Origin of the sequence: Streptomyces sp. NBRC 109706 (genome assembly GCF_000974485.1) — a bacterium.
Lineage (GTDB): Bacteria > Actinomycetota > Actinomycetes > Streptomycetales > Streptomycetaceae > Streptomyces.
In genome coordinates this window covers 944381-1000530 of record NZ_BBOM01000005.1, presented here as the reverse complement: position 1 = coordinate 1000530, position 56150 = coordinate 944381, and the positions used below count along the sequence as shown (strand labels likewise).

The following is a 56150-nucleotide window of genomic DNA, read 5'->3' as shown; positions in this document are numbered from 1 at the left end:
CACTCCCGGGAGTACGGCCAGTACGGGTTGGAGGGCGCTGCCTATCACGGTCGCCAACTGCGTGATGAGTGGGGCGAGCTGGCCAAGGACGGTGCCCACGGCAGTGATGATCGGGGTGAGGATCGGCCCCAGGGAGGCGATCAGTTCCCCGAGGATCGGCAGCAGCGGTGTGAGGGCCTGGGCCAGCACACCGATGACGCCGGCCACCGATGCCAGGACGGGGCCGAGCGCGGCGACGATCGGGGTCAGCGCGCTGCCGAGCGAAGCGACGAGCTGCCCGACTGAGGGCAGCACCGGCGCCAGCGCGGCGAAGATCTGCCCCAGCGATCCGGCCAGGGCCCCCAGCAGGGGGCCGAGCGCGGTCAGCACCGGGCCGAGCGCGGCACCCAGGGACGACACCAGCAGGCCGACGCCCGGCAGAAGGGGGGAGACGGCGTCCAGCAGCCCGCCCAGAGCGCCAGCGCCGGACACCAGCAGTCCGCCGACCTGGTCCAGGACCGGGGCCAGCGCATCCCCGAGGGCGACGATCAGGCGCTCAACCGGCGGGCCCAGGACGGTGAACACCGACCCGATAGTTTCGACCGCGGAGATCAGCAGCGGCGCGGCCGAGACCCCGAGTTGCGTCATGACCGACGCCATGGCGGCCAAGCCGCCTTGGACTGCGGGGGAGGCGGTGACCTCGGCCAGCGCGCCGGTGATGTGCTGGAGCGCGATCACGAAGCCGCCGCCGTCGACGGCGGCGGCCCCGAAGATGTTGCCGATGATCTGGCCGATGTTGCCGCCGACCACCCCGAGTTCACGGATCAGGTCGATCGCGCCTTCGATCGCGGACTGCATCGCGCCGGACTCGAACGCCGCCGTCATGCGATCCCGCAACCGCGCGAGGGCATCGCCGCCAGCGGCGGTCAGCCGCGCGAAGCTGGGGCCAGCGGCGGCGCCGATCTGCACCAGCCCTTGCACGATCGTGGCCGGCAGCCCGGAGAGGTTGTACAGACCCTCGTTGGCGTGGGACAGGGCGGTACCCAGCGCGCCGGACTTGCCCAGGCCGGTGGCGGTGTTGAGGACGTTGCGGCCCATCAGGGACAGGGCCCCGGCGCTGTTGGTCAGAGCGTTGTGGAAGATGGGCAGTGTGGTGTCGGCGGCGGTGCGCAGCGCCACGTCCATGCCGGTGAACAGCTTCTCTTGGACGCTTTCCTTCAGCGCATCCAAGGCGGGCTTCATGCCGCGCAGCTCGCCGACGAACCGGCGGGCGGACGGGGTGAGTTGCGCGAGGGCTTCGGCGTAGGCTTCCGCGCTGCCCTCGCCAGTGGCGAACGCGTTGGTGATGGCGTCCCCGACGCCGGACATGCCGATGGCCAGCGCGCCGCCGGCAGTGGCCACCATCAGCGTGGCGGTCGCGGCGAGACCGGCGGCTGGGGCGATCTGCACCAGCGTCGCGGCCAGACCCGAAACCGGGCCGATGGCCGACCCGGCCGCGGCGCCGATCTTCCCGATGGTGGCGGTGGCCCGCACACCGGCGCCGGCCACCTTCGTCAGCGCCGAGGCGCCCATGCCCATCGAGTCCAGGCGGCGGTGCAGTCCGACGGCGGCCTGCCCCGCGCCCCGCAGGACACGGGAAAGGCGGTCGTTGCCGACGAGGGTGAACACCATGGACGCCACCGCGCACCCCCGTATCTGCTGTTCAGTTGTTGTGGTTGGCCAGCTCCCGATCGATCCAGGCGATGGCCGAGGCGAACTCGCCCCTGGTCAGCCGGGCGATCTCCCAGGGGCGAATGTGCAGCAGGTGCGCCAGCAGCCAGCGGTAGCGCTCCCGCTGTTCACCTATGCCGCCGGCAGGGCCTCTTTTGGGCCTTGGCCGTCCAGGGCTGCCTGGACGTCGGCGGGGTCTTCGGCCAGGAAGCGCAGCTCGCGCAGCGCCTGGGCGAAGTCCGGGGTGTCCTCGGGGTACTCCCGCTGCACGGCCGCCACGGTCTCGGCCACCTCGCCGGTGCTCATCCGCGCCTTCAGCCGCTTGCGCCAGCCCGGCACGTCGAAGTCGGAGAACCGCAAGGAAGGGGTCTTGCGCTTGTGCCAGACCCACAGGCAGGCGCGCAGCGCCGTGGGCGACTGCTGCTGGAGCGCCTGTTCCACTTCGGCCCAGGTCTTGCCGGTGACGCGCTCGATGGCCTCGGCCTCGATCGCGCCAAGGTCGTCCAGGTCGTAGCGCTCGGCCGGCTGGTCGGCCGGCTCGTAGATCAGGATCATGCTGTCCCCTCTATCGTTGGTCAGCCGCGGATGCGGCGTTCTGTGTCGTCCAACACGCGCGCGATCTCGCGGCGCATGTGCGGTTCCATTCGGCGGATCGTCGGCCCCCACCACGGGCGGGAATGCTGGGTGGACCAGCGCTTGCGGTTGCCGAACACCGGGTGCCTCCACCTGCCGTCTTCGATCCGGTCGGGCAGGGAGCGTTGATCGATCGGGAGGCGGCCCCGGTCGATCCACAGCCGGGCGCCGGGACGGCCGGCCCGGTTGCGGACTTCGATTCGGATCGCGCGGGCGATGGACTCCCTAAGGCCCGCCACGCGGTGCGCGCGCCCGTTCCGCCCGCCACCGCGCCGGGTGCGGCCACCGCCCTGCCCACGGATCGGGTTGGTGCGGATCGCCCGCTGTAGCTCGCGGTGTACGGGCTCGGCCGCGCGGCGCACCCTGCGGTGCAAGGACTGTTCCAGTCGCGCCCCGCCCGCCGCCCGCAACTTCCGGTCCAGTTCTAGGAGTTGACCGGTGCCCAGCACTCGCACATCCCTGATGGCCACGGCGGGCTCAGAGAGTGGTATCGGTGGACTGGTAGTCCAGCCGGATCGGGTTCACCCCGTCGTCCAGCCCGGTGAAGCTGAAGTTCGGCTTGACGACGTCGGGGCCATCCACCACGGGGGTGGACTCGTCCAGGTGGATCGCCGGCAGCGTGATGCGGAACAGCTCCGGGTAGTCCTCGTCGATCTCGGCGCCGGCGAACTCCCACACCATCGACGTGGCCGCGTCGGACACGAACAGGTCGGCCAACGTCGTTTCGGTGTAGTCGGTCTCCAACGATCCGGTGATCTTGACCTTGTCGTTGCTGATCGGTTCGGCCTTCAGCCCGCCCGCGTTGGCGTAGTAGCGCTCCGTCGCCTGCGGGCGCTCGAACTTCACCGACACCTTGCGGATGCCGGAGCGGGCCACCTCCGCACCGTGCACGCCGGTGCGCAGGGTCATCTGCCCGAAGTGGAACGGCGCCATGGGCGGATAGCTGGGGGCGGCGAGGGTCTGTGTCTCGTCCACCGTCTTGCCGTCCAGCTCGAACGACACGGTGAGCATCCCGCCGACCTCGCACGAGAACTCGGCCGAGATGATTTTGCAGCCGAGCACGGAGAAGTCCGACACCACTCCGGTGGTCAGCGGCACGCCCTTCTGGACCGTCAGGCTCTTGCCGAACGTGTCGGCCAGCAGGTGCTCTTGCAGATAGGCGTCGGTCTCCTCCTGCTGCTCCGGGGCGACCGTGGACCCCATGAGCGCCTGGAACAGCACGCCCATCCCACGGGTGAACACCTCCATCGCCAGCTCGCCGGCGGCGCCCACCGTGGTCACCACACGGCGAGAGCTGCGGTCAACCAGCCGGCCGGCCGCGATCCCGCTGGATTGGGCGGTGGTCTTCTGGAACTTCAGTCCCTCCGAAGTGAACTCCACAAACCTGGTCGGCGCGGTGTAGACGCCGTAGGAGGACTCGGCGGCGATCCCGACCTGGGCGCCGAGCCCGGACCCGATAGCCATGATCAGTCACCACTCTTTCCGCCGCGCCGACGTGGCGCGGGCTTCATCAACGGCGCCGGCTCGGCGTCCGGGGCGGGCTCGGCGACCGGCTGCCACAGAGCGGGCTGACACACGTAGGCGTCGAACTGGTCGTCGGGCACGGTCACGACTTCGTCGGGTTGGACGGTGCGGCCCAGCCACGGCACGATGTGCGCGGTGGAGCCGATGAAACGCACCTCGGCCACAGCGGGTTCTCCTCTTCCTCGAAGGTCAGATGCGGGCTCGGCACGAGACGCGGAACGCGACGCTGACGGTGGCGCCGTCCGAGCCGCGGGTCTGCTGCACCTGCCCGGCCGTCAGGTGCGCCCACAGCACCGTGCCGTTCAACGTCGGCGCCATCGGCGCCTCGTTGGTGGCGCGTAGCGCGTTCTCCACCTCGGCCAGCAGCCCGAAGGCGCGGGCCCGCCGTTCGCCCAGCGCGCCGGCGTCGCCGTCTCCGCTCCAGGACTGGAGCCAGCACAGCACGTCGAAGTCCTCATCCCGGGTGCGGGCGCCGGCGGCGTTGAAGTCCTGCCGCATCTCGACCGCTGTGTCGTTCTCGGGAGACCAGCCGACCACCAGCACGTCAGGATCCTCCAGGTCGGCGCCCGGGTAGCCGTCGTGCACCACCACACCGGATAGGCCCGGTGCGGCGCGCAGGATCTCCACCAGTGCGCCGAGCGCGTCCGGTACGGCCGAGGTCGCCATCAGGCCACCCCCGGCGCGTTCCGGTGCCGCTCCAGCAGGTGCAGCGCCCGGTTGGGGATGGCGTAGCCGATGCCGGCGATCGGCTCGGTCACCGCGTAGTCATCCGCCCCGAGTTGGGGCCGGCCGCTGGAGGCGGGGTGCTGGGTGCGCCACAGGTGTTGCAGGATCACCCGCGCCGCCGAGGCGATGTTCGCCGGCATCACCGGTCGCCCCGCGAGGTACACGAAGCGGACGGGGCCGGTGATCCTGCCGCCGTCTCTCCGCCGCACCAGGTCGTGCTCGTCCACGTCCCAGCCCGAGGTGTCCACCGCGGTGCCGTCCAGCCGTTCCGCGCCTGTCAGTTCGATGACCGGCCCGCCCCGCAGCGCGATGGCGCGCGCACCGGCCGGGGGGACGTCGGTGTGCAGCTCGGTCACGGTGCGGCGCACCACGGCGCCCACGAAGTGCTCAACGCACTGGGTGGTCGTCTCGATCCACCCGCGCAGCTCCTCGTCATGCCGCGCCGAGGTGATGTTTAGGTGTGCTCGGGCATCCGCCAGCGACAGGATCGCCGGCGGGTCCGCCGGGCGGACGTCGAACGTGTCGGCGACGGCACCCGGCGGGCCGGTGAACGTCCAGTACACCGCGTGCCGGCCGGCCTGCCCGGTGACGTAGTCGTGGGTGTACAGGCCGGTCTCAGCCGGCGGGTTGGTCACGGTCGGGGAGACCGTGGTGCCGTCGGGCAGGGTGACCGTCAGGGCCACGCTGCTGGCGTTGGCCAGCTCGCCCGCCAGGGTGCGGCACTCCGCCGCCAGGCGCACCGGCGCCCTCAGGATGATCGGCACGGCCCATCACCCCCTTTACTTGTCGCTGGTCGCGGTGCGGCGCTTGTTCGCCGCCGGCGCCCGGCGCTTCGGCGCGGGCGGCCCCTCGACCGCCGGCTCGGGCTCGGGGATGCGCAGCTTGTCGTGGTCGGCCGGGGCAATCTCATCCCCTGGGGCGTAGGCCAGGCTCGCGCCCTCGGGGTGCCCGTCCGCCACCAGGCTGCCGGCAGCGGTGCGCCACCAGCGCTGGTCGGCGCGCATCACCCCACCGCCAGCCAGGTCACGATCAGCGTGCTGCCGCTGGTGTCCGTGCCGTCGGTGTTGTCGATCGTGTCGGCGTCCGCGACGGTGAACTCGGCGGACAAGTCGGTGATACCGGTCAGGGCCTCATCGCCTTCAGTGGCCTGGAGAACCGACACCAGCCGATCCCGGCCCTTGATGCCGGACACGGTGATCTCCCCGGCATCGTCGCCGGCCACCACCGCCTGCCGGATCGCGTCGCGCGGCATCGACCCCTCGATGATCCCCACGGGGGTGCTCCCTTCCTGCATGGTGAGGCCGAGGCAACCACGGCTGGTTGCCTCGGCTTTCGGGGGTGGTTGGTCAGGCGCCCAGGCCCGTGACGGTGCAGAACGCGGTCGGCCGGTAAACCACCAGCGCCGCCCGCATGTCCGCGCGCACAGCCTGCTTGCCCTCCACGAAGAACGTGCCGTGGCTGTTGGAGACCTGGACGTCGATGCCGCGCCGGGTCGTCAACTCGGAGTAGCCGGCGAAATCGCCGACCAGCGCGGTGTTCTCGGTGATGCCGTCCGCCTGGGCGACCGGCAGACCCCAGATCCGCTCCGGACCCGGCTCGCTGGGGGATCCCCAGATGTAGACCCCGTCGGAGGTACGCAGCAGCCGCACCGACTGCCAGTTGTTCGGGTGCATCACCACCGCGCCGGGCGTGGCACGGCCGGTGACGCGCACCTTGGTCATGGCCTTGTAGACGGCGTCGGGGATCGGGTCGGTGGCCTTGGCCTGCGTTTGGATGCCCACGATGTTCAGGAACCCACGCAGGTTGGGGGCGGTGCCGTTGCCGACGAGGATCTGCGAGTCGAGACGCTGGCGCACCATGAACGGCAACCGGCGCTCCACGTAGCCGCGGGCCTGGGGTTCGTCCTCCAGCTGCTCGTCGGTGACGGGCAGCCACACGGCGATCTTCCGTACCGGGCTGGAGCGCTCGGACAGCGCCAGCTCGGCCTCAGGGTAGGTCCCGCCCTCGGCGGTCTCGGCCGCGGCGTTGTCGTAGGTGGTCTCCTCCATGTACACCACCGCCGACTGGCCGGTGGCGCCCGAGGGGATCAGGTCGATCACCTGGATCGGGCGGGTCGCATACTCCACCACTCGGCCGGTGCGCGTGGTCTCCGGCGCCCAGCCGGCACCCGTCTCGAACAGCTCCTTCAGCTCGATGTCGAGATGGGCCACCGGGCCGTTACCGGATCCCGTGCGGCCCTTGTATGCAACCGAGTCGGTGAACAGCTCACCCAGCCCGCGGCGGGCCTCCTTGCGGCCGGAGGCGGCCGGGCGGGCGCCGTCGCCCGTCTCCCTCCCCTTGCCCTCAGGGTCGTCGGTGGACTGGGCGGCGCGGGCGGCCTTCAGCACACCCTCGTAGCCCTCGACCTCGATCGCGATGGCGTCGATCTCCTCGTTGAGCGTCCGGATCGCGCCGACCTTCGCGGCCGTGTCACCGTCCACGCTCTTGACCTTGGCCATGTCCATCTCGGGACCGGCCTCATCGAAGATCGCCTTGAGCTTCTTGCGCCGGTCGTCCAGCTTGCCGCGCGCCTCATCCAGCGCAGGGAACGTCGTCATGTCGCCTTTTCTCCTTGGCTCACAGGCCCCGGGCCACCGCGCGCAGCCATTCCCGCTGCACGTCGGCCAGGGCCGCCTCGTCTGATGTCTCGGGCTCGGCCTGGTCCAACAGGCCATCCAGCCGCGCCAGCTCGGCGCGAACCTTGGCCAGCAGCGCGCGGGAGTCCCCGCCCAGCGCCTTGCCCTTGCTCAGCCGCATCGCCAAGACGTCAGCGGCTCTTTCGCCGTAGGCGGTGACTGCGGCCAGGACCGCGTCGCCCTCCTCGGCGAACGTCTGGTTGCGGCTCTTGGCCGCCAGGGTGCGGGTGTTGACCCCGGCACCCAGCAGTACCGGCGACACCTCGTGCACCGTCACGCGGTCCAGGAACCGCACATGCCGGCCGTCGTGCTCACCGAACGCGTACTCGTCGATGTCGAAGCCGTAAGACCACTCTCCAAGGCCGTCCTCGGCCAGGGCCTTCACGGTCTCGAACGTGTCCCGCCCGTGCGCGGTCGCCAGGAAGAACTGGCCATCCAACACCGCCTCGTCCCCGCGGACATGGATCACCCCCTTGCCGGCCGGTAGCGCGGCGCCCCACGAGGCGTGGCCGTAGGCGGAGATCGCGACCTTCGCCCCGTCGGTGAACGCACCCTCCCGGGTCACGTCGCCGTCGTGGTCTGTCACGCCGAGCGTGGCGAACACCGCGGTCACCTCCCCGCGATCCTCGTTCTTGATCTCGACCCCTCGGAGGGTCTTGGTGTCCATCACTCGCCCTCCTCAGGGTTCGGTGCCGGAGCGGGCTGACTGGTGCCCGGTGGCTGCAACTGCACGGAGAACAACCCCGTGTGCTGCAACAGCGTCCAGTCCTCGGCCATCACCGCAGCCGTCACGCTCGCTGGGGTGTACCCGGCATCGGTCAGCGTGCGGATCATCGACGCTTGGCGGCCGGCGATCTCGGCGGCGTCCTTGCGGTCCTCCCGCAGGAACGCGATGTCCCGCGCGTCGAACCACAACCGCGCCCCGGCAGGGACGTTCACCAGCACGGCCAGCGCCCCGGCAGCCTGCCGCCACAGCGTGCGGATCGTTCCGTCCGCGAACCGCCGCCGCGCGGCGGTGAAGTTGCCGGCGTTCAGGGCGCTGCCCTGCATGCCCTCGGAGAACCCGACCCAGCTCGGTGGGACGCCGGCCGCCGAGGCAATCCGGGCCTCGCCCTTGCCCTGGGTCTGGGTGAACTCCAACTGCCTCATGTCGTGCGTCAGCGGTACGACGTCCGCCCCGCCGCCGAGGAACAGGGTGCCGAAGGCGTTCTCAACGCCCTGGTGCGACGCCTTGAAACGGCTGACGAACTGGTCGAAGCGCTCGGCGTTGGTCTCCCGATCGAACTTCACCACCATGCTGGGGCGGGCGCCGTTGCGGAAGAACGAATCCCGGTGGGCGGTCGCCGCGCCGTCCGCGCTGATCTCCCGCAACACCGGCGTCAACCACGACATGCCCCTGAAGCGGGCGGCCGGGTCGGGGATCGGCGCGTAGTGCGCCACCTCGCCGGGCAGCAACAGCACTTCGCCGTCGCCCGTGCCGACCCCGCCGGTGGCCAGGGTGGAGCGCGGCGAGTACAGGTAGCCCACCACCCGCGCATCCAACGCGTAGGGGTTGCCGGAGTGCGAGCCGGTGATCAGGGACACCCAGTCCGGCCGCAGCCGCGCCAACCGCCGGCCGGGGCCCGTCGCAGACCGACCGAACCGGCCGGCGTCATCCGCCGTCGTCCAGTAGCTGTTGCCCGCCAGCGACGCGTCCTGCTCCATCCGCACCAGCAACTCGCCCGTAGTGCTGCCCGGCCACGGGGTTTCCAACAAGCTCAGGTCGGGGGTGCCGAACAGCTCGGCCGGCCGGCCCGACCGCATCTGCTGAAACTGGAACCGCGCCTCACTGAAAACGCTTTGACGTGCGAGGATGCACGCGAACACCGGGCCGTTGCGCTTGTAGCCCGCCTCCACATAGCCCTCGAAGCTATGCGCGATCTGCTCCCGGTCAGACATCAGCCCGCCCGTCAGGGAGTGCCGGAACGCGTCCAGATCCCAAAACGGTGCGGCGGGCTCGAAGCTCTTCCCGCCCCGGGCCGCGCGGATCTTCTCCAACAAGCCCACGGCTACCGCCCCTTCCGGCGGGCCTCAGCCCACCCGACGCGCACGGCCGCCGCCGTCCACCCGACCCCGGTCACCACCACGCCGGCCACCCAGCCCAGCCCGTACAGCCCCGCCGCCACAGCGGTCAACACCCAGCGCACCGGATCACCCCCACGCCACCATCGGTTCGACATCCGGCTCGGGCTCGGGCTCCCACGTGCGCAACGCCCACGCCGCCAGCGTCACCGTCACCAGCGGGGAGATGTCCACGCTCAGCCCGCGCCGGGCCCACGCGCTCGCGTCACCAAGCGTCCGCAACTGAGCGCCCGCCAGCGCGGCGGCCAACATCGGCTGATCCAGATGCACCAGCCGGCCGGCCTTCACGTCGTCGATGAACTGCCCCGTCGCCTGGGCCACCTCGCGGGACTTCGGGCAGACCGGCTCGATACCCGCCGCCCGAAGCGCCGGAATCAGTGAGCCGGCCGGCCCGACCTCGTCCACCACCCAGCACGCCGGGTTCCACCGCTCTTGCAGCTCAACAGCACGCGCCACCACCCAGTCCGTACCGGGCCGGTGGTCAGTGATCTCCACGTGCAACTGCTCACCCGACGTGCCAGCAACGGCGATCGCCGAGAAGCTGCGTTCCGGGGTGGTATCGATCGCGAACCGCACCGGGTCGGCTGGCCGGCTCTCGCCATCGGCCAAGGCCCGCCACGCCTCCTCGGCGATAACCGCCCAAGTGGCGTCACCCTCGGACGGGTATTCACCCACACCCAAGCGCTCCCGGGAGTACACCCGAGGCCCCATCGACAGCAGCTCACGCTGCACGTGCTCCGGCGTCAGCCGGATGCCCAACGCAGGGTTCGCCCGCGCCGCCGACTCCAAGCTCTCGATGTCGTCATGCTCCGCGCACCCTTCCGGGCACTCGTCCGCGTGCGGATCGATCGACCACTCAAAGTACGCCAAGCTCGGGTCCGGTCGCCCCTCGGCCAGGGCCTTGAGGGCGCGGGCCCTCAGGCGGGCCAGCTGCCCCGACAAGGCGCCGATCCCAGCCGAACCCAAGTACCACGCCTGCGGGTTGGGCACCGCCGCCATGGTCGGCAACAGCGCGCCCATCGCATCCTCACCGAGGATCATCGCCTCGTCGAAGAAGATCGTGTTCCCGGTGAAGCCCCGGCCTGAACCGCCGGAGCGGGCCAGGAACCGCAGCACCGGCCCGGCCAGCAGTTCAATCTGCTCCTCACCGGTGGTGTACCGCACGGCCTTGACCCGCTTCCGCAACGAGTCACAGTTAGTAATCAACGACTCGATCCGCTTGAAGCCGACCTTCGCCGTCTTGAACTCGTGCGCGGTGTGGACCTGCAACGGCTCGGCCAGCAGGAACAGCCCCGCCAACTCCCTCGCTTCGATCACCGCGCCCTTGCCGTTCTGGCGCGGGAGGTTGACACACACCTCGAAGGCGGCCCAGTCCCCATCCGCGCGTTCGGCCATGCCCTGATCCAGCACATAGCGTTGCCACGGGTCCAGCTCCAGCCCGGCCATGGACGCCAGCTCGACCGCCTCTTGGCCCGCCGAGGACAACCCCGTGCCCGGAACCGTCTCGATCCGGGGCCGCTGGTGACCGAGCAGCCGCTCAGCCGTCGGTTCCGCTGGCGCGGCGCTCGGCGCGACGCTTGGCGAGTTCATCGAGCGCGTCCCCCTCCTCAGCCGGTGGCGCCAGCTTCCGCAACTCCAGCAGCGTGGCCCGCAGTTCGCGGGCGACCACGGCCGCCGACGTCGGCGCCTCGCACCGATCCAGCTGCTCGGCCAGCGACAGCGCCACCGCGACCAGACCCGGGGCGGAATCTGCCACACCCAGCGCGGTGATCTCGTCGTTCGTGCGGTGCCACGCTTCACTCACCGCCGCCCCCTCACTCAGCGTCACCAGGGTTGGGGTGACGCTGCGTTACCTGTTTTTCATCACCTTCTGTCGCCGGTGATCTTTCACAGAGCCCGCGCAAAAAACCGGGCGAGAAGGGCGGTTGGGTCGCCCACGTCGGCGTTTCCACGTGGAGCAACCCACCCCCCTCCCATAGCGCACAGTCACAGCTGTGTTGACGCTAAGTGAATCGCTCAAGGGTTGGTTCACGCTGCGCTATGTGGGTCGTCGCATCGCGGTCTGAATGGCTGTGCGTGATGGTGCGGTGCACCACCCGGGCCGGGGCGCGTGGGCGCTGCCGGGTGGGGCCGTCTCTGAAAACGGCGGTCCCATGTCACGTTGCGTGGCGCCCTACCAGTTCCGTGAACCGCGTGAGTTGACGACGGTCGCACCGCGTGGTGTGTGGGTGTGCTGTTCGTACCAGCGGGCGGCTACCCGTTCCATGCTGGGCTGGCGCAGCTGCCGCACCCTCGCCATGGTGATGTCGCGGCCGGGGTCCACCACGATGATGCGGGCGCCCTGTCTGTGGTAGCGGGCCCGCTGTTTGACGCTGGGCTGGGTGTGGATCAGGTAGACGTCGGGTCGCTGCTCGGGGGGGTTCGACTGGCCTTCCCCCGTTGAAATGCGGGTGGCCTCTTTGATGGCGGCGAACCTGGCCTTGTGGGCGACGCGCAGCAGGTGCGGGTCGTGGTCGTGGTCGTCTGCTCCGGGGCCGGCGAGGGCCAGCGCGATGCGGTCGAGGTCGATGACGATGTCTCGGGGCCGAGCCCGGCCCGTGATCCACGCGGACTTGCCGGCGGTGGGTGGGCCGGTGACGACGTACAGCACCACGGCACCCCGTTCGTCCTCAGACGGTGATCTCCGTCAGCCGCGCCAAGGTGTCGACGGCGAGGTGCCTGGCGTGCTCGGCGGCCTCGTCAGCGGCGGCGGGCGGGAGATGTGGGGTCACAGTGCCAACGAACTCCACGTGACGCTCCACCAGGGATGACACCAGCTGAGATAGCTGTCTGACCTGCTGCTCTAGGTCGCACTTCGCCATGCCGCTATCGTCTCACCACCGACGCGACGTCCGCACGGTCTTCAACGAACTGCGGTTGCCCTTCGAGCTGTTGCACGCCCGGTGCGCGGAGCGGGCGTTGGCGGGGTCCAGCAGCGGGCCGCCCCGCGAGAGTGGCACCGCGTGATCGAGCGTGAACGACTCCCGGGCGCGCGCATCGGCCTGGTAGTCGATCTCCCAGCCACAGAGCCAGCAGGGCAGCCCCAGGGCGCGTTGGGCGGCACACAGCCGCCTGTAGGGCCTGCCGTTACGGGGGTTGTTCATCACCCACCCCCTTCGCGATTTGGGCCCCGCCGCGCCGCCGGAGGGGACCGAAGCGAGCGCGGCGGGGAGTCGTATTGGCCGGCCAGGGTGGGGCGATGCCCGGCCGGCGTCAGTTACTGGATGGTGCCTACCCAGATGGGGTGGTCGAAGTCCATGCCGTCGTAGAAGCGCATCGCTTCAACTGTGATGTCGCTGCCGTACTCGCCGATGTCGAAGGAGACGTGGTCGGTGTAGTCCCGCGTCTGTCCGGGGGCGAGACGCCCTTCGAGGAAGACGTCACCCTCTAGGAAGAGGGATTCGGCTTCGCCGCCCGTGGTGGCGCCGTTGACGAGGAAGGAGAACTCCATCAGGTCGAGGGGCGCTTCACCGTCGTTGGTGATGGCGACCTGGACAGCGAGTGGCGTGTGGCCGTCCGTCATGAACTCGCGGTCGAACTCTCCGAGGTCGGCGTCCGGCACCTGGGTGACGCCCGCGATGGTGAGGCTGACACCGTCGTTCCAGTTGTGGGTGTCGCCCCACGCGAGGTCATCAGGCATACCCGGGGCGGTTTGGGGCTCGTCTACGGGGGCGGGTTCCTCTTCTGTGGCTGGGTCCTCTGTGACTGCCTCCCCGGAGGGTGGCGCTGTCCGGTCGCCAGCTCGGGTCGGCTCGGCGTCGTCATCGGAACAGGCGGTGAGGGCGAGTGCGGCTGCGGTGATGATGGCGAGGAGGGGTATGCGGATGCGGGTCATGTGCCGAGCATTCCGTATACGGGGAGCGGGTGTTGGGGGTGTGACCAGCCTGTGATGCTGACGGCGCGAGAGGGGAGAGGTAGCGGCGTTACGGTTTGATGCCCGGGACGCTGCCGTTCGAGTCGCCGTACCAGCCGTCGAGTTGCACGTTGAGGGCGGCGCTGACCATCTCCCGCTCCACCCGCCCAGGGTGGTCTCTGTTTGGCCAAGAGCACGTCGGCATGCGGAACCCGCTGGCAGCATCGGGTGAGTGAGTCCAGAGATAGCGGCCCTCATAGGGGCCGGCATAGGCGCGGTGGGCGCAGTGATTGGGGCAGTGGTCGGCTACCGAACTGGCCGTTACCAGGCAAAGGCCACGGTTGACGCAGTGTTGCTCCAACTCGATGGCCAACGGCGCGAGACCGAAAGGCTCCGGCGCCAGGAGATCTACCTCAACCATCTCTCTGCGGCCGAGGAGATGACCTTAGCGATCAACAAGTTCCTCGCCCAGTTGAGTCTCGGCGATCGCGCGCTTCACGAGGACCTTGTGGCAGCCAGCGACCACATGCAGGCTTGCGTTGACGACCTAACCCGAACCCGTTCGCAAATGCGCCTGGTTGGTCCACCTGCACTCGTGGAGACCGCAGAGAACATCAGGGAGATGGCGGCGGCGATCGTCAACGATGCTCGTGCTATGCGAATGAATGTACTGACTGATCAAGGTGAAGCCATGGCCATAAACGCAAGGCGCGCGGTGCAGCAACTCGCCGACGCGGTCGATACCTGGGCAGCGGAAGCAGAGGGGCAGCTCACCCGCTCCGTATGAGTCTCCGAACCTGCCGCAGGCATTGGCCGGCGCACCGGCGAGGCCCTTCGGGCATACGTCTCCGGAAAGATGGTTACACGACGTGTTGCTGCTGGTCAAGCTGCCTCGGGTACTCGGGCGCGGGCCCGGATGAGCTGCTGGACGTCGGGCCAGGCGTAGTAGGGCTGGCGGGGGCTGCCGCCGGCGTGGTGGAGGTGGCCGCGCCGCACCAGCTGGCGGACGGCGGGGAGTCCGATGCCGAGCTGGGCGGCGACCTGGTGGGCGGTGAGGTACCCGGGCGGGACGAACAGGGGCTCCATGAGGCCAGCGTCTTTCTGTGGGGCGCGGCAGATCAACAGGCAGAGGCTGTGGTGACTTTGGCGATCCGATCGGCGCGCCACGTGATGATCTGCAACGTTCCGCGCTGGTTCCAGCCCGTGCCGGTGGTAATTCGAAGACGCGGGTCTCTGGCAAGCCAGCTGTCCAAGAGAGATCGCTGGCCAGCGTTGAGAGTGGGGATGGCTCCACTGTAGGGCGCTTCGACCTCGCTGGTCAGCACGGCTGGCCTGCCGGCCCTAAGCCACTTGTGCCGCGCGAACCTCCACGGATCATCCCTCACGTGTCGCAGGCAGTGGAATTGACATCCTTCGAGGTCAACACACCCGTCATCCTCGTGTTGAAGCCAATGTGGGCAACAGCCCCGTTCGGAGCTGGCATGACGGAGCCCATGGCGCTCGGCCCACTCGACGACTAGGTTCTGCGCGGAGATGACGTCGGATTCGATCTCCGTGAACAAGGCTGACGGCCAGTTGACTCGACTCCCGCTGGTGCCGAAGATCGCGGCTGCTCGGGTGGAGAAGTCACTCAACTTTGGGTTCCCTTCGAGGCGTTCGTCACGGCGACCGCTCGGTCAACGACCGAGCGTGACGCTTTGTTCCGCCGGCGCGTGCCCCGCGTGGGCTTCTTCGGGGTTGTGGTGGGCGGCGAGGGTGCCCCAGGTGGCGGGGGGCCAGTGGGTTCCGCACCAGGGGCAGCGGGCGGTGGTGGCGCCCTGGGTGACGTGGACGACGGCGCCGCACGGGGTGCCGTCGGCGGTGGGGGTGAGGCAGTGGCCGAGGCGCCGCTGGCGGGGTGTGGGGTCCACGATGCTGATGGCCGCGTGCTCCAGGTCGCGGATCTCGCGGGCGAAGTCGCCGGCGGTCGGCCAGCTGCTCGCGATCCAGGGGAGGTTGACGGCCAGGCCGTTGGCGGCGGCGGTGACGCGGTCGGTGATGGTGCCGGTGATGCGGGGCGGCTCCCACTCCAGGTCGGCGTGCAGGGCCGCGCGCCAGTCTTCCAGGACGCCGACGATGCCTCCGGGGCCCCGGAGGTTGAGCACGGTCTCGTCGACCGGCAGCGGGGCCTCGGCCGGCCGTGTGCTGCCCGCACCGGCGGGGCGCGGTGCGGGGGCGAGGAAGGCGCCCAGCACGGTGTGGAGCGCGGGGAGCCGGGCGAGGCGTTCGGCGGTGGCGCGGGTGCAGCCGGCGCACAGGTGGTGCTCGGCGCGGTCGCCGGCCAGGTCGCGTTCACAGAGTCCGCACTGGGCCATCGGTCAGTCCTCCTCGGGTGGTTGCGGATCGGGGCGGGTGCGGGTGGCCCGGCGGCTGGTCCGGGTCACCGAGGGTTACGGTGTGGGGGTGGTGGCGTGGCGGGTCACCAGATCGCTCCCGTCGGCGAGTGGCCGTCCTTGAGGTCGATTGGCTGGTAGGGCACCCAGGGCCAGTTGTCGCCCTGCCGGACGAACTGGGGCCATTCGCGTTCGTCGCGCATGCCGCGCCAGGGGATGACCCGGCGGCCTCGGCATCCTGGTTCGTTGGTCGCGCTCTTCTCGTCCTCGACCGGGCGTAGGCCGAAGCCGAATTCGGGCCAGCGCATCCACAGCGAGCTGCCGAGGGGGCGCAGGGAGCGGGGGCCGATCGCGCTGCCGTGTGGGGAGTGGGCCTCCATCAGCACGGCGCAGTTCGCCGTGGCGCGCGCCTCGTCGATGACCACGCTGACCTTGCGGGCCAGCTCTTCGTCGTTGGGGTTGCCGGCGTGCAGCCGGTAGACGGGGCCGATGATCAGCACGTCGGGCATGAGGCGTTCGACGCGGCGCATCACCCAGGCGCGGTCTTGCGGGCGGGTCAGGTCCACGCCGGCCGGGCGGCACTCGATGCTGAACTGGCCGCGCTTGAGGCCGCGGCGCTCTCGCTCGGCCGAGTTCAGGAGCGGCCGGTACTTGCGGCGGGACGCCGGCTCGCCGTTCTCGCAGTCGAGGACCAGCACCTTCAGTGGCTCGGTGCGCTGGCGGGGGTTGAACGGGTGCAGTCCGGCGGCCGTGCACACGGCGATCTGACGTAGCAGGGTGGACTTCCCGCCGCCTTCGCTGGCGGTGAGGATCAGGCGGTCCCCGCGCTCCAGCAGTCCCGGGATCAGCCAGTCGTAGGTGTCCTCATGCTGGACGAAGTCGAGGAGGTCTTCGGTGGGCAGGTCGTCGGTGGCTTGGCCGCGGTCTCGGAGTTCGCGGGCCATGCCGACGGCGCGTTCGACGAGGGTGTAGGTGTCGTCGTCGGTGGCGTACCCCATGGTGGCAACGGTGGTGCCGAGCTTGATCAACTCGCGGCGCAGGTAGCGGTCTTCAACGATCTCGGCGTAGTACTCGCCGTTGGCTGCCGTGGGCACCACCTGAACGAGCTGATGGATATAGCCGGCGCCGCCGATCTTCGCCAACTGGCCGGCGTCGGCCAGGTGCTTGGTGACGGTGATGGGGTCGATCGGCTCGGAACGGGCGTGCATCCGGCCAATGCAGTTGAAGATCACCGTGTGGCGGTTCTCGTAGAACGCGCTGGGGTTGAGGATGTCCAGGATCTCGCGGCACGCCGGCGGGCTGATCAGGCAGGCGCCGATGACGCTCTGCTCGGCGACGGGATCGTGGGGCTGGGCGCGACCCAACTCGGGTGGCCCGTCGAGCGGCCCGTCAAGGGCCGGGTCCCAGGTGATTTCGGTCGTCATCAGAAAATCCCTCGGTCTTCTGGGCTGCTGTAAGGGGCGCCTACGGCCCGCGAGTGCGGCGTGGGCCGATAGACGGGGGTGCCCTCGGGCGGGGCGGGGGGGAGCTCGCGCCAGCCCTGGAGGAAGTACTTGGCGGACGTCACCGGCGTGCGGGCGTTGGCGGCGGCGCGGTGGGCGTGTTCGACCATCGCCTTGACCCCGCACGCCTTGATGAGCGCGATGATCGGGAACCACTCGTTGCCACGGAACGGCCAGCGGACGTCCAGGCCGCTGGCGCTCATCGCGTGGACGAGGGGCAGCACCTGATCCGGGTAGCGGTCGTTGTCGACCGCCCCGGCGCTCTCTCGTAGCTCTCTGGGAGTAGTTGGGTAAGGGGGGTCAACCTTTGACCCGCTACGGTCCGCTTGAGGGTCAACCTTTGACCCTCTAGCCGCAGAGCCCTGATCTCGTAGCGGGTCAACCTCTGACCCCCTACGGGGGGCTTGAGGGTCAAGTTCTGACCCTCTACGCCCTTCGCCCTGCCCTCGTAGGGGGTCAACTTCTGACCCGCTACGGTGCTGGGGCATCCGCAGGTAACCCGCCGCCTTGGGCAGTCGGTAGAGCGCCGCGCGGCGTCCGACGGCGGGCTCCTTCTCTTCCAGTTCGCCCGCCTCGATTGCCTCATGGACGGCCGCCCGAACCGTGTTGCGCGACGCGTTGAGCGCCTTCATGAAGGCGCCTTGGCTGAGCCGCTCCTCGCACGCCTGGGTGCGTACCTGGTCGGCCACGTACAGCAGCGCGAGGCGCGCGTTCCCCTTCGATTGGGCGTGCTTCCACACCCAATCCATGGCGTCGAGGCTCACGGCGACCGCCTCTCGCCGTCCGGCCATGCGGCTGGGGTGCTGGGGGTGTTCACGAACGGGTTCTCGCTATCTGGGGTGCCGACTGGGGTGTTCGTGATGCGCGGGCCGCCGAGGGGTACTCGGGAAGTGAGTAGCCGAGGGGTACTCGGGAAGTGAGTACCCCTCGGCGGCGGCGCGCGGTGGGTCACCCGGTGCGGGGCACGGGGGGTGCGTGTTCGCGGGTGGCGGCGATGACGCCGGCCAGGAGCCAGCTGCCGCCGGGGGTGCCGCCGGCCATCCGGAGGTTGATGCGGCTGGCGACGGGGGCGAGGTGGCCGGCGATGGCCGGTTCCAGCCCGGGCCCGAGGTAGTCGGGCAGCCGCACGTCGACGGCCGCGCCGGGCGGGATGTGGCGGGCCTGGTGGCGCAGTTGCTCGCGCCAGTCGCCGGGGCCGGTGAGGTCGATCTCCACCGTGAGGGTCACCTGGGGCCCGGTCATGGCCTGCCCCCTTCCGGGGCGTCGCCCAGCGCGGGGCCGCGCCGGGCCTTGCGCAGGGCTTCCTCTTCGGTCAGGTCGGTGTGGAACAGGTCGCCGAACGCGTCGCCATAGGTCTGCCGCAGGACGATCCCGAAGTGGTCGCTGGTGTTGTCCATGAACTCGGCGCCCCAGGGGCTGACCAGCAGCAGAGCGGGGAGCCGGTGGTCGGCCACGAGCCAGTCACCGCCGAGGGACCAGCGGCGTCCGCCGGCGTCGGGGCGGGCCTCGGGGTCGTCCAGGATGAGGGCCAGGCCGAGGTCGACCAGGCCGCGCAGCAGGTCGTGCCCGAGCTGGCCGTCGCCGCGCTCCTCGTCCGTGCGGCGCTGCTCGCGCACGGCCCAGGCGTGGTCGCTGTCGGCCCAGGTGTGGGCGCGGGGCAGGGGCCAGCCGAGGGCTTCGGCGATCTCGGACAGCAGCAGGTAGTCGGTGTCGTCGTGGCGGTAGTGGACGGGGGCTTCGCCGAATCCGGCGAGGTCGCGGACCTTGCCGCTGGTCGGGGTCAGCGGGGTGTTCTTCGCGAAGCGCGCGATCCGGCGGGCGACGGTGATGGTCTGCTGGACAGGTCCTTCGTCCAGCAGGTGGTCGGCCTGTCGGGCGACGACGAGGCCGGCGAAGCCCAAGTAGTCGGTGACGTCGCTCATCGGGCGTTCGCCTCCCAGTCGGCGCGGGCGGCGATCAGGTCGGTGTGGACCTGGTCCAAGCGGTCGCACTGGGCGCGCACCGTGGCGATGACGTCGGCCAGCTGCTCGGGGGTCAGGTTCTCCATCCACTCGTCGCTATCGCCGAGCACTTCCACGTCGACGGTGGGCTGCTGCTGGGCGGCCTCGCGGTAGGGGTGGACGTTCATGACGGCTCGCAGCATCGGCAGGCCCAGGGGTCCGGCCGGCTGGTCTCCGTCGGCGGCGTGGAACACGGGGACACCGGCCGAGCCGTCGTAGTAGCGGTACATGCCCAGGTCGGACAGGACGGCGCCGATGCGCTCGGCGGTCACGTCCCGGCTGGGGTCGTTCTTCGCCCAGGCGGGGCGGTAACCGGTGATCGAGGTACCGCCGTCAACGGTGAGGGTCCAGGTGTGGGCCTCGGTCTCGGCGGGGGTGTCGGCGCGGCGGCTGGCGTCCAGCTGCGCGGCCAGCGCGGTGACCTGGTTGGCGAACGCGTGCAGCTCGCTGGCCCGCTCGCGCATCTGGTCGCCGGTCAGCTCCAGGTGGTCACCGCCGATCAGGACACCGCGCACGTCGCCGGCGCCGTCGGCGTCGAACAGGTAGCTCTCCACGAAGTGGGTGATGAAGCCGCCGACCGGGTCCGCGACCCCGTTCAGCACCTCGCGGGCGCTGGTGTGGCGGTCGTGGTCGCCGGTGGCGGTGCACCACGGGTAGGTGGTGCAGGGGGTCGCGGGGCGGCCGGCCTGGGGGGTGGGCTCGGTCGCGGGCGCGTGGGTGGTGTCGATGCTCATCGGGCGACCTCCGACCAGACGGTGTCGAACAGGGGGCGGTGCTGCTCGGTGTAGGCGGCGACCTCGCGCAGGGCGCCGGAGACGAAGCGCTCCGTCCTGCCGGGGTCGGTGCCGTACCGCTGGCGGAAGGCGCGCTTGAGGCGCTTCCCGAAGGTGGTGGACAGGGAGCGCAGGGCCTCACCCGTGACGCCCTTGTCCTCCAGGTACTCGCCGACGGTCAGGGGCCGCCGGCCGGGGTCGACCTCGGGCTCCTCACCGAGGGCACGGGCGGCAACATGGCGGGCCTTGGCGTCGAGCCACGCCGGGTCAACGATGCCGTCGAGGACGCGCAGCACCTCGGCCTGGGCCTTGGCGCGGCCGATGATGGTGTCGAGCTGGTCTGCGGTGGCGCGCGGGTTGATCGCCCCGCCCTGCGTCCAGTACGCCTCGATGGCGTCGGCGGTCTCGTTCTGGAAGGCGACCAGAGTGGGGCGGACGTTCTCGGCCACGTTGTTCTCGTTGATGGTGGCCAGCAGCATCAGGAACGTGCGGACGGGGGTGACCTTCATGTCGTAGGTCTTGCCGTCGGCTCCAGTTGTGGGCCGCTCGCCCACAACTGCCCAGGTGCGGGTCTTCAGCTTCCGCAGCTGCGTCCGGTAGTCCAGCCCCAGGGCCTCAATGGCGGGCTTCAGGACAATGTGCGGCTGCCCGTCAACGAGGACGGAGTGCAGTGCGCCGGCGGACAGGTTGATGACGGTGACCGCGTCCGGCTGGGTGGCGCCGGTCGGGGTGGTGCGCGGTGGGGTCGCGCCATGCGTCGGGTACGGCGTCACCGTTGACGCCCGGTGGGTATGGTTGGTCACGAGGACGTTCTCTTTCCGGCGGCGGCGCGAACGGGCTCGGCGGGGCGGCAACCCCGACGACGCCCCGGCGCCGCCGTCTTGCTTGGTTAGGACTGGGTACGGACTGGGTCGTTCTCGACAGACGGCGTCGGGGCGGCAACCCCGGCGCCGTCGCGGTTGGTGGGCAGGTGGAGCCAGGCGAGGACATCGGCGGTGCGCACGACGTGTCGGCGCCCCACGGGGAATGCCTTGACGGGCAGCCGGCCCTCGGCGAGGAACTTGTACGTCCCGGACTGCGACAGCCCGAGGACGTCACGGCCGAACGTGGGCCAGACCGGCATGAGCGGCGGCTGGTCGTACAGCTCGCCGATGGTGAGCGGCGCACTCGGAGCGTTCATGCGGGCCTCGCTTCGGTGGTGGCCGAACGCTCGCGCAGCGAGGCGATCAGCCCGGCATACGCCAGAGCCCCGCTCCCGCGCGGACGGCGCTTCCCCTTCTCCCACCGCCAAACGGTGGATTGGTCGACCCCGCAGGCGTGGGCGACCTCGCCAATCGAGAGCTGAGCTGCCACCCGCAAGCGCTGCGCTTCCCCACTGCGGACAGCGGCGCGCACTTCCATGAGCCGCAAGGCGTGTGCTTGAGCCATGCCCACACCCTAGCCATACCCTTGCCATTCGGCAATCTGGCGCCCCATGTGGCTAGCCATTCTCTTCAAGTTCGCCTTGCCAAGTCCTTGCCAGAGTGGGCACCATGAGGACATGGATGCTTCTCTCGCTCCCCCACCGGGCTGGCGGTACGCCGCGTACCCATGGTTCGCTCTCGACACCGTCCCCGAGTTGCCCGAACTCATCCCAATGGGCCCCGTTCTACTGCCAGAGTTCTTTCACCTGGTGATCGGAACCGAGGACAGTTGGTACACGCACCGCAGCTCCCCCACCGAAAACCCAAGCGGCGGCGAGTGCACGCTGTTCTTGAACTTTCAGATCTTCGAGGGAGAGATCATGATGTCCGAGGCCCGCGCCGCCTACGACGACATCCCCCGCGTACTGGAGAGAGTGCGTAAGGTCATTCGCCCCGACAAGTGGAGGCGTTTGGGTATCCACTGTATGACCCAATATCTTCTTAGGTTTATGGAAGAGGGCGGCCGGCCATCAGACGACCCCATGATCCACGGCTGGCCAGCAGATTCGGGGAAGACCGCCGAGGCCTACGGTTGGTATCGACCGAAGTCTGCTGTTGACTGGCTTGAACGCCTGCAAGAACATGCATCCGACGCATATGCGCAGGCCAGGGATGCCCCAAGCCCCCGACGCCGGCGTAACCGAATCACTGATGACTTCCTCAGGGGGGTGGCCCAGACGTACCGAATGGCCGAGAATATGGGTGCACCGCCTACTCGGGAAGTGGCTAACCATTTCAAGGCGCCTCACTCGACGGCAGCAAAGTGGGTCTCCGCCGCTCGCCGAAAGAAATATCTACCCCCAGTAGCAGGTAGCAGCAGTGCACAACGCCTGACGGAGAAAGAGATGAAACGCATCAGCCGCAAGCCGGAGAAGACCGAGGATGAACGGTGAAGGGTTCGACATACCGCCGCTGTTACTGCCGCGGCGAGGATGGCAGGCCGCTGGGCAAGGGGTGCCCGAAGCTGAGTAGCAAGCGGCACGGTGTGTGGTGCGTGCGCCAGGAGCTGCCGCCGCGTGAGGACGGTACGCGACGGGCGTTCAACCGCGCCGGGTACGCCTCGGCGAAGGAGGCCCAGGCCGATCTCGACAAGGTGCGCGACCTGCTGGCACTGCCGGAGAGCGACGACACCGAGGCGCAAACCCGCCTCGGTGACCTCCTCGAAGAGGTGAGCAAGGACAAACGGGCGTCGCTCCCCGAGATCAACGACGTGCGGCGTCAGTTGAACCTCGGCCTGGTCCTCTCCTCGAAGCTGACGGTCGGCGAGTGGCTGGACCAGTGGCTGGAGTCGAAGAAGAAGATCAAGGACAAGACGACGCGGGGCTACGAGAGCATCATCCGCGTGCACCTGAAGCCGCTCATCGGGCACGTCCGGCTGGGCCGGCTCGCGGTGCCGCACCTGGACGACATGTTCGAGGCGATCGACGCGCGGAACGAGCGGATCTCGGCGGCCAACGAGCGGCGGCAGGCCCAGGCCGAGCGGTGTCGGTGGTCCCTGCCCGAGGTGCCGCCGGCATCGAAGGTCCCGGCGGCCGTGGCGGAGCGGGCCCGTCTGCGGGCCGAGCGGGCCATGCTCGCCGGGATGCCGCCGTTCATGAAGCTGACCGGGCCGGCGACGAAGCAGCGGATACGGGCGTGCCTGCGGACCGCGTTGAACGCGGCGATCGCCCGGCAGCGTGAGACGGGGCTTACGTTCAACGCGGCCGAGTACGTGGAGTTGAGCGGGGGGCAGCGCCCGAAGGGTCTGCTGTGGACCGAGGAGCGCATCGCCCGGTGGAGGGAGACCGGCGAGGTCCCGTCGCCGGTAATGGTGTGGACGCCCACCCAGCTCGGCCAGTTCCTCGACGCGGCCGAGGAGAGCCGCTACTACATCGGGTACCGGTTGCAGGGCTACCACGCGCTGCGGCGCGGTGAGGCGGCCGGCGCCCGGCGGATCGACCTGGACGCCCGCACGCGCATCCTGTGGATTGCGGTGGAACGCACGCTGAACGGGTGGACGCCGACCGAGTCCGACCCCAAGACGGAAGGATCAGCCGCGCCGGTCCTGCTGGATGCGGAGACGGTGCGGCTGATCCTGGAAGACGAGGAGCGGCAGCGCGCCGGAGGCCGCGCGCTCCTGAAGGCGCAGCAGGAGCGCCGCGCCAGCGGGCAGGAGCCGGAGGATTCACCGCCGGCCTGGGTCGACAGCGGCTACATCCTGACCGAGCCCGACGGCAGCCCGGTCCACCCGGAGAAGCTGTCGGACGAGTTCGAGAGGATCGTGGAAGAAGAGGGTCTGCCTCCGATCACTCTCCGCGCCCTCCGGCACGTCGGCGCCGGACTGGTGAAGGCGGCCGGCGGGGACATCGACGACGCCAAGGTGAAGCTCAGGCACTCCACGATCAAGCTCACCAGCGATACGTACATGGTGATGTTCCAGGAGCTGGAAGACGCCCTCGCCGAGGGCGTGGTGTCGGTGGTGCCCCGGGCACGGAAGGCTGTAGACGAACCGGCGCCCGAGGGGGCGTAACGGTGCTCTGCGGACCGCCGCTCACGCATCGCTCACGCACGGCGCATAAAACGGGACGAAGCGACACTCCAGTGTTCGGGCGCCTTCAGACGCTCCGACACTGGTCAGACCGGGTAGGCGGCGAGAGCCGCCTGTCGGATTCGAACCGACGACCTGCTGTTTACAAGACAGCTGCTCTGGCCAACTGAGCTAAGGCGGCGGGTGCCCATGGGCGCTTGGCTGCCGTACAGGCCGCACCAGCCTACACGGCCAGGTGAGGGGCATCGGCCGGTGGGAGGGGCGAGGATTTTTTTGCCGGTAGGTACTGACTTTTATATTGCTTTCGAGTTAGGTTCACCCTGCGTCCATATACATGGCCGTAACACCTTCCTACTCGGATCGTCCGGCACGTTCCTGCCGGTAGAAGGAGACAACACGACATGGCTACGGTCACGTACGACAAGGCGACCCGGGTCTACCCCGGCTCCGAGACCCCCGCCGTCGACCAGCTGGACATCCAGATCGAGGACGGCGAGTTCCTCGTCCTCGTCGGCCCCTCCGGCTGTGGTAAGTCCACCTCGCTGCGGATGCTCGCCGGCCTTGAGGACGTCAACGGGGGCTCGATCCACATCGGTGACCGTGATGTCACCCATCTGCCGCCGAAGGACCGGGACATCGCGATGGTGTTCCAGAACTACGCGCTGTACCCGCACATGACCGTCGCGCAGAACATGGGCTTCGCGCTCAAGATCGCCGGCGTCAACAAGACGGACATCAGGACCAAGGTCGAAGAGGCCGCCAAGATCCTCGACCTCACCGAGTACCTGGACCGCAAGCCGAAGGCGCTCTCCGGTGGTCAGCGGCAGCGTGTCGCGATGGGTCGTGCCATCGTCCGTGAGCCGCAGGTCTTCCTGATGGACGAGCCGCTGTCCAACCTGGACGCCAAGCTCCGGGTCCAGACCCGTACCCAGATCGCCGGTCTCCAGCGCCGCCTCGGCGTCACCACCGTCTATGTCACCCACGACCAGGTCGAGGCCATGACCATGGGCGACCGGGTGGCGGTGCTCAAGGACGGTCTGCTGCAGCAGATCGACAGCCCGCGCAACATGTACGACAAGCCCGCCAACCTCTTTGTCGCCGGCTTCATCGGCTCCCCGGCCATGAACCTGGTCGAGGTGCCGATCACCGACGGCGGCGTGAAGTTCGGCAACAGCGTGGTCCCGGTCGAGCGCGCCGCGCTCACCGAGGCGCAGAACAAGGGCGACAGCAAGGTCGTCGTCGGCTGCCGTCCCGAGCACTTCGCCGTGGTCAGGGAGGACGGCTCCAGCAACGCGCTGGCCAAGGCCGACGAGAACGCCACCGCCGGCCTCGCGGTGACGGTGAACGTCGTCGAGGAGACGGGCGCCGACGCGTATGTCTACGGCACCGCCGAGTTCGGTGGCGAGGTCAAGGACCTGGTCATCCGCGTGGACAGCCGCGACGTCCCGGAGAAGGGCAGCAAGCTGAACGTCGAGCCCAAGCCCGGCGAGACCCATGTCTTCGCCGCCGGCAGCGGTGAGCGTCTCAGCGACTGATCGCACCGCGTCGGCCACGCCGGCCGACCGTTGAGAGGGGCCGTGCCCCCGCCGGAACGGCGGGAGCACGGTCCCTCTCGTCGTGTGCCGCGCGGCCGGCCGTCAACACGCGCGTCAACCTCGTGGGGAGAACGCCCAGGGGGCCGTCACTCGGGAGAGTGGCGGAGTGTCACCGAGTCGCCACGGCTCGCTACGATTCGGCAGTGCCAACGCCGAGGGCCGCCAAGGACCTTTCCCGCAGCCCGGTTTGGCCCGTCGCTGCCCCATCGTTTCGCGTCACCGTTTCGCGAGGAAGCGGAGGAAGACACCGTGAACCAGGCACTCCGCCACATCGGCCGAAGTCTCGCCATCGCCCTGCCCGCCGTGCTGGTGCTCTCCGGCACCCTGGCCGTCACCCGTGTGCCCTGGGCCTCCGCGCCCTCCGAGGTGCAGATGCTGACGGCCGCCGCCGAGCAGGAACAGCAGGCCCCGCACGAGCTGTTGCGGGACCAACTGCACACCACCCTCCGCCAGGAGGATCCGTCCGTCGCCCTCACCGCCCTCCAGACCGCGGTGGACGAGGACCCCTCGCTGGCCCCGCACTGCGCCGATATCGCGCGCTCGCTCGGCGACGCCGCCGTCGACAAGTACGGCAGCGCGCAGCGTGCCCAGCGCTATGCCCGCCCGGTCTGTGACACCTCCTTCGCAGCCGGCGTCGCGGGGAACAACTGACCCCACATAGGCTGCGGCCATGAGCGACGCCGCGACCGACGACACCAACCGTCCGACGCAGGCCGTGGTCCTGGCCGGTGGCCAGGGCTCCCGGCTGCGGCCCTATACGGACGACCGCCCCAAGCCGATGGTGGAGATCCCGGGCACCGGCGAGCCGATCATCGGCCACCAGCTGCGCTGGCTCGCCGCCGAGGGCGTCACCGATGTCGTGATCTCCTGCGGGCATCTCGCCGAGGTGCTGCAGGAGTGGCTGGACGCGACGGAGTTGCCGTTGGCCGTCACCACCGTCGTGGAGGCGGAGCCGTTGGGCCGTGGCGGCGGCCTCAAGTACGCGGCGAAGGCGCTGCCGCGTCCCGACGAGCCCTGGTTCGCCACCAACGGCGATATCTGGACCAGGTTCTCGCTGCGCGAGATGGCCGAGTTCCACGCCGAGCGCGACGCGCTGGCCACGTTGGCGCTGGCCAGGCCCCGGATCCCCTGGGGCGCGGTGGAGACCGACGAGTTCGGCCATGTGCTGGACTTCATCGAGGCCCCGCCCTCGCCCTATCTGATCAACGCGGGCGTCTATGTCTTCGCCGCCGAGTTCACCGCCCTGCTGCCCGACCGTGGCGACCACGAGCGCCACACCTTCCCCCGGCTGGCGCGCAACCGCCGGCTGGCCGGCTTCCCGCTCTCCCAGGGCGCCTACTGGCGGGCCATCGACACCGCCAAGGACCTGACCGAGGCGGCCAAGGAGCTCGCCCGCGGCTGATCACGGCGGCGTGCCCGTGCCGCAGACAGCGCGCCCGATGGCTGGGATCGTGGAACCCCACACAGGGGAGGGGCGACGTGATCCGCGCAGAGGGCAGCAACGGCACACTGAGCTTCGACGGGCACACCGTCACCATCGAACGGTCCGGGTTCCGCGCCAAGTGGCTGGTCGGCGGTGGGGACAAGAGCATCCCGATCGACATGGTCGCGGCGGTGGAGTGGAAGGACGCCGGCTTTGTCGTCGGCTACATCAAGCTCAGCATCGGTGGCGGATCGGAGCGCCGCAGGAAGTCGGGGAAGGCCATGGACCCGGCGTACGACGAGAACACGGTGACCTTCAAACGGGGGATGCAGCCCGCCTTCGAGGCGATCCGCGATGTGATGCGGCAGGCCGTCGAGGCGCGGGTGGCGTCCCCGCCCACGCCCCCGCTGCTGCCCCCGCCCGCCGTCGCGGAGCCGGCTGCCCCCGGCGGGGTGCCGTCGATCGCCGACGAGTTGGCGAAGCTGGCGGGGCTGCGTGACCAGGGGGTCATCACCCAGCAGGAGTTCGACCAGGCCAAGGCCCGGCTGCTGGGCGGCTGACCGGCTTCGATGGGCGGGCGGGGGCTCAGCCGCGGGCGATGCGTGCGAACTGGTCTTCGAGTTGGGGACGGGGCAGGTCGAGGGCGAGCAGCAGGAGCAGCAGCAGCCGCGCCTTGGGGCCGCTGAGGTCGCCCGCGGTGAGCAGCCCCCGGGAACGGAGGTCGATCTCGGCGCCGGGGAATCCGTAGCTGTGCGCCAGTACGGCGCCGGCGCCGGTGCGGGAGGCCAGCACGACGGGGATCAGGGACGCCGCCCGGGTGACGGCTTCGAGGGCGCCGGACGGCAGATGACCGCCGCCGAGCGCCTCGATGACCAGACCGGCGTAGCCGGCCCCGGTCGCCGCCGCGATCAGCCGTCCGTCGTCGCCGAGGGTCCCGGTGAGCAGGGCGACGGGGGGCGGGTCCATCGTCTCCGGCTCGCCGGTCAGCGGGTTGGGCAGCCGGTGGGCGCGGCGCGGGGCGGAGGTCAGCCGCACCTCGGACTCGCTGATCCAGCCGAGCGGCCCCGACCCGGGCGACCGGAAGGCGGCCGGGCTGGTGGTGTGGGCCTTGGTGACCTGACGGGCGGCGTGCAGCTCGTCGTTCATGGCGACGACGACGCCCAGTTCGGCGACGGCGGGCTCGGCCGCCGCGCGGATCGCCGTGATCAGGTTGGCCGGTCCGTCCGCGCCCGGCTGCGCCGCGTTCCGCATCGCGCCGGTGACCACGACCGGGACGGGCGCGGTGCGGAGCAGATCGAGGACGAAGGCGGTCTCCTCCATGGTGTCGGTGCCCTGGGTGACGACGACCCTGGCGCTGCCGGCGGCGGCGTGCGCGTCGACGGCCCTGGCCAGCGCGCAGATATCGGGCACGGTCAGCTCGGAGGACGGCAGCTGCCGGAAGGCGTGGGTGGTGAGGGTGGCGATGGACTCGATGCCGGGCGCGGCGGCGATGAGGTCGGCGCCGGTCAGTTCGGGGACGGCGCCTGGCGGGCCGCCGCCCGGCCGGCTGGCGATGGTGCCGCCCAGGGTGATCACGGCGATCTGCGGGCGGGGGCGTGCCGGTGGTGTGGTGTACCGCGCCATCGCTTCGCTCCTTTCGACGACGAGGGGGCGGCTGTTCTCTGCCCCGGGCCCGGGGGGCTTATCGCGCCGGGGTGGGCAGCAGGTCGGAGCCGCCCCCGGTGGTCTCGGCCGGCGGCGTTCGGCCGAGTCCGGCGGCGACCCGTCGGGCCGTCTCGAAGAGCCGGCCGCCGCGTCGGTCGTCCGCGTGGGCGGGGCGGACCCCGGGGCGGCGGCCCGTCGGGCCGGTTGACCGGGCCGAGCAAGACGGAAAGAATCACTCAGGTATCAACAGGAGCGAACAAGGGATCTCCGATGCACGATGGGCCCTACCTGAACTTCCGGTCGGCGGGCACCGCGCTGATCCTGGACCGCACGGGAGGCGGGCTGCCCCGCGTCCTGCACTGGGGCGCCGACCTGGGCGAACTGTCCCAGGACAGCATGCGGGAACTGGCCCTGGCCCAGGTGCCGCAGATCGCGTCCAACAACGTCGACCTGGCCGTTCCGCTCGCGCTGCTCCCCGAGCACTCCGCCGGCTGGCAGGGCACCCCCGGGCTCACCGGACACCGCGCCGGCGCCGACTTCTCCACCGCCTTCACCGTGACCGCCACCGAGATCGGCGAACGTTCCCTCTCGCTCACCGCCGAGGACGTCGTCGCCGCGCTCGAACTGCGCCTGGAGATCGAACTCACCCCCAGCGGACTGGTCCGCCAGCGCGCCACCCTGACCAGCCGGGCCGACGGGTCCACCGCCCCGTTCAGCCTCGGCGCCCTGCTGCTGGCGCTGCCGGTACCCGAGCGGGCCACCGAGATCCTCGATATGACCGGCCGCCATCTGCGCGAACGCACCCCGCAGCGGCACGAGTTCACCATCGGCACCCATCTGCGGGACAACCGCAAGGGCCGCACCGGCACCGATGCGGTCACCGTCCATATCGCCGGCGAGGCCGACTTCGGCTTCCGCTCCGGCGAGGTATGGGGCCTCCATGTCGCCTGGAGCGGCAACCAGCGCTCGCTGGCCGAGCGCACCCACACCGCCGTCTCGCTGCTCGCCGGCGGCGAACTGCCGCTGGCCGGCGAGATCGACCTGGGCCCCGACGAGTCCTACACCACCCCCTGGATCTACGGCAGTTACGGTCGGGGCCTGGACGAACTGTCCGCCAGGTTCCACGACTTCCTGCGGGCCCGCCCGCACCACCCCACCGGCCCGCGCCCGGTCACCCTCAACGTGTGGGAGGCCGTCTACTTCGACCACCGCCTGCCCAAGCTCAAGGAACTCGCCGACGCCGCCGCCGAGATCGGCGCCGAACGGTTCGTCCTCGACGACGGCTGGTTCCGAGGCCGCCGCGACGACCACGCCGGGCTCGGCGACTGGTACGTGGACGAGGAGGTCTGGCCCGAAGGGCTGCACCCGCTCGCCGACTACGTCCGCGGCCTCGGCCTGGAGTTCGGCCTCTGGGTCGAGCCCGAGATGGTCAACCAGAACTCCGACCTCGCCCGCGCCCACCCCGAGTGGATCATGGCGACCGGCGACCGGCTGCCCCCCGAATCCCGCCACCAGCAGGTGCTCGACCTCGGCCACCCCGCGGCCTACGCCCATATCCTGGAACGCCTCGACGCCATCGTCGGCGAGTACGCGCTGACCTACCTCAAATGGGACCACAACCGCGATCTCGTCGAGGCCGGTCACAGCCCCACGGGACAGGCCGGCGTGCACCGACAGACGCGCGCCGTCTACCGCCTGCTGGACGAACTCCGCGCCCGGCACCCGCGACTTGAGATCGAGTCCTGCTCGTCCGGCGGCGGCCGCGTCGACCTCGGCGTGCTGGAGCGCACCGACCGGGTCTGGACCAGCGACTGCATCGACGCCCTGGAGCGGCAGCGCATCCAGCGCTGGACCGGACTGCTGCTGCCGCCCGAGCTGATGGGCTCCCATGTCGGCGCGCCCCAGGCACACACCACCGGACGCACCCATGGCCTGGAGTTCCGCGCCGGCACCGCGCTCTTCGGCCACTTCGGCATCGAATGGGACCTCACCGACGCCTCGCCCGAGGACCGGGCGGCGCTCGCCGAGTGGATCAGCCGCTACAAGGAGCTGCGCCCGCTGCTGCACTCCGGGCGGGTCGTCCGCGAGGACCACTCGGATCCGGCCCTCTGGGTGCACGGCGTGGTCGCCGGGGACGGCTCCCGCGCGGTGTTCACCCTGGCGCAGCTCGCCACCAGCGTGCAGGCGCCGACCGGCCTGGTGCGGCTGCCGGGGCTCGACCCTGACGCCCGTTACCGGGTCACCCCGTTCGCCCCGGCCGACCGTCCCGTCGGGCCCGCGATGAACGCGCTCAGCTGGTGGGACACGGGCGTCACCCTCCCCGGCCGGGTGCTCGGCACGGTCGGGGTGCGCCCCCCGATCCAGCACCCGGAGCGACTGCTGCTGCTCGACGTGATCCGCGTCGACGGCTGAGCGGCGCGTCGCGGTCTCCCCTGGTGCCGTTTCCCCGGTCGCTGTCCTCTTTGGCGGTCAGGGCACCAGAACCACCTTGCCGACGGTGCCGCGGGACTCCAACGCGCGGTGCGCGGCGGCGGCCTCGGCCAGCGGGAAAGTCTGGACCAGGGGGACCGCGACGCCTTGGCGGCCCAGCTCCAGGGCCTCGTCCTCCAGAACCTTCAGGTTCTCCAGCCCGCCGACCTTGGCGAACAGCGCCGGGCCCAGGATGGTCTCCGAGGTGACGCCGCGCTCCGCCAGTTCCGCCGCCGGCAGCGTGGCGCTGTCGGCGGCGCCCAGGCCCTGGGACGCGTTGCCGTAGGCGAAGTGCGCCCCGCCGGGGGCCAGGAGCCGGATCGCGGCCTCGGCGCGCTCGCCGGCGACACCCTCGAACACATAGCGGGCCGGCCGGTCGCCGAACGCCTCCCGCACCACCGCCGGCCAGTCGGGACGGTCGTAGTCCACGGCCAGATCCGCGCCGAGACCCCGTACCGTCTCGACCTTCGCCGGCCCGCCGGCCGCGCCGACCACCCTGGCGCCACGGTGCCGCGCCACCTGCGTCAACAGCGCGCCGATGCCGCCGGCGGCGGCCAGTACCAGCACGATGTCGCCCGGCTCGATATCGGCGAACCGGAGAATGCCCATCGTCATCCGGCCGGTGCCGAGCAGCGCCACGGCATCGGCCTCCGACAGCCCGTCCGGCAGCGGATGAAGCTTCTCGACCCCGGTGACGGCCAGTTCGGCGTAGCCGCCCGGCACCATCCCCAGATGGGCGGAGACCCGACGGCCGAGCCAGGAACGGTCGACGCCCTCGCCCAACGCGTCGACGGTGCCGGCGACCTCGCGTCCCGGGATGGTGGGCAGCGGCGCCGGCTTCCAGGCGCCGCCGAGCGGGACGCCGCTCCGCAGCGCCGTGTCCACCAGATGCACCCCGGCGGCGGCCACCGCGATCCGGACCTGCCCGGCGGCGGGAACGGGGTCGTCGGCGGGCTCGTAGACCAGGTTCTCCGGCGGGCCGAAGGCGTGTAGACGGATGGCGTGCATGGTGGGCTCCTTGGTTCTGCCTGTGGCATGGGCTGCTGTGCTGGTGTGCGGGGTGCCGCCCGGTGGCGACGGGACCAACACTGGTACTTCAAGGCAAGTTGAAGTCAAGGGGCGGTCGCGGCGGCGGGGTCGACTGTCAGTGGCGGCAGGCAGGATGGGCGGCATGGCGAGTAACAGCGGGCGCGGCGGACGAGGCGGCGGCGGGGTGGTGACGGCCCCTCGGCGGCCGTCGCTGGCGCTGCCGGAGGAGCCGATCCCCTTCGACGCATCGGCGCCCTTCGGGGCCGAAGAGGACTACGACGGCGTGGAGTTCGTCTCCGGCGACTTCACGGGAGCGGACGCCGGCGGGGCCAGCCTGCTGGACTGCGCGCTGCGCGGCTGTGTGCTCGACGGCGTGCGGCTGAAGGGGGCGCGGCTGCTGGACAGCCTGCTCCAGGAGGTGCGCGGCGTCGGCCTCGATCTGATGGACGCGGAGCTGCGGGACGTGGAGATCAGCGACGCGCGGCTGGGCGGGGCGCAGTGCGGCGGCGCCACGTTCACCAGGGTGCTGCTGCGCGGCGGCAAGATGGACTACCTCAACCTGCGGCAGGCCCGGTTGGTCGATGTCACCTTCGAGGGCTGTGTGTTGGTGGAGCCCGACTTCGGCGGCGCGACGCTGGAGCGGGTGTCGTTCGACGACTGCGAGCTGCGCGGCGCCGACTTCTCGTCGGCGACGCTGCGGGACGTGGATCTGCGGGGCGTGTCCTCCCTCGACATCACCCGCGGAGCGGGGCGCCTGGCCGGCGCGGTCGTCACCCCCACCCAACTCCTTGAGCTGGCCCCGGTGCTGGCGGCCGAACTAGGCCTCCACGTAGCCCCTGCCGGGGCGGGCTAAGCCACCCCCGGGCCCCAGGGGGCCCGGGACCCTTGCCCCTGCCGGGGCGGGGCTTGCCACCGAGCCCTTGCCCTTGGCGGGGTGGGCCGGTGCCCCTGGCGGGGCGGGCTTTGCCCTTGGCCGGGCGGGCTCTGCCCCTGGCGGGGGGCCCGTGCCCCCGGCGGGGTGGGCGGTGCCCGTGGCGGGGGCTTGCCGTTGGCGGGGCCCGTGCCCCGGGCGGGGTTTGCCCCTGGCGGCCCGGGACCCCTGCCCCTGCCGGAGGGCTCAGCCCCGGGCGGGGCGGCGCTTGCCCTTGGCGGGGTGGGTTCTGCCCCTGGCGGGACGGGGCTTGCCCCTGCCGGGGCGCTCTGCCCCTGGCGGGGCGGGGCTTGCCACCGAGCCCTTGCCCTTGGCGGGGTGGGCCGGTGCCCCTGGCGGGGCGGGCTTTGCCCTTGGCCGGGGGGTTTTGCCCCTGCTGGGGCGGGCTTTGCCCCTGGCGGCCCGGGACCCCGGCCCGTGCCGGGGCGGCGCTTGCCCTTGGCCGGGCGGGCATTGCCCCTGGCGGGGCGGGCTTTGCCCCCGGCGGGGCCCGTGCCCCCGGCGGGGTGGGCGGTGCCCGTGGCGGGGCGGGCGCTTGCCGTTGGCGGGGCCCGCGCCCCGGGCGGGGTTTGCCCCTGGCGGCCCGGGACCCCTGCCCCTGCCGGAGGGCTCAGCCCCGGGCGGGGCGGGTTTTGCCCGTGCCGGGGCGGCCTTGCCCTTGGCCGGGTGGGTCTTGCCTCTGGCGGGGCGGGCTTTGCCTCTGGCGGGGTGGGCGGTCGACTTGGCGGCCCGGGATCCCGGCCCCTGCCGGGGCGGTGCCTGTCCTTGGCCGGGAGGGTTTTACCTCTGCCGGGGCAGGTTTTGCACCTGGAGGGGTGGGCCTTGTCTCCCGGGCCCGCTGACCCAGCTCCTGCCGGGGCCCGCCCCTGGTGGGGTGGGTTGAGCCGTCCCCGGGGCTCGGGGCTCGGGCCCCTGTCGCTGGCCGGGGCCGGGAAAGGGTGGGTGGGTGGGTGGGTGGGGAAAAGCGTCGGGGTCAGGTGGTGCGGCGGTGTTGGCCGGTGGGGCGGGGGGGGGGGGTCAGCCAGCGGCCGAAGACGGTGGTCGTCGGGCCCACCGCCAGCGGGCCCAGGAGAAGCAGCACCGCGGCGGCGACCGAAGCGCCCAACGCGCTGCCGGCCAGCACGTCGTGCGGGTAGTGCACGCCGACCGCCACCCGCAGCAGCGCGCCCAACGCGGCCAGCGGCAGCGCCACCGCCGCGAGCCGGGGCAGCAGGATGGTGAGGCCGACGCCGAGGGCGACCGCCAGCGTCGAGTGGTTGCTCGGGAAGGACCAGTCGCCCACCGGCGGGCATTCGGCCAGCGCCTGGGCGCCGGGCACCGCCCGGCACGGGCGTTCCTCGTCGACCACCAGCTTCAGCGCCTCGCTCGTGCCATAGGCGGCGAGCATGCCGATCCCGACCACCACGGCGCCGGCGACCCGGCGGGCGTTGCCCTCGCGCAGCCCCTGCCACCACACCCACAGCAGTATCAGGCCGAGGACCACCAGGGTGCCCTCGGTGGCCAGTTCCAGCAGGTGGCCGAACCAGGACGGCGCGTCGGCGACCCGTTCGGTGATCGACTGGTAGATGTCGACCGAGGTGCCGCCCACCACGTGCACCGGCTGGTCGTTCCCCAACCCGCCGGGCGCGAGCCAGAGGATGAGCAGCGCCCCCACGACCAGCGAGGCCGCCGCACCCAGCAGACGACGGCCGGGCCCGCCGAATTCAGGATCTGTTTCCATGGCAGCTGAACGTAGGCCATCCGGGGGTCATCTGCCCAAGCCGGGGTGCGGTTTTCACCAGCGTCAGCGGTCGGACGGCACCGCCTCGGGGACGTGCTGGGCGGCGCCCTGCCCGGACAGCAGGTTGAGCGCGTCGGCCGACGAGTCGTCGTTGGCGGTGTAGATCTCCAACCGGTGGTCGGGGCTGTCGGGTTGGAGCCAGACCTGGTAGTCGACGTTGACCCGGCCGACGGTCGGGTGCCGCAGCCGCATGGTGCCCACGGTGCAGTCGGCGACATCCCCGGTGGCCCACAGCTTGGCGAAGTCGTCGCTGCGCATGGAGAGTTCACCGATCAGTTCGGCCAGCCGACGGTCGGTGGGATAGCGGCCTGCGGTGAACCGCAGGAACGCCACATGGCTGCGGGCGAGTTCGTCCCAGTTCTCGTGCAGATCGCGGGTGTGGGAGTCGAGAAAGAACATCCGGGGGATCGAAGGGCGGCGCGCCGGCTCCTCCGGCGCCCGGAAGTCGACGTGCTCGGCGAGCAGGGCGTGTCCGGTGCTGTTCCATGCCAGCACGTCGCCCCGACGGCCGAGCACGATGGCCGGCGTGATCTGGCCCAGCGACTCCAGCAGGGCGAGCACCCGGGGGTAGAGCCGTTCCCGCTGGTGGCGGACCAGCCGTGGCACCGCACGGCGCAGCGCGAGGTTGTGCAGATGGGTGGTCTCCGCCGGATCGAGCTGGAGGATGCGGGCCAGCGCGTTGAGGACCTGCGGGGAGGCCGTGCCGGCCTGGTCCTGTTCCAGCCGGGTGTAGTAGCCGGCGCTCACGCCGGCGAGTTGGGCCAGCTCCTCGCGCCGGAGGCCGGGAACGCGGCGCGCCGATCCATAGGTGTGGAGTCCGACGTCGGCCGGCGTGACCCGAGCGCGGCGGGTCTTGAGAAACGTGCCGAGGCTCTCCAGTTCCATGCTTTCGAGCGTAGGACGGCCCGAGCCGGCCAGGGTATCCCTGTGGGGTGTACCCACGACGTGGGGCTGGTTGCCCGACCTGCGGCGACTCATCCTCGTGCGCATGAATGAGACTGCTGATACCCACAAGCCCGGACTGCGGGCCTGGCTCGGCCTGGCGGTGATTCTGGGCCCGGTCCTGCTGGTCGCGATGGACGGCTCGGTGCTGTTCCTGGCCATGCCGAAGGTTACGGAAGCGCTCTCGCCGACCGCCGACCAGGCGCTGTGGACGCTGGACATCTATGGCTTCATCGTCGGCTCCCTGCTGATCACCTTCGGCAATATCGGTGACCGGTACGGCCGGTTGAAGCTGCTGATGATCGGGGTGACGCTGTTCGGGCTCGCCTCGTTGGGCGCGGCGTTCGCTTCGAGTCCGGAAATGCTCATCACGTTCCGGGCGTTGATGGGTCTGGCCGGGGCGACGCTGCTGCCCTCGGCGCTCGCGGTGCTCAGCGAGCTGTTTGTCGACCCGAAGCAGCGGGCGCAGGCGATCGGGATCTTCGCCGCCGCGTTCGCCGCCGGGTTCGCGATCGGCCCGGCCGTCGGCGGTCAGCTGCTGAGTCATTTCTGGTGGGGTTCGGTCTTCCTGGTCAACCTGCCGGTGATCGTGCTGTTCCTGGCGCTGGCGCCGGTTCTGCTCCGCGAGGTGGAGGCCTCGCGGCCGGGCCGGATCGACGCGTTGAGCGTGGTGCTGTCCGTGGTCGGCCTGCTGATGAGCATCTACTCCGTCAAGCACATGGCGGCCGAGGGCGTGGACTCGGTCACGGTGGCCATCGGGGTGGTCGGTCTGGTGGTGCTGGCGTGGTTTATCAAGCGGCAGCTTGGACTTGAGCGTCCGCTGATCGAGTTCAGCCTGTTCCGTGACCGGGTTTTCACCATCGCGATCATCACGGGTCTGTTGCCGCTCGCCGCCTGGTCGGCGACCGCCTATCTGTCGGGGGTCTATCTCCAGTCGGTGCTGGGGATCTCCGTGCTGCGCGCCGCGTATCTCACCATCCCCGGTGCGCTGTTGCTGACCGTGACCTGCATTGTGACGCCGATGCTGGTCGCCCGCATCGGCAAGCGGACGGCGCTGGTCACCTGCCACTTCTTCATCGCGGTCGGGCTTCTGCTGCTGCTGCCCATCGCCTCGTCCGGCGGGGTGGGTTGGTATATCGCGTCCACGGTGCTCGCCGGTGTGGGCTACGGCATCTCGTTCAGCCTGGTCGCGGAGACCGCCGTGGCCGCCGTGCCCAGCGAGCGGGCCGGGTCGGCCGCCGCGATCGCCGAGACCAGCAACGAGATCGGCAACGCGCTCGGTATCGCGCTCCTCGGCTCGCTGTCCGTGCTGATCTTCCGACTGCAGGGGCCCGATCTGGCCGGTACCTTCGGCGAGACGATCGATCTTCCCGGGCTCGCGCCCGTGGTGATCGACCAGGCGAAGGACGCCTTTGTCAACGGTCTGCGGGTGGTCGCCGTCGCCGCCAGCGTCCTCCACGCGGTCCTCGGCCTTCTCACCCTGCGTTGGGTTCCGAAGGTCCTGGCCGACGAGGAGGGAGCCGCCCCCGATGACGAGGGTCCGAAGGCCGCTGTCGCCGATGCCGTCGCCCCCGGCGGCGCCGAGGAGGCCGGCGTTCGCTAGCCGGGCCCGCCCCGACACACGCCAAGGGGACGGAGCATGCCGCCGGTGGCACGCTCCGTCCCCTTCGACCGTGAGGCCCCGCGCGCTAGTCGGCCTGGACCGGCAGGATCTCGAAGAGCTTGTAGGTGACGTCATGGCCCTTCAGGTTGCGGGCCGAGCTGTCCAACAGGTTCAGCCGCACGCCGGATTCGGCGGCGACCCTGGTGACCCGGTCGATATCGCCCAGGGTGTTGAAGGTGACCAGGGCCCGGCCGCCGGGCAGCAGCCGGTCGTGCGCCTGGGAGAGGTAGCGGCCGAGGGCCTGATAGCCCCGGTCGAAGATCGCCCATTCGACGTCCCTGGTGAACTCGAACTCCGCCGGCGCCTCGAAGACGCTGCAGTTCCAGAAGACCATGTCGAAACGGTCATCGGCGTCCAACTCCGCAAAGACATCGCTCCGCAAGGTTCTGACCCGGTCGCCGACGCCGTGCAGTTCGGCGTTCCGAGCGGTGCTGCCCACGGCGGTGTCCGTGATGTCGGTGGCGGTGACGGAGGCGCAGCCGCCCCGGAGCGCGGCCCAGATCGCGGTGACGCCCGCCCCGCTGCCGATCTCCAGGAAACGGCCGCCCTCGGGATAGGGGATGGCGGTGGTGTACCACTCGGTGCCGGTTCCCCGGTGCGGGGCGTAGGTGCCGGGCAGCACCTCCCACTCCAGGTCGAACAGCTCGAAGGTGGTGGGCACGCTCTTGCCGCTGCCCAACTGCTCGACGAGATCCATCCCGAGTCGGTAGCGCTCCTCGGGCGTTCTGGAAACGGATGCCTGGGTCATGATGCTCCCTTGCTGGCTTGCCGGTCGGGGGTTGGCGAGGGGGTGCGGGTCAGTCCTGGGCGGCGAGGAACGGGCGCAGATCGTCGGCGTACTTGCGGATGAGTTCCGCCGAGACGCGCGGGATGTCGCCGTCCTGGCCGATTCCGGCGTTCAGGACGGCGGCCCGGAACCGGGTGGACGGGATGGCGGATCCGGGGACGACGGGCTCGGGGCTGGCGTATCCGTGGAGGAGGGGCAGCAGGGAGTGCTGCCTGCGCTGCTCCGGCAGGGCCCGCAGGGCCGACTCGAAGCGCAGCAGCCAGCCGTCGTAGTCGGCCACCCGGTCGATCCGGTGGCCCGCCTCGTTCAGCCAGTCGACGAAGGTGTCCAGCGAGATCCCGTCGTCGTGCGGGTTCACCAGGCTGAAGGTGCGATAGCCGGTCGCGGCGTGCGCCCCCAGCGCGACGACGGCGGTGGCGGTGAAGTCCACGGGCAGGCCGTCGTAGTGCGCCCGTTCCGGCCGGCCGGTCTCGTCGGCGCGGTAGAAGGTGTGCGGCGCGATGCCGGTGGCGACCAGGCTGAAGAGCAGCCTGGTGAAGGCGTCGGGGACGTTGAGCTGCCCCGGGTAACGGCTGTGCGCGAGGATCATGTTGGACCGGAAGGTGGTGACCGGAAGGCCGCACCGGTCGTGCGCCTCCCGCAGCAGCACCTCGCCGGCCCACTTGCTGGTCGCGTAGCCGCTGGCGTACCCCTCCTCGACGCGCTGCACCGGGACGGCGGCGCGCACGTCGGAGTCCTCGTCCAGGGCCGGCCCGCCGGTCCACGAGGTCGCGACGGCCACGCTGGAGACATAGGTGAACGGCTTGAGGCGGCCGGTGAGGGCCAGCCGGATCAGCTCCGCGGTGCCGACCACGTTGGCGTCGAACAGGTGCTGGTACGGGAGGACATGGTTGACCAGGGCGCCGGCGTGGACGATGGTGTCCACCTCGTCGGCCAGCCGCCGCCAGGTCTCCTCGTCGAGGCCGAGCCGCGGCTCGGCCAACTCGCCGGCGACGACCTCCAGATGGGCGTCGGCCAGCTCCTGGAACCGTCGGGTCAGCGTCTGGTCGCCGGAGGACAGGGCCTCGTCGAGGCGCTTCCTGGCCGCGACCGCGCTCCCGCCGCGCACCACGCAGACGAGCCGGCCGCCCGTGCGGGAGAGTCGCTCCAGCCATTCGAGGCACAGGAAACGGCCGAGATAGCCGCTCGCGCCGGTGAGCAGCACAGTCCGTGGCTCGTCCGCAGGGCGCGGCAGGGAGCCGGCCGCCTCGACGGTGTCGGCGTCGATGAACTTCTCCAAGGTGAGATCGGCGGCGTGCACCTCGGGGCTCTCCGCCCCGTGCACCGACGCATAGGTCACCTGCGGGGGACCGGCGGCGCGTTTGGCCTCGATATGGGCGGCCAGTTGCCGCAGATCGGTCGCCGGGCTGATGACCAGATCGACGGGGACGCGGACGTCGAAGGTGTCGCGCAGCAGGTTGGCGAAGGACACCGCGCTCAGTGAGTCGCCGCCGAGGTCCCGGAAGTGGGCATCCGGGCTTACCTCCGTCAGGGCACCGCCGAGCAGGGCGCGGGCGGCCCGCTGGACCGTCTCAAGAACGGGCCGGGTCGCCCCCAGGCGGCGCACCGTGGTCAGCTCGTCCGCCTCCTCGGCGGCGATAGCGGAGTACAGCGCCTCAAGCCGCTCGCGGTACCGCTGGACGAGCTGCGGCCTGCGGCGCTTCCTGTGGTCCGACAGCAGCCCGTTCGCCTGGCTGAACGGCTCGGTCTCGACCAGGAAACCACGAGGAATCTCATACGAGTTGAGCCCCTGGTCCCTGGCGATCCGCTGGAACGAGTCGCGCAGCAGACCGCGGAACTCCTCCTCGCCGCCGAACTCCGCGAGCGGGCCCGAGGGAACGACCACGGCGAGCAGATAGGACCGCTCGCCGTTTCCGTAGACGAATATCTGCCGTACCAGTGGACTCACCGAGAACACGGCTTCCAGATGGGTGGTGGCCACGAACTCGCCCTGGGAGAGCTTCAACACGCTGTTCCGGCGGTCCACGACGGAATGCCGGCCGGGGGCGAACTCGGCGACGATGTCGCCCGTCCGGTAGTAGCCGTCGTCGTCCAGGAGTTCGGCGCTCAGCTCGGGCTGCTTGTAGTAGCCGGGAATGATGGCGTCGGTCTTCAGCAGGAGTTCACCGCGCGGATACGGGGTGTCCGTTCCGAAGTAGCCGAGTTCGGGGACGTCGAGAAGTTTGTAGTCGACCACGGGGGGCCGGATCAGCTCGCCGTTGACGGAGATCGCGGCGGCCTCGGTGGAGCCGTAGATGATGTTCAGATCGAAACCGAGCAGGGATTCGACAAACTCGCGCAGTTCGTCGGAGAGCGGCGCCGAGCCGCAACTGGCCCAGGCGATACGGCCGCCGAGGATGTTCTCCCGCATATGCTTTCTGACCTCGGCGCCGACCGTATCGGAATCGCCGTCCCCGCCGCCTTCGCCGAGGTAGGGGCCGAGTTCGCTCCGGTACTTCTGGAAGAGCATCTCGCAGACGCGCGGCACCAGGGATATCTCGGTTGGCCTGGCCAGCGCGATGTCGTCGAAGAAGGTGGACAGATCGCTGGCGGCCGTGAAGTACGTGATCCCGCCGCGCGCCAGGGTGTTCTTCAGCGACGAGTGCCCGGCCACATGGCTCATCGGCATGTAGTGGAAGGTGACGGCGTGCTCGTCCGAGAACAGCTTCGCCCAGGCGCCGCCCCACATGGCGCTGGCCAGCCGTTCGGTGTACATGGCGCCCTTGGGCGTGCCGGTGCTGCCCGAGGTGTAGATCAGCAGCGCGAGCGGGTCGTCGCCGTCGTCCGGCGTGTACAGCGGCGCCGCCGGCAGCGCCGATCCCCGGTCGACGATATCCGGCAGGGCGTCGAGCATCGCGGCATGGCCGCCCCTGACCAGGCGTTCCCTGGCGGCGGCGAACGCCTCGGTCTCCTCGACCAGTTGCGGACGGTGGTCGAAGACGACGATCCGCCGGACCGAAGGGCTCTTCAGCGTCAGCTCGACCGCCGTGTCCAGGCGTTCCAGGCTGGTGGCCATCATGGCGGGCTCGGTCTCCTCGACGATGGCGCCGAGCTGGGCCACCGGGGAGCTGGTCTGGAGCGGGACGCCGACCGCGCCGAGATGCACACAGGCCAGATCGACCACCGAGTACTCGATGCTGGAGAACCCGAGAAAGACGACCCGTTCACCGGCCCGCAGCGGACTTTCCGGATGGTGGTGCCATTCGGCCGCCACCGACCGTATGCGACCCCACAGTTCGCCGAACGTCATCAGCTCGTAGCGCGGTAACAAGTTCAGCGAAAGGCGCCCGCTTTCCGGATCCCGGACGAACTCCCGGGCGCGTTCACCGACGGCCGGTCGGTCCGCGTAGCGCTCCATTATCTCTGCCATCAATCGCGCGAGTCGCATTCTGGTTCTCCCCATCCCATGACCGTTACGCTCGTTTACCGAGATACGCATGAATGGTGCCCGGCCGCAATCTAACCAGGGGTGGGACCACCCGCTGTGGAAGGGGAGCAGGATCTGTCAAGTCTGTTCGGACGGCATGCCCTGTCCTTACGGATACCTGACGGACTACGACCCGAACCGTTGTTTCTCCGGCGTCAGTCCGGCAACAGTACGTTTCCTCGGAGAGGTGAACTTGTCGGTGGCGGAGCCGTGTCCGTGCCGCCGACGGCACATCATTGCTCAATGTCTTTGAACGGCGCGAGCAGGGCCCTTGACGGAACCGAATGGCCAGCTGGGGGATATTCGATGATCGACACACTGTCCCGACTCCGCTCCACGCCCGCGCTCCAGCAGCCCGACTGGGCTCACCATCCGGAGATCGACGAGGTCAGAAAACTTCTGGAAGGCATGCCGGCCCTGGTGGACGCCGAGGCGGTGCACCGGCTCCGTACCCTCCTGGCGGAGGCCGCGGCCGGCCGTCTCGGGGTCGTCCAGATCGGCGACTGCGCCGAGGACCCGGCCGAGGCGACCCCCAACGACGTCCGCCGCAAGACCGCGCTGCTCGATGTCCTCGCGGGCACCCAGAAGTTGGCGGCCGGCAAGCCGGTGCTGCGGGTCGGCCGGATCGCCGGGCAGTTCGGCAAGCCGCGCTCGTCCCCCGTCGAACGCGTCGGGGACCGCGAACTCCCCGTCTACCGGGGGCATATGGTCAACCGGCCCGAGCCCGACCCGGAGCTGCGGAAGCCGAACCCATGGCATCTGCTGGCCGGTTACCGGGCCGCCAGCGACATCATGCACTTCCTGGGCTGGCGCGGCACCGAGAGCCGGCCGGGGCTCGAAGCGCCGGTGTGGACCAGCCATGAGGCGCTGCTGCTCGACTACGAACTGCCGCTGCTGCGCCGCGAACCGGACGGCACGCTGCTGCTGACCTCCACCCACTGGCCCTGGGTGGGTGACCGCACCCGGCAGCTGGACCACGCGCATATCGCGCTGCTCGCCGCGATCTCCAACCCGGTCGCCGTCAAGGTCGGTCCGACCTGGCGGCCCGACGAACTGCTGGCGCTCTGCGAACGGTTGGACCCGCGACGTCAGCCGGGCCGGCTCACCCTGATCGCCCGGATGGGCGCCGACCGGATCGGCCGGGCGCTGCCCCCGCTGGTCAGGGCGGTGGCCGGGGCCGGCTTCCCGGTGCTCTGGCTGTCCGACCCCATGCACGGCAACACGGTCAGCGCCGCCGACGGGCTCAAGACGCGCTTCGTCGGGACCGTCGTCCGCGAGCTGCGCGAGTTCCAGGAGATCGTGGCGGAGAGCGGCGGCGTCGCGGCCGGGCTCCATCTGGAGACCACGCCGGAGGACGTGACGGAATGCGCGTGGGACGCCGACGACGTCGAACGCCTCGGCGACAAGTACGTCAGCTTCTGCGATCCGCGCCTCAACCCCCGGCAGGCCGTCGAGGTGGTGCTGGCCTGGCGCGGCTGAGCGACCAGGACCGGCCGCCGGACCACCACGACGATCCGCACCCCTCGCTATCGCACGAGCAAAGGACCTCATCGACTATGCCCGGTATTCCCCCGGTCGCGCCGTACCCGATGCCGGCGGAGCCCGATCTGCCCGACAACACCGTGCACTGGACGCCGGATCCACGACGGGCCGTGCTGCTGCTCCACGACATGCAGGAGTACTTCCTCAAGCCCTTTCCACCCGCCGAGGAACCCGGCGGCTCGCTGCTCGCCAACGCGACGGCGCTGCGCGAACGCTGTGTCCGGCTGGGCGTCCAGGTGGCCTACACCGCCCAGCCCGGCGGGATGACGCCCCAACAGCGCGGCCTGCTCAGCGACTTCTGGGGCCCCGGCATGCGGGCCGCGCCCGAACACCGGGGCGTGGTCGCCGGACTGGCCCCCGGGCCCGACGACTGGCTCTTCACCAAATGGCGCTACAGCGCCTTCGTCCGGTCCGACCTGCTGGAACGGATGCGGGCCGGCGGACGCGACCAGCTGATCGTCTGCGGGGTGTACGCGCATGTCGGGGTGCTGATGACGGCGGTGGACGCGTTCAGCCACGATATCCAGCCGTTCCTGGTCGCCGACGCCACCGCCGACTTCTCCCCCGACGACCACCGACTCGCCCTCTCCTACGCGGCGCGGCGCGCCGGCCGGGTACTGACCACCAGGACCCTGCTGGACGAACTCGGCCGGGCCGACGTGCCGCAGCCGGCGCACCGCCCCGGAACGGAGCGGATATGACCGCTTCGGAGACGGGTTCCGAGCACCCGGTGGACCCGCTGGCCCGGGTGCTCGACGGCGGCACGGAGGCGTTCGTGCTGCTGCACCGCCCCGAGTGGTCGGGCCCCGGGGTCCTTGAGGTGCTGACCGGGGACATGGCCGAGGTCGCCGCGCTCGCCGACCTTCCGCTGGCCGAAGTGCCGGGCGAGGGCGAGGAGTTGTTCGTTCTTGTCCCCTACGGTCAGATCGCCGAACGCGGCTTCGAGGTGCGCCCCGACGGCGAACCGTTGCTCGCCATGGCCGTGCGCGGATACGCCGCGCTGCCGCTCGGGGAGCACCTGCGCCGGCTGCCCGCCGATCCGATCAAGATCGAGGACGGCCGGTTCGACATCGGGGACGCGGCCTACGCCGATATCGTGCGCCGGGTGATCGGCTCCGAGATCGGCACCGGAGCGGGCGCCAACTTTGTCATCAAGCGCACCTTCACCGCCCAACTCCCGGACTTCTCACGGCATATGGCGCTGTCGTTCTTCCGGCGGCTCCTGGAGCGCGAGGTCGGCGCCTACTGGACGTTCCTCGTGCACACCGGCGGGCGCACCTTTGTGGGGGCGACCCCGGAGCGGCATCTCAGCATCCGCGACGGCCAGGCCGTCATGAACCCGATCAGCGGCACCTACCGCTATCCCGCCGGCGGCCCCAGCCTCGAAGGGGTGATGGACTTCCTCGCGGACCGTAAGGAGGTCGACGAGCTGTACATGGTCGTCGACGAGGAGCTGAAGATGATGGCCCGGGTCTGCCCGGGCGGCGTCCAGGTGGTCGGCCCCCGGCTCAAGGAGATGGCCCGGCTGGCGCACACCGAGTACTTCATCAAGGGCAGCACGGACCGGGACGTCCGCGACATCCTGCGCGAAACCCTCTTCGCGCCGACGGTCACCGGCTCCCCGCTGGAGAACGCCGCGCGGGTGATCAGCCGTTACGAGCCGGTCGGCCGCGGCTACTACAGCGGGGTGGCCGCCCTCATCGGCCGGGACGCCACCGGCGGGCGCACCCTCGACTCCTCGATCCTGATCCGCACCGCCGATATCGACGCCACGGGACGGATGGGCATCGGGGTCGGGGCGACGCTGGTGCGGCATTCGGACCCCGATGCCGAGGTGGCGGAGACCCTGGCCAAGGCGTCCGGGCTCCTCGCGGCGCTCGGCGAGCACGAGCCGACCCGTTTCGGCTCCCACCCCTCGGTCAGCGCGGCGCTGGACCGGCGGAACGAGACCATCTCCCGCTTCTGGCTGCACGGCCCCGACCACGGCGACGAACCGGGGCGGCTCCTCGCCGGCCGCGACGTTCTGGTGGTGGACGCCGAGGACACCTTCACCGCGATGATCGCCCACCAGGTCCGCTCCCTCGGCTGCGAGGTGACGGTGCGCAGGTTCGACGAACCGTACGACGTGTCCGCGCACCAGCTGGTGATCGTGGGCCCGGGACCCGGCGATCCGGCCGAGAGCGGCCATCCCAAGATCAGGCGGCTGCGCACCACCATCGCCCAACTCCTCGCGGAGCGCCGGCCGTTCCTGGCCGTGTGCCTGAGCCATCAGGTGCTCTGCGCCCTGCTCGGGCTGCCGCTGCGACGCCGACCGGCGCCGAACCAGGGGGTGCAGCGCGAGATCGACTGGTTCGGCCGGCCGGAACGCGTCGGCTTCTACAACACCTTCGCCGCCCACGCCGACCAGGATCTGCTCGCGCACCCGCCGCACGGGACGATCGAGATCAGCCGCGATCCGGCCACCGGCGAGGTGCACGGACTGCGCGCCGGCGGCTTCGCCTCGACGCAGTTCCACGCCGAGTCGGTGCTGACCCAGAACGGTCCCCGGCTGATCGCCTCGCTGCTGGAGGGGCTGGCCGCATCGCCCGTGCCCTGATCACCCGCCACGCCCTGTGGCCCCCTGCCCCGCGCCCCCGCGCCCCGCGCCCCGTGCCCTCCCGGGCGCGGGGCGCACGCCGTTGTGCACTCCGGCGACGCGCGCTCCGGAAGGTACTACTGGATTCGTCGTTACGAGTTGACGAAGTCGTGTCTGACCGCCCCCGTTCTGCCCGGACGTAACTTTATGATCACCGAGGTCTTAGTTCAGCCCTGGATTGACCGAGGAGGAGTGCGTTTTGACCGCATCGGCCGCGGCCGAGCCCAGTCCGCCCTGGCCGCCCGCGCAGGACAAAGAATGCACGGGCATAGTCGCCTACAGCGAACGGGTCTTCGGCCATCTACCGCGCAGCGATCAGCGCCGCTGGGCCGCCACTTATCTTTGTGGCCTGCTCCGCACTCCCGGCCGCAAGACGGCGGGACGCATGGCCCGGCATTTGGCGCTGTCCGGCAGCGCCCCCCAGGCATTACAACAATTCATCACCGCCAGCGCCTGGGACTGCACGGCGTCACGGGTGGAACTGGCCCGCATCGTCTCCGCCCTCCTGCCCGGCGCCGTCTGGACCGTCGGCCTGGTACGGCTGCGTAAACGGGGAACGCACTCCGTCGGGCTGCGGCGGCGCGTTCTCACCGAGACCGGGCAGCGCGTCGACTGCCAGGTCGGTGTCGGCCTGTTCCTCGGCGACGGCCACCACAGCATTCCGGTGTCCTGGCGGCTCCTGTTGGACGACGCCTGGTGCGGCGATCCGGAACGCCGTCGACGCGCCAGGATCCCGGCCGATGTCACCTTCCGGCCCGAGTGGGCCCTCGCGCTGGAGATGCTGGACGAGCTGACGGCGTCCGGGGTGGCCACCACCGCGCCCCTGGTCTACCGGCTGAGCCACGCCGACAGCGCCTGCCATCTGGTCGACTATCTCGCCCGGCGGGACCGGGACTTCGTCCTTGAGGTGGCCCCCGACCAGCCACTCAGCGCGGTCCTGCCGGGAGGCGCGCCCCGCGCGGGCGCCCCCGGACTGCCGAGCAGCGCCGCCGCCGTCGCCCAGGCCGACCGGCCGGCGGCGACGTCCACCCGCCCCGGCGAGCCGCAGCTCTCCATGACCGAGGTGTTGCTCTCCGCCACCGATCCCTCCGCGACTGCGAACCAGCAAACGCAGCGGCTGGTCGCGGAGCACACCGGGAACCCCCGTTTCTGGATCACCTCGACGCACCGCGCCGGGCCCGGCACCGTCCGCGCGCTGGCCCACCATTCGACGGTGACCGACGCGGCGGTGCGGCGTATCCACGAGGAGTTGGGGCTACTGGACTTCGAGGGACGTTCCTTCCCCGGCTGGCACCACCATATGACCCTTGCCTCCGCCGCCTACCTCTATCACCACCCGGCCGTGCCGCTCGCCCCCGACCGGATGTGATTCCGCCTCCCCGCGAGCTGTTGTTCCCGAGAAAACGCACCGCGGCAGTCAACTCCACGAAGCCGTCCGGATCCACGTAACAGTGAGGACAGCCATGATTGACGTCGATCTGCACGACTCAGGCGCCCGACTGGACAATCTCGCTCCATCTGGTTCCGCCTTTCTGAAGGCGGTTCTCGCCCAACTCGGCTCGGTGCTGTTCACCTCACTCCCCAGGAGCGACCAGCGCATAAAAGGCATGCAGTACCTGCGGGGTTTACTGGAGACCCCGGGGCGAAAATCGATCCGTAACATCGCAGCGCTGCTCGACGGCCAGGTTTCCGAGCAGAACCTGCACCATTTCATCTGCGACTCCACCTGGGACTGGACCCCGATACGCCGAACCCTGGCGGCCTTTCTGATGGGGGCGTTCGCGCCCCAGGCATGGGTGGTCAAACCGCTTATCATTCCCAAGGCCGGACAGCATTCCGTGGGAGTGGACCGGCACTACTTCCCCGCCCTGGGACAGACGTTGAACGCGCAGCACGCCATCGGGGTGTGGGCGGTCTCCACGGAGATGAGCGTTCCGGTCAACTGGCGTCTCCATCTGCCGAGTCACCGATTAGTGAGAGACCCGAGGTGCCGTCAGGTCCCGCGCGGCGGCCGCGCCTCGGGGGAGACGTTGGCGGAGTGCGTGGCCGCGGCCACCCTGGACACCGCGATGGAATGGGGGCTGCCCACCCGCCCGGTCGTGCTGGACATCGACGAGGCGCACATGGCCGCCGCCTACGAGGCGCTCGACGCCGCCGGGGTGCCGCTGCTGGCCCGGGTCGGCAGGGGCTTCCAGTTCACCGTGGCCGATCCCGCGCTCTCCTTCCAGCCGGGGAGGCTGCTGCCGGCCCAACAGATCATGTGCATGGCGCGGAACATGAGACGTCCCGCGCTGGACCGGAACGGCGCCTCCGGGCCCAGACAGCCGACCCTGGCCGCCGCCGTGAACGTCGGCCTGCCCTCGCACCGCTACGGCAGAAACCCCGCCGCCGTTCCGAGCGGGAAACTGCTGGGCACCGGTCGGGACGCCAGGAACTGGCCGACCGAGCTGTGGTTGACCAATATCGCCGACGCGTCGCCGACCTTCCTCGCCGAACTGCGGCGGCTCACCGACCGGGTCGACGAGGACTTCGCAAAAGTGACGGACCGGGTGGGCATAAGGGACTTCACCGGCCGCTCGTTCAACGGCTGGCACCGCCATATCACCCTGGTCTCGGTCGCGCACGCGGCCCTCGCGCTGGCCCATGTCTCCCCGCCGCCCCCCTGGACCTCGGGGACCGACCCGACCGACCGACCCGCCCCGACCGACCGGACCGCCGGCACCGACCGACCCGCCCCGACCGACCGACCCGCCCGCACCGATCACGCGGAATGCGCCGAACGGGCCGAGCGGGCCGAACGGACGCAGCTGGTCGGCTCGTTCCCGCGCTCCTCGTGGCACGGCGCGGCGGCGGCGGCCGTCCGTTCCGGCGTCTCCGCCGCCGGCACCGCCGCGCCGTAGCGCCACTGTGGCGGGCGTCATATCGAGCCCGTGTCAGGGATCGGCGGGCAAGACTCGTCTGCTGGCCGTCGCCCGTTCGGCGACGGCCGGTGTTGACTTGGAGCGCGCTCTCACACCTACCGTGACGGCCATGGCAGACGCGATCACACTCACCACACCACAGCGGAAGATCAACTCCGGGTTCGGGAAGCGCAGCACCGCCGCCGACGTGCTGCGGGGGATCGACCTCTCCGGCACCTGGGCGCTGGTGACCGGCGGTTACTCCGGCATCGGCCTGGAGACCACCAGGGCACTGGCCGGCGCCGGCGCCCGGGTGATCGTGGCCGGCCGGCGGCCGGCCGAGGCGGAACGAACGGTCGGCGACCTGCCCGGCGTGGAGATCGCCGAGCTGGACCTGGGCGACCTGGACAGCGTCTCCCGCTTCGCCGACGGCTTTCTCGCCTCCGGGCGGGCGCTGCCCGTCGTGATCAACAACGCCGGGATCATGGCCAGTCCGGAACGGCGGGTCGGCCCGGGCTGGGAGTCCCAGTTCGCCACCAACCACCTCGGGCACCACGCCCTGGTGAACAGGCTCTGGCCGGCACTCGTCCGGGCGTCGGGCGCCCGGGTGATCTCGGTCTCGTCCGCCGGACACCGCGGTTCGCCCATCCGTTGGGACGATGTGCAGTTCGAGCGGGGATACGACAAATGGCTGGCCTACAGCCAGGCCAAGACGGCCAATGTGCTCTTCGCCGCCTGGCTGGACCGCCTCGGGCGGGACGCGGGGGTGCGGGCGTTCTCCCTGCACCCGGGGGCGATCCTCACCCCGCTGCAACGGCACCTCCAGCGGCGGGAGATGGTCGATCGCGGCTGGGTCGACGCCGAGGGACGCGGGATCGACCCCAACTTCAAGACACCGGAGCAGGGCGCCGCCACCCAGGTCTGGGCGGCGACCTCCCCCCTGCTCGCCGGTCTGGGCGGCGCCTACTGCCAGGACTGCGATATCGCCGACGCCTCGGACGTCGAGGAGTACGCCATCGACCCGGAGCAGGCGGCCAGGCTCTGGGCCTACTCGGCCGAACTGACGGGCGTGAACGCCTTCGCCGACGTGCCCTAGGGTGCGCCCGTTCGTTCGGCGTCAACCTCGGCGTCAGCCGCCGGCCGGTGCCACCAGCTCGCCGAGCAGCGGCACCCCGCCGAGCAGTGTCCGGGCGTTCGCGCCCCCGCTGATCGGGCCCGTGACCAGGTCGGTGCCCACCGGCTTGAAGTCGGCGATCTGGGTGCCGACCGAGTTGTCCAACGGATCGGTCCCCGTGTTGGCCAGCGGGTACAGCCGCAGATCGAGGGCCGGATCCAGGGCGCTGCCCAGGGACTGCTCCGTGACATCGGTGGTGGTGGACAGGGTGGAGCCGACCGTCTCGGGCAGCGAGGCGGCGCCGGTGGCGGCGGAGGCGGCGCCGGCGCCGGCGGCGAGCAGCGCGCCGGTCGCGGTGGCGGTGACGGAGGCCAGGCGCAGCGTGCGTGCCGCGCGGGAGTGCTGAGTCATGGCACGCACCGTAGTTGGCCGACCCCGTCCCGCTCACCTCGCGGTCCGGGGATGTCCCCCGAACGAGTAGCGGGGGCATCCGGGACAATGGCCGGGTGACACGTGCCTCGCTGGAGAAGCAACCCAAGGACGTCGCCGCCATGTTCGACGCGGTGGCGGCGCGCTACGACCTCACCAACGACGTTCTCGCCATGGGCCAGAACCGCCGCTGGCGCAAGGCGGTGGTGCGCGCCGTCGCCCCGCGCCCGGGGGAGTTCGTCCTCGATCTGGCCGCCGGCACCGGCACCTCGTCCGAACCGTTCGCCGCCGCCGGCGCCTTCACGGTGCCCTGCGACTTCAGCCAGGGCATGCTGGCCGAGGGCAAACGGCGCCAGCCGTGGCTCCCGTTCACCGCCGGGGACGCCACCCGGCTGCCGTTCGCCGACGGCGCGTTCGACGCGGTGACGATCTCCTTCGGGCTGCGCAATGTCGCCGATCCGGACGCCGGGCTGCGGGAGCTGCTGCGGGTCACCAAGCCGGGCGGCCGGCTGGTGGTGTGCGAGTTCAGCCACCCCACCTGGGCCCCGTTCCGCACCGTCTACACCGAGTACCTGATGCGGGCGCTGCCGGCCGTGGCCACGCGGGTCTCCAGCAGCCCCGACGCGTACACCTATCTCGCCGAGTCCATCCGCGAGTGGCCCGACCAGCCGGCGCTGGCCCGCCGGTTGCTCGACGCCGGCTGGGAACGGGTCGCCTGGCGCGATCTGACGGGCGGCATCGTCGCCCTGCACCGGGGCACCAAGCCGGGCGCGTAGCCGCCCCGGCCGCTGCGCCGGCCCCGGGCACCCGGGGACTAACGGGGGGCTCCGCCGGGCAGGCGTTCGTTGGGGCCCGACCCGCCGTCCGGGCCCGACCCGCCGTCCGGGCCCGACCCGCCGTCCTCCGGGCGCGGCGGCGGATGCCGATGCCGCCGGCCCCGTCGGGCCGCCGACGCGCGGGGCCACCCGCCGAATAGACTCCAGCACTGTCTGCCTCTGACGCCGATGGGAGAGCCGAACGTGGCTGAGACCGCCGAGAAGACCCCCTCCGAACACACCGCCGACGTGATTGTGGTGGGGGCCGGGCCAGCAGGCTCCACGACCGCCTACCACCTCGCCCAGTCCGGACTCGACGTGGTCCTGTTGGAGAAGACCGCCTTCCCCCGGGAGAAGGTCTGTGGCGACGGCCTCACCCCCCGGGCCACCAAGCAGCTGATCGCCATGGGGATCGACGTCTCCGAAGAGGCCGGCTGGCTGCGGAACAAGGGGCTGCGCATCCTCAGCGGCGGCCAGCGGGTCCAGCTGGACTGGCCGGAGTTGGCGTCGTTCCCCGACTACGGGCTGGTCCGCAAGCGCGACGACTTCGACGAACAGCTGGCCAGGGCGGCCGAGAAGGCCGGCGCCAGGGTCCACGAGCGCTGCAATGTCTCGGCGCCGATCCGCGACGAACGCACCGGTCGGATCATCGGCGTGGAGGCGAAGCTGGGCCTGGAGAAGACCCCCACCACCTTCCGCGCCCCGGTGGTCGTCGCCGCCGACGGCAACTCCTCCCGGCTCTCCCTCGCGATGGACCGCCACCGCGACGAGCGCCGCCCCATGGGCGTCGCCGTCCGGACGTACTTCACCACCCCGCGCCACGACGACGACTATCTGGAGTCCTGGCTCGAACTCTGGGACCGGCGCGGCGACAAGCCCAAGCTGCTGCCCGGCTACGGCTGGGTGTTCGGCATGGGCGACGGCACCTCCAACGTCGGCCTCGGCGTCCTCAACAGCTCGCCGGCCTTCCGCGATCTGGACTGGCGCGAGGTGCTGCGCGCCTGGTGCGCCAGCATGCCGGAGGAGTGGCAGTTCACCCCCGAGCACATGACGGGCCCGATCCGGGGCGCGGCGCTGCCGATGGCGTTCAACCGCAAACCGCACTACGGGCGCGGCCTGATGCTCGTCGGCGACTCCGGCGGCTTGGTCAACCCGTTCAACGGCGAGGGCATCGCCTACGCCATGGAGTCGGGCCGCACCGCGGCCGAGGTGATCAGCCAGGCGCTGGCCCGACAGAGCCCCACCCAACGGGAGTTGGCGCTGCTCGGCTACTCCAAGGTGCTGCGCGAGACATATGGCGGCTACTACACGATGGGCCGCGCCTTTGTGAAGATCATCGGCAACCCCCGGGTGATGAAGCTGGCCGCCGAACGTGGCCTCAGCCACCCGATGCTGATGCGCTTCCTGCTGAAGCTCCTCGCCAACCTCACCGACCCGGCCGGCGGCGACGCCTCCGACCGCGTCATCAACGGCCTCACCAAACTGGCCCCCCGCGCCTGACCGTTCCCCGCCCCCGACCTCCGGCGACAGCCCGGGGGCGGGGGTGGAACAGATCCTCTGGGACGTGGCCACCGGCTCGCAGGCGCGGACAACCGCCGACCCCCGTGGTGGGTGGACCGTCGTACAGCGCGGCCCCGTCCGTCTGTGGGACCGCGTCGAGCGGGCCGTGGGGCGGTGGCGGGCCGCCGGCGCACCGCACCAGGAGGGGTTCGGCATCACCGTCTCGGTCACGGGGCAGCGGGTGTGGATCGGCGCCGAGGACGGTCCGGGTTGGGACCTGCCGATCTGACGCGCGGTGGTCCCGCCCACCGCCCCCCCGGTATCCGGCGGCAGGCCGGAGCCGGGGCGCGGCGGCGCTTGGCGTGTGCCGCGTCAGAGGACGCGGACGGCGCCCGAGGGGGCGTCCCAGTCGAGGTCGCGTTCGACCACGCCGGTGGAGGAGTTCTGGGCGCCGACGAAGGTGCCGTTGCCGGTGTAGATGGCGACGTGGTACGCGCTGCTCGGGCTGCCGCCCCAGTAGAGGATGTCGCCCGGCTGGAGCGCGTCCAGCGAGACGGGGGTGCCGGCGGCGGCCTGGGCGCCGGAGACGCGGGGGAGCGAGACGCCGACCGTCTGGAACGCGGCCTGCACCAGGCCGGAGCAGTCCCAGCTGTCGGGTCCTGTGCCGCCCATGACATAGGCGTCGCCGAGTTGGGCGCGGGCGAAGTCGATGACGGCCGCCGCGCCGCCGGAGGCGGGCGCCGACTGGGTCTGGACCCGCGGCTCTTCGGCGGCCGGCGCCGCAGACTCCTGCTCGGCGGCCTCCGCTTCGGCCGCGGCTTCGGCCTCGGCCTGGGCGGCGGCCGCGGCCTCCTCGGCCGCCAACCGCTCGGCCTCGGCGCGGGCTTCCGCCTCGGCGCGCTGCTCGGCGGCCGTGCGCTGGGCGGCGACGATGGCCCGCTCCTGGGCCCAGGCCAGGGTGCGACGTTGCTCGGTGTGGGTGGCCAGGTCCTCGGTGGCCTGGAAGGCGAGGGTGTTGCTGGGGGCCAACGCGGCGGTGACCGTGGGCAGTTCGCCGGTGGACTCGGCGGGCTGCTCGGTCGCGGACGCGGGACCGGCCGTGCCGGTGACCGCGACCGAGCCGACCACGCCCGTGAGGACGCCGCCACGTATCAGGCGCAGGCCACTGATGCGGGAGGTCCGGGGTTTGCGGTGCCGGCCTCGGTAACGGATTGGGGACATGGGAACAACGGCTATCAGCCGTTCGGGGTTGATCTCAATTGCCGTGGAATCGGCCACACTCGACGTGTACGCGACGAGTTGAGGGGTTATTTGCCCGAAGTGTCGCTTGCGCGGCAAGTTGATCTTTCCGGCCAAATAGCCGGGCTGTTCTGCGGATTGTCCGTTTTCCGGCGGGTGGCCGAAGGGCTAACACGTAAACCCCCTACGGATCAATGTTGCCCTCTTGTTACCGAACCGTCCTGTGGCGCACCTCACGAAACCCCGCCCGGCGGGGCGGTGCCCCGGGCCCCGGGTGGTGGACGGGTGCGGAGCCGGCCGTCGCGCCCACGGCCGACTCCGCTGCCGGGAGCGTGCCGGGAACGTGTCGGGAGCGTGGCGGAGAGGGATGATGATTCGGGTCGGGTGGCCGTCTCGGTGAACACCCCCGCCGCTCGACGGATTTCGAGAGTGGGGATGTGCCGGCAAGGAGGACAGGGATGTTCGGAACGGGGGAGGCGTAGCCGTGCGCGACCAACTTCTGGGGGGACGTTATCGGTTGGTGCGAGAGCTGGCTGAAGGCGGAATGGGGGAGGTGTGGGAGGCGCGGGACGAGAGGCTCGGCCGGCCCGTCGCCGTCAAGATGGTGTCCCTGCTCGCCGGCGGCGGGCACCGGGGCGACGAGGCACGCGCCAGATTCCTGCGCGAGGCACGGCTCACCGCCCAACTCCAGCACCCCAACATCGTCACCATCCACGATCTCGGCGAGACCGGCACAGGCGAGGACACCGTCCCCTTCCTGGTGATGGAGCTGATCCGAGGGGAGGGCCTGGACGCGAAGCTGCTCCGGGGCCCCACCGCCCTGCCCGATGCGGCCCGATGGGGCGCGCGGATATGCGACGCGCTCGCCGAGGCGCACGATGCCGGGGTCATGCACCGGGACATCAAGCCCTCCAACATCCTCGTCACCCCTGCCGGCGATGTGAAGGTCCTTGATTTCGGCATCGCTCGGGCGGCCGACCCCCACGCGACCGCGGGTCGACTCACCAGGACGGGCTTCATCGTGGGCACCCCGGCCTACATGGCCCCCGAACAGGCCAGAGGCGTCGCCGAACCGAGCAGCGACCTGTACGCGCTCGGCTGCCTCCTGTTCGAACTGATCACGGGGCGGCTGCCCTTCCGGGCGCCCGACGCCCTGGGCTACGTCTCGGCGCATCTCACCGACGAGCCACCCGCACCGAGTTCGGTCTCCGAGGTCGTCCCACGCGCCTGGGACGACCTCCTGCTCACCCTGCTGCGCAAGGACCCGAAGCGGCGGCATCGGAGCGCCGCCGATCTCGCCGAGGCACTGCGCCGACTCGAACGCGCCCCGCAGCCCCCACCGTCGGCGGGCGACCGCACTCGACACGACCCGACGCCGGGGGCTCCCGCCCCCCGGGAGAGCGAACCGCCCACGCGGGAGGGCACCGCGGCCACGCGGATCCAGGAGCGGCGAGGCGCCCCGCCCGCGTACGGGAACGACGCACCGGTCGACGGCCGTGCCGCGATCACCTCGGTGACGCTGGCCCTGCTGTGCGTTCCGCCGCTCCTCTACATGATCTTCATGACCATCACCTACCTCCAGTACCGCTCCGCGCCGACCGGGGCGATCCTGGCGAACATGGTGGTGGGCATCGTGGAGGCGGTCCTGCTCGTTCTGGGCGCGCTGTCGCTGTTCCGGCGCCGAACCGCCGGACGCCGGATCATCGCGACGGCCGGTGCCATGACGGCCGCGCACTGCCTGAGCGCCAGCGCGCAGCACCAACTGCTGGGCGGGCCGGAGAGCGTCGAGGTGTTCGCCGTCTTCGTCGCTCCGCCGGTAGCCGTCGCCGCGGGCGTCGCCGCGATCTTGGCCGTACTCCCGTCCACCCGCCGCTGGTGCCTGCGCGGGCCTGACCGCTCGGCAGCCCTCCCGTAGTCGGACCCACCCCGTCCCCGCCCCCTCACGACAGCCACTGGTCGTACGCGAGGCGGGCGACCAGGGCGGTGACGACGGTGAGGAGGACGGCGCGGATGAAGGTGTTGCCTCGGGTGAGGGCCATGCGGGCGCCGGTCCAGGCGCCGGCCATGTTGAACACGGCCATGGCGGGGGCGAGTTGCCACAGCACCGTGCCATGGGCGGCGAAGACGGCCAACGCCCCGAGGTTTGTTCCGACATTCACGATCTTGGCAGTGGCGGTCGCACGCAGCATCGACATGTGCAGAAGCCCCACCAGACCGATCACCAGAAACGTTCCGGTGCCCGGGCCGATCAGTCCGTCGTAGAAGCCGATGCCGACGCCGATCAGCAGCAGCGCGCCCAGGGTTCGGCGGCGGGACGGGACGCGGGGCGCGGTGCCGTCGGGGGTGAGGC

At 70.9% G+C, this 56150-nt stretch carries 56 protein-coding genes and 1 tRNA gene (2 of these 57 running past the window's edge); 20 read left to right on the top strand and 37 right to left on the bottom strand.

What is annotated here, in order from left to right; genetic code table 11:
• From AOM46_RS33890 to AOM46_RS09270, 17 genes are all read right to left on the bottom strand, one after another.
• Positions 1-1650: the 5' portion of a hypothetical protein gene (locus tag AOM46_RS33890; RefSeq protein ID WP_062207991.1), read on the bottom strand. The gene continues 1005 nt to the left of window position 1, outside the view; the window shows 1650 of its 2655 coding nt (coding positions 1-1650); the start codon lies at positions 1648-1650; its stop codon lies beyond the left edge, outside the window.
• A 171-nt stretch (positions 1651-1821) separates the two neighbouring features.
• Positions 1822-2244 carry a hypothetical protein gene (locus tag AOM46_RS09350; RefSeq protein WP_062207988.1) on the bottom strand — a complete coding sequence of 141 codons (423 nt, stop codon included), beginning with the start codon at positions 2242-2244 and terminating at the stop codon, positions 1822-1824.
• A gap of 20 nt (positions 2245-2264) precedes the next feature.
• Complete coding sequence (locus tag AOM46_RS09345; protein WP_234313690.1) at positions 2265-2771, bottom strand: hypothetical protein; 507 nt, start codon at positions 2769-2771, stop codon at positions 2265-2267.
• Between the two features lie 28 nt (positions 2772-2799).
• The gene (locus AOM46_RS09340; protein WP_062207985.1) at positions 2800-3786 is read right to left on the bottom strand and encodes a phage tail tube protein; all 987 of its coding nucleotides are present in this window, start codon (positions 3784-3786) and stop codon (positions 2800-2802) included.
• A gap of 2 nt (positions 3787-3788) precedes the next feature.
• Positions 3789-4010: a hypothetical protein gene (locus tag AOM46_RS09335; protein ID WP_062207982.1), complete on the bottom strand. Its 222-nt coding sequence runs from the start codon at positions 4008-4010 to the stop codon at positions 3789-3791.
• A gap of 25 nt (positions 4011-4035) precedes the next feature.
• Positions 4036-4512: a hypothetical protein gene (locus tag AOM46_RS09330; RefSeq protein ID WP_062207979.1), complete on the bottom strand. Its 477-nt coding sequence runs from the start codon at positions 4510-4512 to the stop codon at positions 4036-4038.
• Entirely contained in the window at positions 4512-5336 is an 825-nt protein-coding gene (locus AOM46_RS09325; RefSeq protein ID WP_062207976.1) for a hypothetical protein, read from the bottom strand. Before AOM46_RS09325 ends, AOM46_RS09330 begins: the two co-directional genes overlap by 1 nt.
• Before the next feature lie 15 nt (positions 5337-5351).
• Positions 5352-5576, bottom strand: coding sequence for a hypothetical protein (locus AOM46_RS09320; RefSeq protein WP_062207974.1), 225 nt, complete (start codon positions 5574-5576; stop codon positions 5352-5354).
• A complete protein-coding gene (locus AOM46_RS09315; protein WP_062207971.1) occupies positions 5576-5845 on the bottom strand; it encodes a hypothetical protein in 270 nt (89 codons plus the stop codon). Before AOM46_RS09315 ends, AOM46_RS09320 begins: the two co-directional genes overlap by 1 nt.
• 73 nt (positions 5846-5918) lie before the next feature.
• Entirely contained in the window at positions 5919-7169 is a 1251-nt protein-coding gene (locus AOM46_RS09310) for a phage major capsid protein (RefSeq protein WP_062207969.1), read from the bottom strand.
• Positions 7170-7188: 19 nt separating this feature from the next.
• Positions 7189-7914 (bottom strand): HK97 family phage prohead protease, encoded by a 726-nt coding sequence (locus tag AOM46_RS09305; RefSeq protein ID WP_062207966.1) that lies wholly within the window; start codon positions 7912-7914, stop codon positions 7189-7191.
• Positions 7914-9293: a phage portal protein gene (locus tag AOM46_RS09300; protein WP_062207964.1), complete on the bottom strand. Its 1380-nt coding sequence runs from the start codon at positions 9291-9293 to the stop codon at positions 7914-7916. Before AOM46_RS09300 ends, AOM46_RS09305 begins: the two co-directional genes overlap by 1 nt.
• A 144-nt stretch (positions 9294-9437) precedes the next feature.
• A complete protein-coding gene (locus AOM46_RS09295) occupies positions 9438-10958 on the bottom strand; it encodes a terminase (RefSeq protein WP_062207960.1) in 1521 nt (506 codons plus the stop codon).
• Positions 10906-11172 (bottom strand): hypothetical protein, encoded by a 267-nt coding sequence (locus AOM46_RS09290; protein WP_234313689.1) that lies wholly within the window; start codon positions 11170-11172, stop codon positions 10906-10908. The genes AOM46_RS09295 and AOM46_RS09290 overlap by 53 nt, the downstream gene beginning before the upstream one ends.
• Before the next feature lie 369 nt (positions 11173-11541).
• Positions 11542-12021, bottom strand: coding sequence for a hypothetical protein (locus AOM46_RS09285; RefSeq protein WP_067226013.1), 480 nt, complete (start codon positions 12019-12021; stop codon positions 11542-11544).
• 220 nt (positions 12022-12241) lie between these two features.
• Positions 12242-12511, bottom strand: a complete 270-nt coding sequence (locus AOM46_RS09275; protein ID WP_062207954.1) for an HNH endonuclease — start codon at positions 12509-12511, stop codon at positions 12242-12244.
• A gap of 113 nt (positions 12512-12624) precedes the next feature.
• The gene (locus tag AOM46_RS09270) at positions 12625-13242 is read right to left on the bottom strand and encodes a hypothetical protein (RefSeq protein ID WP_062207952.1); all 618 of its coding nucleotides are present in this window, start codon (positions 13240-13242) and stop codon (positions 12625-12627) included.
• Positions 13243-13492: 250 nt separating this feature from the next.
• Here AOM46_RS09270 and AOM46_RS09265 point away from each other — a divergent pair, with 250 nt between their 5' ends.
• Positions 13493-14047 (top strand): hypothetical protein, encoded by a 555-nt coding sequence (locus AOM46_RS09265; protein ID WP_158920323.1) that lies wholly within the window; start codon positions 13493-13495, stop codon positions 14045-14047.
• Between the two features lie 95 nt (positions 14048-14142).
• On the opposite strand, the gene AOM46_RS09260 is transcribed toward AOM46_RS09265, so the two are convergent.
• The 10 genes from AOM46_RS09260 to AOM46_RS36020 all read right to left on the bottom strand — a co-directional run bounded on the left by AOM46_RS09260 (position 14143) and on the right by AOM46_RS36020 (position 21308).
• Entirely contained in the window at positions 14143-14346 is a 204-nt protein-coding gene (locus AOM46_RS09260; protein WP_062207945.1) for a helix-turn-helix domain-containing protein, read from the bottom strand.
• 590 nt (positions 14347-14936) lie between these two features.
• Positions 14937-15614 (bottom strand): hypothetical protein, encoded by a 678-nt coding sequence (locus AOM46_RS09255; RefSeq protein WP_062207942.1) that lies wholly within the window; start codon positions 15612-15614, stop codon positions 14937-14939.
• Positions 15615-15718: 104 nt separating this feature from the next.
• Positions 15719-17056: an AAA family ATPase gene (locus AOM46_RS09250; RefSeq protein WP_062207939.1), complete on the bottom strand. Its 1338-nt coding sequence runs from the start codon at positions 17054-17056 to the stop codon at positions 15719-15721.
• A complete protein-coding gene (locus AOM46_RS09245) occupies positions 17056-17337 on the bottom strand; it encodes a hypothetical protein (protein WP_158920321.1) in 282 nt (93 codons plus the stop codon). The genes AOM46_RS09250 and AOM46_RS09245 overlap by 1 nt, the downstream gene beginning before the upstream one ends.
• A 745-nt stretch (positions 17338-18082) precedes the next feature.
• Positions 18083-18376: a hypothetical protein gene (locus tag AOM46_RS09240; RefSeq protein ID WP_062207933.1), complete on the bottom strand. Its 294-nt coding sequence runs from the start codon at positions 18374-18376 to the stop codon at positions 18083-18085.
• The gene (locus AOM46_RS09235; RefSeq protein ID WP_062207929.1) at positions 18373-19056 is read right to left on the bottom strand and encodes a hypothetical protein; all 684 of its coding nucleotides are present in this window, start codon (positions 19054-19056) and stop codon (positions 18373-18375) included. The genes AOM46_RS09240 and AOM46_RS09235 overlap by 4 nt, the downstream gene beginning before the upstream one ends.
• Complete coding sequence (locus AOM46_RS35820; RefSeq protein ID WP_062207926.1) at positions 19053-19868, bottom strand: hypothetical protein; 816 nt, start codon at positions 19866-19868, stop codon at positions 19053-19055. Before AOM46_RS35820 ends, AOM46_RS09235 begins: the two co-directional genes overlap by 4 nt.
• The gene (locus AOM46_RS09225) at positions 19865-20710 is read right to left on the bottom strand and encodes a phage antirepressor N-terminal domain-containing protein (RefSeq protein ID WP_062207923.1); all 846 of its coding nucleotides are present in this window, start codon (positions 20708-20710) and stop codon (positions 19865-19867) included. The genes AOM46_RS35820 and AOM46_RS09225 overlap by 4 nt, the downstream gene beginning before the upstream one ends.
• 86 nt (positions 20711-20796) lie before the next feature.
• Positions 20797-21087 carry a helix-turn-helix domain-containing protein gene (locus tag AOM46_RS33885; protein ID WP_062207918.1) on the bottom strand — a complete coding sequence of 97 codons (291 nt, stop codon included), beginning with the start codon at positions 21085-21087 and terminating at the stop codon, positions 20797-20799.
• Positions 21084-21308, bottom strand: a complete 225-nt coding sequence (locus AOM46_RS36020) for a helix-turn-helix domain-containing protein (protein WP_370592673.1) — start codon at positions 21306-21308, stop codon at positions 21084-21086. The genes AOM46_RS33885 and AOM46_RS36020 overlap by 4 nt, the downstream gene beginning before the upstream one ends.
• Positions 21309-21525: 217 nt before the next feature.
• Between AOM46_RS36020 and AOM46_RS33880 the strand changes: the two genes are divergently transcribed.
• Together AOM46_RS33880 and AOM46_RS09215 are read left to right on the top strand one after the other, a co-directional pair.
• Positions 21526-22263 (top strand): hypothetical protein, encoded by a 738-nt coding sequence (locus AOM46_RS33880; RefSeq protein WP_158920317.1) that lies wholly within the window; start codon positions 21526-21528, stop codon positions 22261-22263.
• A gap of 200 nt (positions 22264-22463) precedes the next feature.
• Complete coding sequence (locus AOM46_RS09215; protein WP_370592666.1) at positions 22464-23879, top strand: site-specific integrase; 1416 nt, start codon at positions 22464-22466, stop codon at positions 23877-23879.
• A gap of 125 nt (positions 23880-24004) precedes the next feature.
• Here AOM46_RS09215 and AOM46_RS09210 read toward each other — a convergent pair.
• Positions 24005-24078, bottom strand: a tRNA-Thr gene (locus tag AOM46_RS09210).
• 220 nt (positions 24079-24298) lie between these two features.
• Here AOM46_RS09210 and AOM46_RS09205 point away from each other — a divergent pair.
• The 4 genes from AOM46_RS09205 to AOM46_RS09190 all read left to right on the top strand — a co-directional run bounded on the left by AOM46_RS09205 (position 24299) and on the right by AOM46_RS09190 (position 27475).
• Positions 24299-25432, top strand: coding sequence for an ABC transporter ATP-binding protein (locus AOM46_RS09205; protein WP_062207914.1), 1134 nt, complete (start codon positions 24299-24301; stop codon positions 25430-25432).
• A gap of 309 nt (positions 25433-25741) precedes the next feature.
• The gene (locus tag AOM46_RS09200; protein WP_062207910.1) at positions 25742-26143 is read left to right on the top strand and encodes a hypothetical protein; all 402 of its coding nucleotides are present in this window, start codon (positions 25742-25744) and stop codon (positions 26141-26143) included.
• 19 nt (positions 26144-26162) lie between these two features.
• Positions 26163-26894 (top strand): nucleotidyltransferase family protein, encoded by a 732-nt coding sequence (locus tag AOM46_RS09195; protein ID WP_062207907.1) that lies wholly within the window; start codon positions 26163-26165, stop codon positions 26892-26894.
• A 77-nt stretch (positions 26895-26971) separates the two neighbouring features.
• Entirely contained in the window at positions 26972-27475 is a 504-nt protein-coding gene (locus AOM46_RS09190; protein ID WP_062207904.1) for a DUF4429 domain-containing protein, read from the top strand.
• A 25-nt stretch (positions 27476-27500) separates the two neighbouring features.
• Here AOM46_RS09190 and AOM46_RS09185 read toward each other — a convergent pair whose 3' ends face one another.
• Positions 27501-28538, bottom strand: a complete 1038-nt coding sequence (locus AOM46_RS09185; RefSeq protein WP_062207901.1) for an asparaginase — start codon at positions 28536-28538, stop codon at positions 27501-27503.
• A gap of 291 nt (positions 28539-28829) precedes the next feature.
• Between AOM46_RS09185 and AOM46_RS09180 the strand changes: the two genes are divergently transcribed.
• Positions 28830-30971, top strand: coding sequence for an alpha-galactosidase (locus AOM46_RS09180; protein WP_062207898.1), 2142 nt, complete (start codon positions 28830-28832; stop codon positions 30969-30971).
• Between the two features lie 57 nt (positions 30972-31028).
• On the opposite strand, the gene AOM46_RS09175 is transcribed toward AOM46_RS09180, so the two are convergent.
• The gene (locus AOM46_RS09175) at positions 31029-32036 is read right to left on the bottom strand and encodes a zinc-binding dehydrogenase (protein WP_062207895.1); all 1008 of its coding nucleotides are present in this window, start codon (positions 32034-32036) and stop codon (positions 31029-31031) included.
• A 163-nt stretch (positions 32037-32199) separates the two neighbouring features.
• Here AOM46_RS09175 and AOM46_RS09170 point away from each other — a divergent pair, with 163 nt between their 5' ends.
• The gene (locus AOM46_RS09170; RefSeq protein ID WP_078856626.1) at positions 32200-32910 is read left to right on the top strand and encodes a pentapeptide repeat-containing protein; all 711 of its coding nucleotides are present in this window, start codon (positions 32200-32202) and stop codon (positions 32908-32910) included.
• A 1051-nt stretch (positions 32911-33961) separates the two neighbouring features.
• Here AOM46_RS09170 and AOM46_RS09165 read toward each other — a convergent pair.
• Together AOM46_RS09165 and AOM46_RS09160 are read right to left on the bottom strand one after the other, a co-directional pair.
• The gene (locus tag AOM46_RS09165) at positions 33962-34708 is read right to left on the bottom strand and encodes a phosphatase PAP2 family protein (RefSeq protein WP_067226010.1); all 747 of its coding nucleotides are present in this window, start codon (positions 34706-34708) and stop codon (positions 33962-33964) included.
• Between the two features lie 63 nt (positions 34709-34771).
• A complete protein-coding gene (locus AOM46_RS09160) occupies positions 34772-35653 on the bottom strand; it encodes a helix-turn-helix domain-containing protein (RefSeq protein WP_062207892.1) in 882 nt (293 codons plus the stop codon).
• A gap of 103 nt (positions 35654-35756) precedes the next feature.
• On the opposite strand from AOM46_RS09160, the gene AOM46_RS09155 reads away from it, so the two are divergent.
• A complete protein-coding gene (locus AOM46_RS09155) occupies positions 35757-37313 on the top strand; it encodes an MFS transporter (protein WP_062208743.1) in 1557 nt (518 codons plus the stop codon).
• An 85-nt stretch (positions 37314-37398) separates the two neighbouring features.
• Here AOM46_RS09155 and AOM46_RS09150 read toward each other — a convergent pair whose 3' ends face one another.
• A complete protein-coding gene (locus AOM46_RS09150) occupies positions 37399-38121 on the bottom strand; it encodes a methyltransferase (RefSeq protein WP_067226009.1) in 723 nt (240 codons plus the stop codon).
• Between the two features lie 49 nt (positions 38122-38170).
• Positions 38171-41587, bottom strand: coding sequence for a carboxylic acid reductase (gene car / locus AOM46_RS09145; protein WP_304952208.1), 3417 nt, complete (start codon positions 41585-41587; stop codon positions 38171-38173).
• Positions 41588-41932: 345 nt separating this feature from the next.
• Between car and AOM46_RS09140 the strand changes: the two genes are divergently transcribed.
• From AOM46_RS09140 to AOM46_RS09115, 6 genes are all read left to right on the top strand, one after another.
• Positions 41933-43105, top strand: coding sequence for a 3-deoxy-7-phosphoheptulonate synthase (locus AOM46_RS09140; protein ID WP_078856624.1), 1173 nt, complete (start codon positions 41933-41935; stop codon positions 43103-43105).
• Between the two features lie 77 nt (positions 43106-43182).
• On the top strand, positions 43183-43869 hold the full coding sequence (locus tag AOM46_RS09135) for an isochorismatase family protein (protein ID WP_062207884.1): 687 nt from the start codon (positions 43183-43185) through the stop codon (positions 43867-43869).
• Entirely contained in the window at positions 43866-45764 is a 1899-nt protein-coding gene (locus tag AOM46_RS09130) for an anthranilate synthase family protein (protein WP_062207882.1), read from the top strand. The genes AOM46_RS09135 and AOM46_RS09130 overlap by 4 nt, the downstream gene beginning before the upstream one ends.
• 217 nt (positions 45765-45981) lie before the next feature.
• On the top strand, positions 45982-47172 hold the full coding sequence (locus AOM46_RS09125) for a transposase (RefSeq protein WP_078856623.1): 1191 nt from the start codon (positions 45982-45984) through the stop codon (positions 47170-47172).
• Positions 47173-47266: 94 nt separating this feature from the next.
• Positions 47267-48703, top strand: coding sequence for a transposase (locus AOM46_RS09120; protein WP_234313688.1), 1437 nt, complete (start codon positions 47267-47269; stop codon positions 48701-48703).
• A 130-nt stretch (positions 48704-48833) separates the two neighbouring features.
• Entirely contained in the window at positions 48834-49799 is a 966-nt protein-coding gene (locus AOM46_RS09115; protein WP_062207878.1) for an SDR family NAD(P)-dependent oxidoreductase, read from the top strand.
• A gap of 33 nt (positions 49800-49832) precedes the next feature.
• On the opposite strand, the gene AOM46_RS09110 is transcribed toward AOM46_RS09115, so the two are convergent.
• The gene (locus AOM46_RS09110) at positions 49833-50228 is read right to left on the bottom strand and encodes a hypothetical protein (protein WP_062207875.1); all 396 of its coding nucleotides are present in this window, start codon (positions 50226-50228) and stop codon (positions 49833-49835) included.
• A gap of 95 nt (positions 50229-50323) precedes the next feature.
• On the opposite strand from AOM46_RS09110, the gene AOM46_RS09105 reads away from it, so the two are divergent.
• The 3 genes from AOM46_RS09105 to AOM46_RS09095 all read left to right on the top strand — a co-directional run bounded on the left by AOM46_RS09105 (position 50324) and on the right by AOM46_RS09095 (position 52850).
• Positions 50324-51022, top strand: coding sequence for a demethylmenaquinone methyltransferase (locus AOM46_RS09105; protein WP_062207873.1), 699 nt, complete (start codon positions 50324-50326; stop codon positions 51020-51022).
• A gap of 228 nt (positions 51023-51250) precedes the next feature.
• Complete coding sequence (locus AOM46_RS09100) at positions 51251-52561, top strand: geranylgeranyl reductase family protein (protein WP_062207870.1); 1311 nt, start codon at positions 51251-51253, stop codon at positions 52559-52561.
• A gap of 43 nt (positions 52562-52604) precedes the next feature.
• Positions 52605-52850 carry a hypothetical protein gene (locus AOM46_RS09095; RefSeq protein ID WP_062207867.1) on the top strand — a complete coding sequence of 82 codons (246 nt, stop codon included), beginning with the start codon at positions 52605-52607 and terminating at the stop codon, positions 52848-52850.
• An 83-nt stretch (positions 52851-52933) separates the two neighbouring features.
• On the opposite strand, the gene AOM46_RS09090 is transcribed toward AOM46_RS09095, so the two are convergent.
• On the bottom strand, positions 52934-53782 hold the full coding sequence (locus AOM46_RS09090) for a C40 family peptidase (RefSeq protein ID WP_062207864.1): 849 nt from the start codon (positions 53780-53782) through the stop codon (positions 52934-52936).
• A 538-nt stretch (positions 53783-54320) separates the two neighbouring features.
• Here AOM46_RS09090 and AOM46_RS09085 point away from each other — a divergent pair.
• The gene (locus AOM46_RS09085) at positions 54321-55715 is read left to right on the top strand and encodes a serine/threonine-protein kinase (RefSeq protein WP_234313686.1); all 1395 of its coding nucleotides are present in this window, start codon (positions 54321-54323) and stop codon (positions 55713-55715) included.
• A gap of 25 nt (positions 55716-55740) precedes the next feature.
• Here the strand turns inward: AOM46_RS09085 and AOM46_RS09080 are convergent, their stop codons facing one another.
• Positions 55741-56150, bottom strand: partial view of a TSUP family transporter gene (locus AOM46_RS09080; protein ID WP_062207859.1) — the 3' portion only. It continues 379 nt past the right edge of the window; 410 of the gene's 789 nt are visible here — the last part of the coding sequence; its start codon lies off the right edge, out of view; the stop codon is at positions 55741-55743.

Excerpts from the sequence above, each read along its gene's own strand:
- AOM46_RS09150 (WP_067226009.1), bottom strand. The coding sequence starts at position 38,121 with ATGACCCAGGCATCCGTTTCCAGAACGCCCGAGGAGCGCTACCGACTC.
- AOM46_RS09340 (WP_062207985.1), bottom strand. The coding sequence starts at position 3,786 with ATGGCTATCGGGTCCGGGCTCGGCGCCCAGGTCGGGATCGCCGCCGAG.
- AOM46_RS36020 (WP_370592673.1), bottom strand. The coding sequence starts at position 21,308 with ATGGAAGTGCGCGCCGCTGTCCGCAGTGGGGAAGCGCAGCGCTTGCGG.
- AOM46_RS09165 (WP_067226010.1), bottom strand. The coding sequence starts at position 34,708 with ATGGAAACAGATCCTGAATTCGGCGGGCCCGGCCGTCGTCTGCTGGGT.
- AOM46_RS09170 (WP_078856626.1), top strand. The coding sequence starts at position 32,200 with ATGGCGAGTAACAGCGGGCGCGGCGGACGAGGCGGCGGCGGGGTGGTG.
- AOM46_RS09295 (WP_062207960.1), bottom strand. The coding sequence starts at position 10,958 with ATGAACTCGCCAAGCGTCGCGCCGAGCGCCGCGCCAGCGGAACCGACG.
- AOM46_RS09255 (WP_062207942.1), bottom strand. The coding sequence starts at position 15,614 with ATGGCCCAGTGCGGACTCTGTGAACGCGACCTGGCCGGCGACCGCGCC.
- AOM46_RS09250 (WP_062207939.1), bottom strand. The coding sequence starts at position 17,056 with ATGACGACCGAAATCACCTGGGACCCGGCCCTTGACGGGCCGCTCGAC.
- AOM46_RS09175 (WP_062207895.1), bottom strand. The coding sequence starts at position 32,036 with ATGCACGCCATCCGTCTACACGCCTTCGGCCCGCCGGAGAACCTGGTC.
- AOM46_RS09140 (WP_078856624.1), top strand. The coding sequence starts at position 41,933 with ATGATCGACACACTGTCCCGACTCCGCTCCACGCCCGCGCTCCAGCAG.
- AOM46_RS09310 (WP_062207969.1), bottom strand. The coding sequence starts at position 7,169 with ATGACGACGTTCCCTGCGCTGGATGAGGCGCGCGGCAAGCTGGACGAC.
- AOM46_RS09240 (WP_062207933.1), bottom strand. The coding sequence starts at position 18,376 with ATGACCGGGCCCCAGGTGACCCTCACGGTGGAGATCGACCTCACCGGC.
- AOM46_RS09135 (WP_062207884.1), top strand. The coding sequence starts at position 43,183 with ATGCCCGGTATTCCCCCGGTCGCGCCGTACCCGATGCCGGCGGAGCCC.
- AOM46_RS09180 (WP_062207898.1), top strand. The coding sequence starts at position 28,830 with ATGCACGATGGGCCCTACCTGAACTTCCGGTCGGCGGGCACCGCGCTG.
- AOM46_RS09160 (WP_062207892.1), bottom strand. The coding sequence starts at position 35,653 with ATGGAACTGGAGAGCCTCGGCACGTTTCTCAAGACCCGCCGCGCTCGG.
- AOM46_RS09185 (WP_062207901.1), bottom strand. The coding sequence starts at position 28,538 with ATGGCGCGGTACACCACACCACCGGCACGCCCCCGCCCGCAGATCGCC.
- AOM46_RS33885 (WP_062207918.1), bottom strand. The coding sequence starts at position 21,087 with ATGAACGCTCCGAGTGCGCCGCTCACCATCGGCGAGCTGTACGACCAG.
- AOM46_RS09090 (WP_062207864.1), bottom strand. The coding sequence starts at position 53,782 with ATGTCCCCAATCCGTTACCGAGGCCGGCACCGCAAACCCCGGACCTCC.
- AOM46_RS09330 (WP_062207979.1), bottom strand. The coding sequence starts at position 4,512 with ATGGCGACCTCGGCCGTACCGGACGCGCTCGGCGCACTGGTGGAGATC.
- AOM46_RS09130 (WP_062207882.1), top strand. The coding sequence starts at position 43,866 with ATGACCGCTTCGGAGACGGGTTCCGAGCACCCGGTGGACCCGCTGGCC.
- AOM46_RS09155 (WP_062208743.1), top strand. The coding sequence starts at position 35,757 with ATGAATGAGACTGCTGATACCCACAAGCCCGGACTGCGGGCCTGGCTC.
- AOM46_RS09260 (WP_062207945.1), bottom strand. The coding sequence starts at position 14,346 with ATGGAGCCCCTGTTCGTCCCGCCCGGGTACCTCACCGCCCACCAGGTC.
- AOM46_RS09115 (WP_062207878.1), top strand. The coding sequence starts at position 48,834 with ATGGCAGACGCGATCACACTCACCACACCACAGCGGAAGATCAACTCC.
- AOM46_RS35820 (WP_062207926.1), bottom strand. The coding sequence starts at position 19,868 with ATGAGCATCGACACCACCCACGCGCCCGCGACCGAGCCCACCCCCCAG.
- AOM46_RS09245 (WP_158920321.1), bottom strand. The coding sequence starts at position 17,337 with ATGAGCGCCAGCGGCCTGGACGTCCGCTGGCCGTTCCGTGGCAACGAG.
- AOM46_RS09120 (WP_234313688.1), top strand. The coding sequence starts at position 47,267 with ATGATTGACGTCGATCTGCACGACTCAGGCGCCCGACTGGACAATCTC.
- AOM46_RS09235 (WP_062207929.1), bottom strand. The coding sequence starts at position 19,056 with ATGAGCGACGTCACCGACTACTTGGGCTTCGCCGGCCTCGTCGTCGCC.
- AOM46_RS09350 (WP_062207988.1), bottom strand. The coding sequence starts at position 2,244 with ATGATCCTGATCTACGAGCCGGCCGACCAGCCGGCCGAGCGCTACGAC.
- car (WP_304952208.1), bottom strand. The coding sequence starts at position 41,587 with ATGCGACTCGCGCGATTGATGGCAGAGATAATGGAGCGCTACGCGGAC.
- AOM46_RS09270 (WP_062207952.1), bottom strand. The coding sequence starts at position 13,242 with ATGACCCGCATCCGCATACCCCTCCTCGCCATCATCACCGCAGCCGCA.
- AOM46_RS09320 (WP_062207974.1), bottom strand. The coding sequence starts at position 5,576 with ATGCGCGCCGACCAGCGCTGGTGGCGCACCGCTGCCGGCAGCCTGGTG.
- AOM46_RS09110 (WP_062207875.1), bottom strand. The coding sequence starts at position 50,228 with ATGACTCAGCACTCCCGCGCGGCACGCACGCTGCGCCTGGCCTCCGTC.
- AOM46_RS09205 (WP_062207914.1), top strand. The coding sequence starts at position 24,299 with ATGGCTACGGTCACGTACGACAAGGCGACCCGGGTCTACCCCGGCTCC.
- AOM46_RS09305 (WP_062207966.1), bottom strand. The coding sequence starts at position 7,914 with ATGGACACCAAGACCCTCCGAGGGGTCGAGATCAAGAACGAGGATCGC.
- AOM46_RS09275 (WP_062207954.1), bottom strand. The coding sequence starts at position 12,511 with ATGAACAACCCCCGTAACGGCAGGCCCTACAGGCGGCTGTGTGCCGCC.
- AOM46_RS09100 (WP_062207870.1), top strand. The coding sequence starts at position 51,251 with ATGGGAGAGCCGAACGTGGCTGAGACCGCCGAGAAGACCCCCTCCGAA.
- AOM46_RS09195 (WP_062207907.1), top strand. The coding sequence starts at position 26,163 with ATGAGCGACGCCGCGACCGACGACACCAACCGTCCGACGCAGGCCGTG.